This is a genomic window from Streptomyces griseus (assembly GCF_900460065.1).
GTDB lineage: Bacteria > Actinomycetota > Actinomycetes > Streptomycetales > Streptomycetaceae > Streptomyces > Streptomyces griseus.
On record NZ_UAVD01000027.1, the window covers coordinates 221,644 to 277,974 of the forward strand.

At 69.8% G+C, this 56,331-nt stretch carries 55 protein-coding genes and 3 tRNA genes (1 of these 58 only partly in view); 27 read left to right on the top strand and 31 right to left on the bottom strand.

Going from position 1 to position 56,331, the window contains the following annotated elements; genetic code table 11:
- Positions 1-7: 7 nt before the first annotated feature.
- Genes DTB53_RS16780 through DTB53_RS16805 form a run of 6 tightly spaced genes read right to left on the bottom strand, consistent with a single transcriptional unit; the run spans position 8 to position 2,231 of the window.
- Entirely contained in the window at positions 8-289 is a 282-nt protein-coding gene (locus DTB53_RS16780) for a hypothetical protein (protein ID WP_012379495.1), read from the bottom strand.
- Positions 286-627: an RRQRL motif-containing zinc-binding protein gene (locus DTB53_RS16785; protein ID WP_012379494.1), complete on the bottom strand. Its 342-nt coding sequence runs from the start codon at positions 625-627 to the stop codon at positions 286-288. Before DTB53_RS16785 ends, DTB53_RS16780 begins: the two co-directional genes overlap by 4 nt.
- On the bottom strand, positions 627-1,493 hold the full coding sequence (locus tag DTB53_RS16790) for a DUF2637 domain-containing protein (RefSeq protein ID WP_012379493.1): 867 nt from the start codon (positions 1,491-1,493) through the stop codon (positions 627-629). The genes DTB53_RS16785 and DTB53_RS16790 overlap by 1 nt, the downstream gene beginning before the upstream one ends.
- Positions 1,490-1,687, bottom strand: coding sequence for a hypothetical protein (locus DTB53_RS16795; RefSeq protein ID WP_012379492.1), 198 nt, complete (start codon positions 1,685-1,687; stop codon positions 1,490-1,492). Before DTB53_RS16795 ends, DTB53_RS16790 begins: the two co-directional genes overlap by 4 nt.
- Positions 1,684-1,956, bottom strand: a complete 273-nt coding sequence (locus DTB53_RS16800) for a DUF6303 family protein (protein WP_012379491.1) — start codon at positions 1,954-1,956, stop codon at positions 1,684-1,686. Before DTB53_RS16800 ends, DTB53_RS16795 begins: the two co-directional genes overlap by 4 nt.
- Positions 1,953-2,231, bottom strand: a complete 279-nt coding sequence (locus tag DTB53_RS16805) for a DUF6284 family protein (RefSeq protein WP_012379490.1) — start codon at positions 2,229-2,231, stop codon at positions 1,953-1,955. The genes DTB53_RS16800 and DTB53_RS16805 overlap by 4 nt, the downstream gene beginning before the upstream one ends.
- A gap of 684 nt (positions 2,232-2,915) precedes the next feature.
- Between DTB53_RS16805 and DTB53_RS16810 the strand changes: the two genes are divergently transcribed.
- Positions 2,916-4,043: a helix-turn-helix domain-containing protein gene (locus tag DTB53_RS16810; protein WP_202549308.1), complete on the top strand. Its 1,128-nt coding sequence runs from the start codon at positions 2,916-2,918 to the stop codon at positions 4,041-4,043.
- Here the strand turns inward: DTB53_RS16810 and DTB53_RS16815 are convergent.
- The 4 genes from DTB53_RS16815 to DTB53_RS16825 form a co-directional block, all read right to left on the bottom strand.
- Complete coding sequence (locus DTB53_RS16815; protein WP_012379488.1) at positions 4,033-4,815, bottom strand: GntR family transcriptional regulator; 783 nt, start codon at positions 4,813-4,815, stop codon at positions 4,033-4,035. The two genes, DTB53_RS16810 and DTB53_RS16815, sit on opposite strands and share 11 nt — an antisense overlap.
- 116 nt (positions 4,816-4,931) lie before the next feature.
- The gene (locus tag DTB53_RS36705) at positions 4,932-6,857 is read right to left on the bottom strand and encodes a hypothetical protein (protein WP_141727049.1); all 1,926 of its coding nucleotides are present in this window, start codon (positions 6,855-6,857) and stop codon (positions 4,932-4,934) included.
- A gap of 432 nt (positions 6,858-7,289) precedes the next feature.
- The gene (locus tag DTB53_RS16820; RefSeq protein WP_003967011.1) at positions 7,290-7,946 is read right to left on the bottom strand and encodes an SDR family oxidoreductase; all 657 of its coding nucleotides are present in this window, start codon (positions 7,944-7,946) and stop codon (positions 7,290-7,292) included.
- 34 nt (positions 7,947-7,980) lie between these two features.
- A complete protein-coding gene (locus tag DTB53_RS16825; protein WP_003967010.1) occupies positions 7,981-9,276 on the bottom strand; it encodes an amidohydrolase family protein in 1,296 nt (431 codons plus the stop codon).
- Between the two features lie 255 nt (positions 9,277-9,531).
- Between DTB53_RS16825 and DTB53_RS16830 the strand changes: the two genes are divergently transcribed.
- The 6 genes from DTB53_RS16830 to DTB53_RS16855 all read left to right on the top strand — a co-directional run bounded on the left by DTB53_RS16830 (position 9,532) and on the right by DTB53_RS16855 (position 12,213).
- Positions 9,532-9,604 (top strand) — tRNA-Thr (locus DTB53_RS16830).
- A 45-nt stretch (positions 9,605-9,649) separates the two neighbouring features.
- Positions 9,650-9,722 (top strand) — tRNA-Met (locus tag DTB53_RS16835).
- An 88-nt stretch (positions 9,723-9,810) separates the two neighbouring features.
- On the top strand, positions 9,811-9,975 hold the full coding sequence (gene rpmG, locus DTB53_RS16840) for a 50S ribosomal protein L33 (protein ID WP_003956487.1): 165 nt from the start codon (positions 9,811-9,813) through the stop codon (positions 9,973-9,975).
- A gap of 124 nt (positions 9,976-10,099) precedes the next feature.
- The gene (locus tag DTB53_RS16845) at positions 10,100-10,552 is read left to right on the top strand and encodes a MaoC family dehydratase N-terminal domain-containing protein (protein ID WP_003967009.1); all 453 of its coding nucleotides are present in this window, start codon (positions 10,100-10,102) and stop codon (positions 10,550-10,552) included.
- Positions 10,552-10,980 (top strand): MaoC family dehydratase, encoded by a 429-nt coding sequence (locus DTB53_RS16850; protein WP_003967008.1) that lies wholly within the window; start codon positions 10,552-10,554, stop codon positions 10,978-10,980. Before DTB53_RS16845 ends, DTB53_RS16850 begins: the two co-directional genes overlap by 1 nt.
- A gap of 177 nt (positions 10,981-11,157) precedes the next feature.
- Positions 11,158-12,213: a UDP-N-acetylmuramate dehydrogenase gene (locus DTB53_RS16855; RefSeq protein WP_012379486.1), complete on the top strand. Its 1,056-nt coding sequence runs from the start codon at positions 11,158-11,160 to the stop codon at positions 12,211-12,213.
- 48 nt (positions 12,214-12,261) lie between these two features.
- Here DTB53_RS16855 and DTB53_RS16860 read toward each other — a convergent pair whose 3' ends face one another.
- The gene (locus DTB53_RS16860; protein ID WP_012379485.1) at positions 12,262-12,897 is read right to left on the bottom strand and encodes an NAD(P)-dependent oxidoreductase; all 636 of its coding nucleotides are present in this window, start codon (positions 12,895-12,897) and stop codon (positions 12,262-12,264) included.
- A 96-nt stretch (positions 12,898-12,993) separates the two neighbouring features.
- Here DTB53_RS16860 and DTB53_RS16865 point away from each other — a divergent pair, with 96 nt between their 5' ends.
- Positions 12,994-13,584 (top strand): TetR/AcrR family transcriptional regulator, encoded by a 591-nt coding sequence (locus tag DTB53_RS16865; protein WP_003967005.1) that lies wholly within the window; start codon positions 12,994-12,996, stop codon positions 13,582-13,584.
- On the opposite strand, the gene DTB53_RS16870 is transcribed toward DTB53_RS16865, so the two are convergent.
- Complete coding sequence (locus DTB53_RS16870; protein ID WP_030702419.1) at positions 13,577-14,590, bottom strand: adenosine deaminase; 1,014 nt, start codon at positions 14,588-14,590, stop codon at positions 13,577-13,579. The two genes, DTB53_RS16865 and DTB53_RS16870, sit on opposite strands and share 8 nt — an antisense overlap.
- Positions 14,591-14,730: 140 nt before the next feature.
- On the bottom strand, positions 14,731-15,957 hold the full coding sequence (locus DTB53_RS16875) for a pyridoxal phosphate-dependent aminotransferase (RefSeq protein WP_003967003.1): 1,227 nt from the start codon (positions 15,955-15,957) through the stop codon (positions 14,731-14,733).
- A 212-nt stretch (positions 15,958-16,169) separates the two neighbouring features.
- On the opposite strand from DTB53_RS16875, the gene DTB53_RS16880 reads away from it, so the two are divergent.
- The 10 genes from DTB53_RS16880 (at position 16,170) to DTB53_RS16930 (ending at position 29,504) form a co-directional block, all read left to right on the top strand.
- Positions 16,170-16,242: transfer RNA gene (locus tag DTB53_RS16880), tRNA-Trp, on the top strand.
- Between the two features lie 106 nt (positions 16,243-16,348).
- Positions 16,349-16,636, top strand: a complete 288-nt coding sequence (gene secE, locus DTB53_RS16885; protein ID WP_003967002.1) for a preprotein translocase subunit SecE — start codon at positions 16,349-16,351, stop codon at positions 16,634-16,636.
- Between the two features lie 73 nt (positions 16,637-16,709).
- A complete protein-coding gene (gene nusG / locus DTB53_RS16890) occupies positions 16,710-17,594 on the top strand; it encodes a transcription termination/antitermination protein NusG (RefSeq protein WP_003967001.1) in 885 nt (294 codons plus the stop codon).
- 176 nt (positions 17,595-17,770) lie between these two features.
- Entirely contained in the window at positions 17,771-18,205 is a 435-nt protein-coding gene (rplK, locus tag DTB53_RS16895) for a 50S ribosomal protein L11 (RefSeq protein ID WP_003967000.1), read from the top strand.
- Positions 18,206-18,285: 80 nt separating this feature from the next.
- Complete coding sequence (rplA, locus tag DTB53_RS16900; protein WP_003966999.1) at positions 18,286-19,008, top strand: 50S ribosomal protein L1; 723 nt, start codon at positions 18,286-18,288, stop codon at positions 19,006-19,008.
- 170 nt (positions 19,009-19,178) lie between these two features.
- Positions 19,179-20,096, top strand: coding sequence for an SCO4651 family lipoprotein (locus tag DTB53_RS16905; RefSeq protein ID WP_003966998.1), 918 nt, complete (start codon positions 19,179-19,181; stop codon positions 20,094-20,096).
- Between the two features lie 275 nt (positions 20,097-20,371).
- A complete protein-coding gene (gene rplJ, locus DTB53_RS16910) occupies positions 20,372-20,929 on the top strand; it encodes a 50S ribosomal protein L10 (RefSeq protein ID WP_003966997.1) in 558 nt (185 codons plus the stop codon).
- An 84-nt stretch (positions 20,930-21,013) separates the two neighbouring features.
- Positions 21,014-21,397, top strand: coding sequence for a 50S ribosomal protein L7/L12 (gene rplL / locus DTB53_RS16915; RefSeq protein ID WP_003966996.1), 384 nt, complete (start codon positions 21,014-21,016; stop codon positions 21,395-21,397).
- A 623-nt stretch (positions 21,398-22,020) separates the two neighbouring features.
- Positions 22,021-25,506, top strand: a complete 3,486-nt coding sequence (rpoB, locus tag DTB53_RS16925; RefSeq protein ID WP_003966995.1) for a DNA-directed RNA polymerase subunit beta — start codon at positions 22,021-22,023, stop codon at positions 25,504-25,506.
- Positions 25,507-25,604: 98 nt separating this feature from the next.
- Positions 25,605-29,504, top strand: a complete 3,900-nt coding sequence (locus DTB53_RS16930; protein ID WP_003966994.1) for a DNA-directed RNA polymerase subunit beta' — start codon at positions 25,605-25,607, stop codon at positions 29,502-29,504.
- Between the two features lie 84 nt (positions 29,505-29,588).
- On the opposite strand, the gene DTB53_RS16935 is transcribed toward DTB53_RS16930, so the two are convergent.
- The 11 genes from DTB53_RS16935 to DTB53_RS16985 all read right to left on the bottom strand — a co-directional run bounded on the left by DTB53_RS16935 (position 29,589) and on the right by DTB53_RS16985 (position 40,006).
- The gene (locus DTB53_RS16935) at positions 29,589-29,849 is read right to left on the bottom strand and encodes a hypothetical protein (protein ID WP_003966993.1); all 261 of its coding nucleotides are present in this window, start codon (positions 29,847-29,849) and stop codon (positions 29,589-29,591) included.
- A complete protein-coding gene (locus DTB53_RS16940; RefSeq protein ID WP_012379482.1) occupies positions 29,846-30,073 on the bottom strand; it encodes a hypothetical protein in 228 nt (75 codons plus the stop codon). The genes DTB53_RS16935 and DTB53_RS16940 overlap by 4 nt, the downstream gene beginning before the upstream one ends.
- Positions 30,074-30,092: 19 nt before the next feature.
- Complete coding sequence (locus DTB53_RS16945; RefSeq protein WP_012379481.1) at positions 30,093-31,034, bottom strand: peptidoglycan-binding protein; 942 nt, start codon at positions 31,032-31,034, stop codon at positions 30,093-30,095.
- A 126-nt stretch (positions 31,035-31,160) separates the two neighbouring features.
- Positions 31,161-32,627 (bottom strand): hypothetical protein, encoded by a 1,467-nt coding sequence (locus DTB53_RS37885; RefSeq protein ID WP_003966990.1) that lies wholly within the window; start codon positions 32,625-32,627, stop codon positions 31,161-31,163.
- A gap of 60 nt (positions 32,628-32,687) precedes the next feature.
- The gene (locus DTB53_RS16955; protein WP_012379479.1) at positions 32,688-33,404 is read right to left on the bottom strand and encodes a hypothetical protein; all 717 of its coding nucleotides are present in this window, start codon (positions 33,402-33,404) and stop codon (positions 32,688-32,690) included.
- 3 nt (positions 33,405-33,407) lie between these two features.
- Positions 33,408-34,514: a hypothetical protein gene (locus tag DTB53_RS16960; protein WP_012379478.1), complete on the bottom strand. Its 1,107-nt coding sequence runs from the start codon at positions 34,512-34,514 to the stop codon at positions 33,408-33,410.
- Between the two features lie 8 nt (positions 34,515-34,522).
- The gene (locus DTB53_RS16965; RefSeq protein WP_012379477.1) at positions 34,523-35,725 is read right to left on the bottom strand and encodes a hypothetical protein; all 1,203 of its coding nucleotides are present in this window, start codon (positions 35,723-35,725) and stop codon (positions 34,523-34,525) included.
- Positions 35,726-35,783: 58 nt separating this feature from the next.
- Positions 35,784-36,743: a phage distal tail protein gene (locus DTB53_RS16970; protein WP_003966986.1), complete on the bottom strand. Its 960-nt coding sequence runs from the start codon at positions 36,741-36,743 to the stop codon at positions 35,784-35,786.
- Between the two features lie 42 nt (positions 36,744-36,785).
- Positions 36,786-38,069, bottom strand: coding sequence for a phage tail tape measure protein (locus DTB53_RS16975; protein ID WP_012379476.1), 1,284 nt, complete (start codon positions 38,067-38,069; stop codon positions 36,786-36,788).
- A complete protein-coding gene (locus DTB53_RS16980) occupies positions 38,066-39,265 on the bottom strand; it encodes a hypothetical protein (protein ID WP_012379475.1) in 1,200 nt (399 codons plus the stop codon). Before DTB53_RS16980 ends, DTB53_RS16975 begins: the two co-directional genes overlap by 4 nt.
- 54 nt (positions 39,266-39,319) lie before the next feature.
- Entirely contained in the window at positions 39,320-40,006 is a 687-nt protein-coding gene (locus DTB53_RS16985; protein ID WP_012379474.1) for a hypothetical protein, read from the bottom strand.
- A 35-nt stretch (positions 40,007-40,041) separates the two neighbouring features.
- Between DTB53_RS16985 and DTB53_RS16990 the strand changes: the two genes are divergently transcribed.
- Positions 40,042-40,455 carry a hypothetical protein gene (locus DTB53_RS16990; protein ID WP_012379473.1) on the top strand — a complete coding sequence of 138 codons (414 nt, stop codon included), beginning with the start codon at positions 40,042-40,044 and terminating at the stop codon, positions 40,453-40,455.
- Positions 40,456-40,547: 92 nt separating this feature from the next.
- Here the strand turns inward: DTB53_RS16990 and DTB53_RS16995 are convergent, their stop codons facing one another.
- The 4 genes from DTB53_RS16995 to DTB53_RS17010 form a co-directional block, all read right to left on the bottom strand.
- Positions 40,548-40,871 (bottom strand): hypothetical protein, encoded by a 324-nt coding sequence (locus tag DTB53_RS16995; RefSeq protein ID WP_012379472.1) that lies wholly within the window; start codon positions 40,869-40,871, stop codon positions 40,548-40,550.
- 65 nt (positions 40,872-40,936) lie between these two features.
- Entirely contained in the window at positions 40,937-41,227 is a 291-nt protein-coding gene (locus DTB53_RS17000) for a hypothetical protein (RefSeq protein ID WP_003966979.1), read from the bottom strand.
- Between the two features lie 78 nt (positions 41,228-41,305).
- Positions 41,306-41,911, bottom strand: coding sequence for a phage tail tube protein (locus DTB53_RS17005; RefSeq protein ID WP_003966978.1), 606 nt, complete (start codon positions 41,909-41,911; stop codon positions 41,306-41,308).
- A gap of 127 nt (positions 41,912-42,038) precedes the next feature.
- A complete protein-coding gene (locus DTB53_RS17010) occupies positions 42,039-42,449 on the bottom strand; it encodes a phage tail termination protein (protein WP_003966977.1) in 411 nt (136 codons plus the stop codon).
- A gap of 303 nt (positions 42,450-42,752) precedes the next feature.
- On the opposite strand from DTB53_RS17010, the gene DTB53_RS17015 reads away from it, so the two are divergent.
- Positions 42,753-43,058 carry a hypothetical protein gene (locus DTB53_RS17015; protein ID WP_012379470.1) on the top strand — a complete coding sequence of 102 codons (306 nt, stop codon included), beginning with the start codon at positions 42,753-42,755 and terminating at the stop codon, positions 43,056-43,058.
- Between the two features lie 63 nt (positions 43,059-43,121).
- On the opposite strand, the gene DTB53_RS17020 is transcribed toward DTB53_RS17015, so the two are convergent.
- A complete protein-coding gene (locus DTB53_RS17020; protein WP_012379469.1) occupies positions 43,122-43,325 on the bottom strand; it encodes a MerR family transcriptional regulator in 204 nt (67 codons plus the stop codon).
- The gene (locus DTB53_RS17025; RefSeq protein ID WP_012379468.1) at positions 43,322-44,146 is read right to left on the bottom strand and encodes a hypothetical protein; all 825 of its coding nucleotides are present in this window, start codon (positions 44,144-44,146) and stop codon (positions 43,322-43,324) included. Before DTB53_RS17025 ends, DTB53_RS17020 begins: the two co-directional genes overlap by 4 nt.
- A gap of 196 nt (positions 44,147-44,342) precedes the next feature.
- Here DTB53_RS17025 and DTB53_RS17030 point away from each other — a divergent pair, with 196 nt between their 5' ends.
- The 6 genes from DTB53_RS17030 to tuf all read left to right on the top strand — a co-directional run bounded on the left by DTB53_RS17030 (position 44,343) and on the right by tuf (position 50,393).
- Positions 44,343-44,798: a helix-turn-helix domain-containing protein gene (locus DTB53_RS17030; protein WP_012379467.1), complete on the top strand. Its 456-nt coding sequence runs from the start codon at positions 44,343-44,345 to the stop codon at positions 44,796-44,798.
- Between the two features lie 179 nt (positions 44,799-44,977).
- Positions 44,978-45,718 (top strand): hypothetical protein, encoded by a 741-nt coding sequence (locus DTB53_RS17035; protein WP_042496383.1) that lies wholly within the window; start codon positions 44,978-44,980, stop codon positions 45,716-45,718.
- 311 nt (positions 45,719-46,029) lie between these two features.
- Entirely contained in the window at positions 46,030-46,401 is a 372-nt protein-coding gene (gene rpsL / locus DTB53_RS17040; RefSeq protein WP_003948652.1) for a 30S ribosomal protein S12, read from the top strand.
- A gap of 2 nt (positions 46,402-46,403) precedes the next feature.
- Positions 46,404-46,874 (top strand): 30S ribosomal protein S7, encoded by a 471-nt coding sequence (gene rpsG, locus DTB53_RS17045; RefSeq protein ID WP_003966970.1) that lies wholly within the window; start codon positions 46,404-46,406, stop codon positions 46,872-46,874.
- Between the two features lie 38 nt (positions 46,875-46,912).
- Positions 46,913-49,042 carry an elongation factor G gene (gene fusA, locus DTB53_RS17050; RefSeq protein ID WP_012379465.1) on the top strand — a complete coding sequence of 710 codons (2,130 nt, stop codon included), beginning with the start codon at positions 46,913-46,915 and terminating at the stop codon, positions 49,040-49,042.
- Between the two features lie 157 nt (positions 49,043-49,199).
- A complete protein-coding gene (tuf, locus tag DTB53_RS17055) occupies positions 49,200-50,393 on the top strand; it encodes an elongation factor Tu (protein WP_003966968.1) in 1,194 nt (397 codons plus the stop codon).
- A 102-nt stretch (positions 50,394-50,495) separates the two neighbouring features.
- On the opposite strand, the gene DTB53_RS17060 is transcribed toward tuf, so the two are convergent.
- Positions 50,496-51,656: a sensor histidine kinase gene (locus DTB53_RS17060; protein WP_032773846.1), complete on the bottom strand. Its 1,161-nt coding sequence runs from the start codon at positions 51,654-51,656 to the stop codon at positions 50,496-50,498.
- A gap of 369 nt (positions 51,657-52,025) precedes the next feature.
- Between DTB53_RS17060 and DTB53_RS17065 the strand changes: the two genes are divergently transcribed.
- A protein-coding gene (locus DTB53_RS17065; protein WP_202549596.1) for a DNRLRE domain-containing protein crosses the window boundary here: on the top strand, positions 52,026-56,331 show its 5' portion. It continues 1,904 nt past the right edge of the window; 4,306 of the gene's 6,210 nt are visible here — the first part of the coding sequence; its start codon is at positions 52,026-52,028; its stop codon lies beyond the right edge, outside the window.

Sequence of the window (56,331 nt, forward strand, 5' to 3'; positions counted from 1 at the left end):
GCCTCCTTCAGAGGTCGAGGAGCGCGGTGACGGGGATCTCGTAGATGTCGGTGACGGCGTCGGTGTTGGACCAGTGGCCGGGGCCGTAGTGGACATGGGCGAGCTGGACGGCATCGCCGGTGCGGTCCGTGGTCGGGTGGAGGGTCACGGTCGCGCCGTGGAAGCGGGCCCGGCGGATGCACTGCCGGGTGATGTCGACCGTGACCGCCTCGGGGAGGTAGGTGGTCTGGTGGTCACGGCCGGTGTAGTGGACCAGGGAGGTGAGCTGGACGGGGCGGCGCGGCTTCATGAGGTGCTGTCCTTCCGGGGCGGTGGGGTGTCGTGGCAGGGCACGCACATGCCGAGCGACCGGGGGATGCAGTACCCGGCATCGGTGCGGCAGGTGGGGCAGGTGCGGCGGGCCCGCATCGCCGCATCCAGAGCGGCGGTCCGGGCCGGGGTCATGGGGCGGACGGGCTTGGCCCGGTCGACCCGGTAGAGATAGGCGACCAGCGGGGCCTTGCGGCGGCGCGGGCGGTGGAGTTCGGCGACGACGTCCTGACCACCGGGCCGCAGCCCCAGCGCGCGGAGCTGACGGCGGGTGGCCAACCCGTCGGGGGCCAGACGCCACCGGTAGACGTCGGCCATCAGGCCACCGCCTCACCCGTGCCGGCCGACTGCCCACGCTCGGCGCGCAGCGTCTCGCGCAGGACGCGGGCCTTGGCCGGGGAGGTGCGGACCGCCTTGCGAATGCCTTCGGCGGTCAGCTCCCGATCGGTCCAGTCGGCCGTAGCCGTACGGGCCTCGGTCAGGAGCTGATCGGCGGTGCGGTTCGGCCGACTCGACCGGGCCACATCAGGAACGCGTCCGGTCGCCTGACGCGGACGGGTCGACTCCGCGGCCACCACACCGACCGGGACACGATCGGTCGACTTCACCAGGGACACCACCGGGGCCGCCGGGAGCTCCGCAGGAGCCGGGGTCGGGGTGATCGGCGCGGGGGTCGATACTTCCAGGTCAGCCGTAGACCGATTTACACATGTCTCGGCCGATTGATCCCGATTCGGCGTGCTGGTCGGGTGCTCGATCGGTCGGTGGTGCAGGACCTTGGCGACGAGGTCGGAACCGAAGTAGATCGACCCGACCGGCAACGACGTGGCCAGCAGGACCAGCGCCCAGTTGGCAGGGTCCCAGTCGGCCAGTCGACCCCAGTCGACCACCTCGTCGTGCAGCTCCGGCACGAGACCGTGCACGTAGTTGAGGACGAGTGAGGCCAGGGTGTAGGCGGCCAGCACCCGCAGGGCGAAGCGGCGGGCGTCGCCGGTCAGGACGAGGGTCGCGACCAGGGCGAGCGCCATCAGGCCGTCGACGACGAACGGGTAGAGGGTGGCGGCGGTCTCGTCGGCCCCGGTGGCGGTGGCGACGTCCTTCAGCGCGTTCCAGGAGACCCGGAAGGCCATGGCGACCACACCGACCAGAGCGGCGATCAGCAGGCTCTTGCCCCAGCGGTTCATGCCGCACCACCCCGGCGGTAGTACACGGCGAGGACCCAACCGGCGGTCTGGGCGAGAGCGCCGGCGGCGGCCACGGCCCGCCACACCGGGCGGCCGGTGGCCGTGGCGAGCGAGGCCCCGATGACGGCCAGGGCGATACCGGCGAACACCAGCAGGAGCGCCCGCCGGACGGCGATGGTGTTGGTGTCGCTCATGCCGCACCGTCCTTCCGCTGGACGTTCGCGGACGCCAGCAGTTCCACACGGTCCATGACACCCGTGGGGCACTCCTGCCACTCCCACCCCGCGTCGTCCGCGAGGACGAAACCGAGGGCGGTCAGCGCATCCGCCCGCTCCTGCACCGTGGGGACCGGCCCGGTCCGCCCGAACGAGTGCTCAGGCCAGTTCAGGCTGATCCCGTCGGTGACGACGTACAGCTCCCACTCACCAAGGAAGCTGTTGGACAACCGCGCGCCGTAATTCATGCCGCACCCCCCGACACCGTGGCGTCCGTCGCGGCGGCGGTGAGGTTGGCCAGGTCGCGGCGGGCGGCCAGCACCCGCCGGCGGGCCCGGCGGATACGCCGCTCGTCCAGCTCCGTCGGCGTGCGGCCGATGGTCATGATCTGCGCGTCCAGCAGGTCGACGTCCGCCAGGATGGCGGGCATCTCCCGGTCGATCGCGTCCAGCTCGGCGTCCGACGGCTCACCGTCGAACGGGGCGGCCGTAACAACGGCCTGAAGTGCTGCGATGCTGTTCATGTGTCTGTTCCTCTCAGGAAGGAACGGCTTACAGAGAACCCCCGGAGTTCCCGCTCCGGGGGTTCTCGCCGTTGGAACCATCCGGCTCCCCTCGCCCCGTCCGTACAGCACCCCATACGTGGAGGACTGGACGGGCGGGGGAGGCAACCGGCCCCGCAATAGCCGCGGGAAACACGGTCCGTGCAGGTGGCCGTACTGCTCGGCCGCCGACTCAGAAGGGCGTGGCTACCGGCGCCGGTCCAGCGCGGGCAACGCCCTCGTACTTCGCTTGCTCATGGCCTTCTCTCTGTCGTCCGGGTTTGGGTCTCGCACTGCAAGGGGGACCTCGTCCCCACTCTCCGGCCGTTGCTCGCGGTCACCGGGCCACCTCGCCAGTCGGGCCGAAGCCCTGTCCCCTGGCCTTTAGCGGGATTGCAGCGTCCCCGCCCTTCCACACCACGTACCGATTCAGCTCGGCATCTGGTGCGCACCAGTAGATTGCATCTGGTGCGCACCAGAGTCAAGGGGGGTCGTCATTTCGAGTGACGGCGACCTTGCTGCGGTGCCCCTCCAGAAGACCGCTCACGGCGGTAGACCGGTAGCCAACAGGGCTTAACGCGGGGCTTGTTAACCCCTGTTGACCTGCGGTGACGTGCGGCATGCTGGGGAGCCCAGGTAGGGCATCCGCCGCCGGAGAGGTGACCTATGAGCACAGGACTTCGAACCGCACGAACGGCGCGCGGTTGGTCTCAAGAGCGACTGGTTCGCGAGATCGAGACCTACGCCCGGCGAAACGTCACGGACGTTGCCGCAACTGTGAGTCTGCGCGTGTACGTGTCGGAGTGGGAGAACGGCAAGCGCACTCTCTCGGACCGCTATGCGGCCATCCTGCGGCAACTCCTCGGAGTCACTGACGCCGAGTTGAGGGATGCGGCCCCGACCCAGGCTGTATCGGCCGACGGCTACGACGAACTTCTGAGCCGGATCGACGCGGCCAGCAGTATCGCTGAGTCGATGGTGAGAACCTTCGACGCACAGACAGAGTTGCTTCGCACCATGGACAGGCAGATGGGCGCGGCCGGGCTGGTTGACCAGATGACGGGGCATCTTGGCGCGCTAGAGGACGCGCTCAACTTCGCGGTGCTTCCCGCGGCGCGCCGTCCAGTGGCGCTCGCGCTTGCCGGAGCATCGACACTGGCAGCGTGGCAAGCGATCGACTCCGGCGCCGTGGAACGGGCTTGGCGGCACTACGAGTTGGCTAAGCGGGCGGCGCGGGACGCTGAGGCCCCTATGCACCTGGCGCACGCCATGGGGGAGCAGGCGTACGTGCTTTGTGAGGCCGGACGGCCCCGACTCGGTCTTGACCTGGTGCGGGACGCCCAACGTACGGTTGGCGAAGCCGGTTCGGCTCGGCTCCGGGCATGGCTGTATGCCACTGAGGCAGAGATGTGCGCTCATGCTGGCATGCCGGACGATTGCCACCGCGCATTGGATGCCGCGCTATCCAGCATCCCGCCTGGATCTGAGGAGCGAGATCCGGACTTGCGGAGCATCTTCTTGAACGGCGTTCATCTGGCGCGCTGGCAGGGCAACGTACTGGCCCTCCTCGGAGAAGGCGACGCGGTCACGAGCTTGTACGGAGCGCTGGAGAAGATGGACCCGACCTTCGTGCGGGCCAGGGCAGGAATGCACGCCGACCTGGCCCAGGCACACCTGACTCGTGCCGAGTACGACGACGCGCAGACTCACCTACGACAGGCCCGACTGCTGGCGAGCCGCACTGGTTCAGTGCGGCAACGCCGTCGCGTCGAGATGATTAGCGTCAGGCTGTAGCGCCTCGCCCGGCTCGGGTTGCCAAGATGTGCAACAAGGCAACGAGCGTGCCAGACCCCATCAGCTCGCCGCGGGCCATCAGCCCCGGAATGTCGGCCAACGGAACCCACTCGATGTGAGCCGCCTCTTCCAGGTCGGATGGGGCCCCGACCTTTTCCGCCCCGTGACCCACGAAGACCTCGTGTGGCGAGTCGACCATGCCGACCATGGGTTGGTAGGTGACAACGTGTTCCAGCGACTTCGGACGCCATCCTGTCTCTTCGACGACCTCACGCAACGCAGTGTCTGCCGGGTCTTCGCCGGCGTCAACAATGCCGCCCGGAAGCTCCCATCCGAACTGCTGAGGTACGAAACGGTATCTCCACATCATGAGTACACGGTCCTGGCCGTCCAGAACGGCAGTTACAGCCACATGTTGGAGCTTCACGACGTGATGCTCGAACTGCTCCATGCCGGGCGGCTCAACGTCCCAGAGTTGCAGCTTTACCCATTGGTTGTCGTACAGATCGCGCTCACCGTGGATACGCCATGGCTTCACTCCTTCCGGGGTTTGGATGGTCACCTTGCCAGGCACCCGATACGAGCTACGTCCTCTGACCTCCAGAGCACCTTCAGTGACCAGACGCGCGAGCACCTGGCGCAGTGCCGTTCGTCCGATGCCTAGCTCCTCGACCAGCGCTCGCTCTGAAGGCATCTTGTCGCCCGGGCGATACTCACCAGCAATGAGCCGGTCTCGAAGCGTGTCATATACCTTGGTCGTCTTCGGTCCCATGTGCGGAGCGCTCTCCGTTCTGCTGTGGTGCCCACCCCCATCTTAGTTGCCCCTGCTTTGAGGATAGGGGTGGGCGGTTGCACATGAATGGGGCTCTAGGCTGGGCTTTTCTATCTCTAAGATATCCCTCTTCGTGCTGCTAGAACCGCCCCCAGTCGGGCGTACGCTTTCAACATCAGGCGATCTACAAGAGATAGGCGCTTTCTTCCTGTCGGATAAGCAAGTGACTCACTGATCGCCTGCACTTTGCTTGCTTGCTTGCTTGTCTCGTCGGGAGCCAGAAGGGCCACGACGGACAGAGCGCGAATTACAAGCGCGGCAGTCTGCTTGTCGACGTCCTGCAAGAACCCATGTGCGCCGATGTTTCGGAGATTGCGCCCGGGTGTCAGTAGAAGGGCGTTAATAAATGAACACCAGTCAGGATCGAGGCCGTGTCTCTCGATATGGGGCATCATGGCCCCAAGGCCAGGGAACCCGCCTATTGACTTATCTTCCTCCACTCGATAAATGGGCTCGTTAAGTAGTAGCAGAAGCGACCGGATGGCGGCTTCCACCCTTGGCATGGCCAATTGCACGCAAGAAATGTATTCTTGCTCCCAAAATAGGGACAGGCTTTTCGCGAGAGTGAGGCAGAGCCCGGGATCCGATCCGTAGCACTCTATGATCCATGCGTGCAGCGTTTCGGTGGACGGGATTTTATGTGTGTGCGCCATTCTGTCGAGGGCGGCGGAAAGGAAGCGGCCATGCGCTTGCATCGATATCGTCTCAATACTGCTGACCTGATACCGCAGCTTGTCTTCGTCCGAGTTGTAAGATTTCTGTGGCATGCCGTGGGCCCCGTAAGTGGCCGTGCCCATAATCATGGCAGTCAGTGAGTTCTTGAGGATTTGTCGTGCCAGCTTTTCGTTTTGTTCCCGTGATCCAGTCGGGGGCGGAGTGTCAAAGAATCGTACAAGCGCATCCATCAGGTGTGGTTGATCGAAGGTGCGTAGATAGGACTCAATGTCACTGGCGCGTAGGGTCGAGGCGGCCCTTAGGGTGGTCCAATTGAATGTCGCACGATCAATGGCTTGTAGTCTTCTTACGCATTCCTCGTGTTCCTTTTCCAGATGGAACCTGCGGGAGAATTGTGCTGCTGCTAGAAGCCAGTGAGTCTTAAGGTGCCCGTCCGTTACCTGCTCCGCCGCCTCCAGCAGGTTGGCTGCTGCTTTTTTCAACGCGCGCTGGACCAGAGCGGTGTCTTTCAGGCATTCCCGCGCCATCTCTGCGAGTTGCGAGGACAGGTAATCTGCCTTGAAGTGATCGAGTGCGGAAAAAAGGTAGTCGACTATCTCGGGGGGTAGTTCACTCCGCGAGGATTCCCCCTTTCGCTTGAGACGACCTTGCAGAAGGCAGTGCAGGATTGGGATAACGGTTCCGGGGGCAGGGGAATCTGTGGCAAGGCTTTTCTTGACCAGGTCGCACATGGCTTCCTCTACGGAAGCCTCAAGGTCTCTCATGCCCATGGATCGAAGAATTGACCAAGACCTGACGAGCATTTCGCTTCTCGCGCCTTCGCTGAAGTCCCCTTCCCGTGAGGCTAGGTAGCCCTCCACTGCTGCGCGTGCGTAGATATGCGGCTTCTGGTGCCTGGCAGAAAATAGAAGGTCTGCCAGGAGTCCTTGAATCTCCGGTTCGTTGCGAGCAGGGAGCAGGGCATCCCAAAGTTTCAAGACATCGGAGTCTGCTGTTCGAACGGGGCGCGGCCAGAAATATTCGTCGCCTTTTTCAGAGAGAGGTTCGAGGAGCGCGCCAGGTTTCGATCCAGGGCCTCGTTCAATGTCGAATCGATAGTAGAATATTGATGCCGTTTCCCTCGCCTCAGCCTCAGTAACTACATTTTGCTGCTGCATCCGTCCAAAAATGAGGGAACCGATTTCGTGATAACTGGTAACCCCTTCAAGGGCGTCGGTTATCAGTGCAGAGATTACAGGTAGGCGTTCAGCGTCATAGATATAAGCCAGCGCTTTCGAACTGCGTTCTTTGCTGGGAATTTCATCCATTAAGCGCCGCCCCCTTGAGCAGATTGCGCGGTCGGGCTGTGCCGTTCCATGCGGTCGCGGCTTGCCAATGCTCGAATCTTGCCGCACGGGCGGAGGTGTTGGCAGCCTTTTTCAGAAGGCACACAGGGGGCGGGCTGGCCCTTAGGCTGAGAGGGGCTGCGGACCGAGGGGGAGGCGACGGTGCGAAAGCGCCACCCGTGGGGTGACTGCGGGGCCGCAGTGATCATTTAGGGTCAATGCCCAGGTCAGGAAGGTGTGTTGGTTGAGACTGTAAATCTGCCGGCTCAGCCTACCCAGGTTCGAACCCTGGCGCCGCCACGCGAACGAAGCCCCCGACCGGTTCTTCCGGTCGGGGGCTTCCTCGTTCTCCGGGCACGGAACTCCCGCCGGGGCTCCCGCCGCGCGGGCCTCCCGGCGGAACCCCGCCGTCGATCAGTTGCCCGCGACGTCCTTCACGGCCACCGTCACCGGCACGCTCCCCGAGATCGCCTCCAGGGTGAGGCCCGCCGTCGCCGGGGTGTCCAGCAGCTCCAGCAGCGTGGCCGCCACGTCGTCGCGGGGGATCGGGCCGCGGCCCGTCGAGGCGGCCAGGAGGACCTGGCCGGTGCCCGCGTCGTCCGTCAGCATGCCGGGGCGCAGGATCGTCCAGTCCAGTGCCGTGCGGGAGCGCACGGCCGCGTCCGCGGCGCCCTTGGCCCGCAGATACACGTCGAAGACCTCGTCGCCGGGATGGTCCGGGTCGGCGCCCATCGAGGAGACGACGAGGAAGCGGCGGACGCCCGCCGCCTCGGCCGCTTCGGCGAACAGCACGGCCGCGTCGCGGTCGACGGTGTCCTTCCGGGCGGTGCCGCTGTTCGGCCCGGCGCCCGCCGCGAAGACGGCCGCGTCCGCGCCGCGCAGCACCTGCGCGGTCTGCTCCACGGTGGCCGATTCGAGGTCCAGCACGACGGGTTCGGCGCCGGCGTCGGTCAGGTCCTGACTCTGTTGGGGGTTGCGGATGATCCCTACGGCTTCATCCCCGCGTGCGGCGAGCAGCCGCTCCAGCCGCAGTGCGATCTGTCCGTGTCCACCTGCGATGACAATGCGCATACCACCGACCGTACGCCCGGGGACGCGGTCGCGCTCAGTTCCTCGGCCCGGCGCCCGGGTCGGGCCGCCCCTGCCGCGGGAGTCCGCCGAGCCCCGTGGCGGCGTCCCCGTCGGAGTCGCAGTACTCGCGCACGGCACTGGTACGGGCGACGATCCGGCCGCCGTGGATGACGATGCGGCTGTAGGCGAGCGAGAGCACCGCGGAGAGCCGTTCGCCGCGCACGGCGAGGAGTTCGGCGGGGAAGCCCGCCTCGACGCGCACGTCGGGCAGGCCCAGGGCCGCGCGGGCGGACGTGGAGACCAGCGCGTACGCCTGCTCGGCGCGGAGCCCCGCCTGGGAGGCGAGGAGGTAGGCGGCTTCGAGCGGATCGCCGCGTCCGACCGGGTTGGCCGTGTCCCGCAGCGCACCGCTGCCCGCCGCGACGCGCACGCCGGCGGAGCGCAGCAGGCGCACGGGGGCGGTCGTCCGGCGCTCCGCGCCCGCGCAGCCGCCCTGGGGCAGGCAGACCACGGTGATCCCGGCGGCGGCGAGCCGGTCGGCGGCACGGGCCGCGGCCTCCAGGGGCAGGTGGGCCAGGCCGCCGCAGGGGCCGAGCGTGACGCCGGGACGCAGGCCGGCGGCCATCGCGGCGAGCCGGGACAGGCGGGCGGGGTCGTCGCCGTCGGTGTGCAGGTCCACGGGGCAGCCGTGCTCGGCCGCGATCTCCAGGACGGCCTCGGTGTAGCCCGTGGGGTCGGGGTCGAGGTCGGGGCAGCCGCCGACGACCGCCGCGCCCATCTTCACCGCGTCCCGGAGCATCGCGAGGCTGTCCGCCCCGGCGATGCCGGTGAGGAGGCGGGGGACCGCGACGGGCATGACGTCGGCGAGGCCGCGCAGGGCACGCCGGGTCTGCAGGACGGCTTCGAGCGGGGCGAGCCCCTGGACGTCGCCGACCCGGACGTGGGTGCGCAGGACGGTGGCGCCGTGGCCGAGCTGGAGCAGGGCGGCCTCGGTCGCGCGGCGCTGGATGTCCTCGGCGCGGTGCGAGGCGGGGCCGGGGCTGTCGGGCCCCGCGCTGTCGGCGGTCAGGGCGGTGTCGCTGTGGGCGTGGGGTTCGGCCGGGGCGGGGAGCAGGAGGTAGCCGCGGAGGTCGATGCGGGGGCCGCGGGCGGTCAGGCTGCCCGCGGTGCCGACGGCCTCGATCCGGCTGCCGCTCAGGCGTACGTCGACGGCCCGCCCGTCGACGAGACGGGCCCCGCCGAGGACGAGGGCGGGGTGGTCGGCGGTGGTGGCCGCGTCGGCGCTGTCGGGCGCGTTGTCGTCGGGCCGCCGCGGCTGGCTGTCGGGCATCGCGCTCCTGGGAGGGGTGCAAGATCACATGGAGTGACCTCACCCTAGGTGCGCCCGGGGGCGGCGTCCGGGAGGAGCGGAATAGTCGTACCGGTGCGCCCGTGCCGGCCGCCGGAGGGGCCCGTTCCGGAGGCGGACGCGGCCTGGATCAAGGCCTGATCAGGGGGTGTGGGCGGCCCCGGACGGAGGGGCGGAGAGCGCCGCGCAAACGGATTTGGGCAACCGGCGGGGGACCGTGTAATGTCTTCATCGCTCGCCCCAATAGCTCAGTCGGTAGAGCGTCTCCATGGTAAGGAGAAGGTCTGCGGTTCGATTCCGCATTGGGGCTCTGGTGATCGGGAAACCCCGCTTCGGCGGGGGGACTCATCATCAAAGCGGTGTAGCTCAGTCGGTAGAGCAAGCGGCTCATAATCGCTGTGTCACCGGTTCAAGTCCGGTCACCGCTACTAACGGTAGCCGATTGCTGGGTCGGTCCTTCGATCGGCTACCCTTTTATGCGTTCATCCGTCCACCGTCCGTCCAAGGAGCACTCACGTGGCTGCCACCGACGTCCGCCCGAAGATCACGCTGGCCTGCGTGGAGTGCAAGGAGCGGAACTACATCACCAAGAAGAACCGGCGTAACAACCCGGACCGTCTTGAGATGAAGAAGCACTGCCCGCGCTGCAACTCGCACACCGCGCACCGCGAAACGCGCTGAATCAGGCTCGTACACGAGGCCGCCCCCTCCTGGGGGCGGCCTCGTGTCGTTGTCGGGGGTCGTTCCCGCACGGGAGCGTGCCCTTATTCGTCTTTCACCAGGTTTCTCAGGAGGTAGCGAGCTCATGGCGCTCGACCAGTCCTTCGTGGGGCGGACCTATCCGCCCACTCCGGCGTACGAGGTCGGCCGGGAGAAGATCCGCGAGTTCGCCGAGGCGGTGGGCGACACCCATCCGGCGTACGTGGACGCGGAGGCCGCCCGTGCGCTCGGTCACGCCGATGTGATCGCGCCGCCCACGTTCGTCTTCTCGATCACCTACCGGGCCGCCGGAGAGGTGGTGCGGGACCCGCAGCTGGGCCTGGACTACAGCCGCGTCGTCCACGGTGACCAGAAGTTCAGTTACGTGCGCCCGGTGCGGGCGGGGGACCGGCTGACGGTCACGTCCACGATCGAGGCCGTCAAGTCCCTCGCGGGCAACGACATCGTGGACATCCGCGGGGATGTCCACGACGAGACCGGTGAGCTGGTGGTCACGGCGCTCACGAAGCTGGTGGCGCGCGCCGCCGAGGAGGCGTGATGACGGCGAAGATCTCTTACGGGTCGGTCGAGGTCGGTACGGAGCTGCCGGCGCGGTCCTTCCCGGTGACGCGGGCCACGCTCGTGCAGTACGCGGGCGCCTCGGGCGACTTCAACCCGATCCACTGGAACGAGAAGTTCGCGCTGGAGGTCGGGCTGCCCGACGTGATCGCGCACGGCATGTTCACGATGGCCGAGGCGATCCGGGTGGTCACGGACTGGGCCGGCGACCCGGGCGCGGTCGTCGACTACGGAGTGCGTTTCACGAAGCCGGTCGTCGTGCCCAACGACGACAAGGGCGCGCTGATCGAGGTCAGCGGCAAGGTCGCGGCCAAGCTGGACGACAACCTGGTCCGGGTGGACCTGGTCGCCGTGTGCGACGGCAAGAAGGTGCTGGGGATGTCCCGGGCCGTGGTCCGGCTCGCCTGAGACACGGCCGAGCAGCGGCTCGCCCGGGACGGGGCCGGGCGGTCAGGGGCGTTCCTCCGCGGAGGGGCGCCCCTCACTTGTGCTCCTGGCCGCCTCCGCCGGACACCCCCCCCGGCCCCCGGGCGCGGTCCGTGGCCCCGCACGAGCGGCGGGGGCGCGGACCGTACTCTTGTCCCCGTGCAGGAACTCCACGACGCCCCCCTCGCCCCCCTGACCACCTTCCGGCTCGGCGGCCCCGCCGCCCGGCTGCTGACCGCCACGACCGACGCCGAGGTGATCGCCGCCGTGCGCGAGGCCGACGCGAGCGGCACCCCGCTGCTCGTCATCGGCGGCGGCTCCAACCTGGTCATCGGGGACAAGGGCTTCGACGGCACCGCGCTGCGCATCGCCACGAAGGGCTTCGAGCTCTCCGGTACGGCGCTGGAACTGGCGGCCGGAGAGGTGTGGACCGACGCCGTCGCCCGGACCGTCGAGGCGGGCCTCGCGGGCATCGAGTGCCTGGCCGGCATCCCCGGATCCGCGGGCGCGACGCCCATCCAGAACGTCGGCGCGTACGGACAGGAGGTGTCCACCACCATCACGGAGGTCGTCGCCTACGACCGGCGCACCGGGGAGACGGTGACGATTCCGAACGCCGAGTGCGCGTTCTCGTACCGCCACAGCCGTTTCAAGGCCGAACCCGACCGCTTCGTGGTGCTGCGTGTCCGATTCGAGCTGGAAGAGGCAGACGGGCTCTCCGCACCCCTGAAGTACCCCGAAACGGCCAGGGCCATGGGCGTCGAGCAGGGCGACCGCGTCCCGCTGCCGGCCGCCCGCGAGACCGTGCTGCGGCTGCGCGCCGGCAAGGGCATGGTGCTGGACCCGGAGGACCACGACACCTGGTCGGCGGGGTCCTTCTTCACCAACCCGATCCTCGAACCGGCCGCCTTCGAGGACTTCCTCGGCCGGGTCCACGACCGCCTCGGGCCGGACGTGACGCCCCCGGCGTTCCCCGCCGGGAACGGCCGGACCAAGACCTCGGCCGCCTGGCTGATCGACCGGGCCGGATTCACCAAGGGCTACGGCAGCGGCCCCGCCCGCATCTCCACCAAACACACCCTCGCCCTCACCAACCGGGGCGCGGCCACCACCGAGGACCTGCTCGCCCTGGCCCGCGAGGTCGTCGCCGGAGTGCACGAGGCCTTCGGCGTCACCCTGGTCAACGAGCCGGTGACGGTCGGCGTCAGCCTCTAGGTCCTGTCGTCGGGCCGCCGTCGTCGCCCGAAGGGCGGCCCTGCGGGGTCAGTACGCGACGCCCACGCCCTGCTGCACGGCCGCCGGGTCCTCGACCAGCGCGAGCATCGCGTGCGCCACGTCGGCCCGGGAGACGGACCGGCTGCCGCGCGGGGCGCCGCCCACGACCCGCCGGTAGACGCCCGTGAGCGGCCCGTCCGTCAGCTTCGGCGGCCGTACCGCGGTCCAGTCCGTCGCACTGCGGGCCAACGCCGCCTCCATCCGGGCGAGATCGGCGTACACGTCCGCCAGCACCGCCCCGACCACCTTGAGCGCCAGCCGGTCGACCAGCCGATCGCCCGCCGGCTCCGGCCCCACGGGCACCGCGCTCACCACCACCAGCCGCCGCACCCCCTCGGCCTCCATCGCCGTCAGGATCCGCCCGGTCAGCCGCTCGGCGACGCCGTCGGCCCTCCGGCCGCGCGAGCCCAGCCCCGAGAGCACCGCGTCGCGCCCCGCCACCGCCGCCCGCACCGCCGCCGGATCGTCCAGCCGGACGACGGCGGCCAACGCCGCCCGGTCCAGCCGCTCCGGGAGCCGGTCCGGATCGCGGACCACGGCCGTCACCTCGTGGCCCGCCGCGAGGGCCTGCCCGACGATCTCCTGACCGACGCCGCCGGTCGCCCCGAACACGGTGATTCTCATAGCGCCCCCTGGTGGGTGAGTATTCACTAACCTCTAGGGTGGGTGGCTCCCCACCCGGACGTCAAGATCTCCGGGTCACGGCCCGTTGGAGCACGCATGGACCACAAGCCCGCCCGCGTGCGGATCGTCGACGCGGCGCACGAGCTGATGCTCTCCATCGGCCTCGCCCGCACCACCACCAAGGAGATCGCCCGGGCGGCCGGCTGCTCGGAGGCCGCGCTCTACAAGTACTTCTCCGGCAAGGAGGAGCTGTTCGTCACGGTCCTCGCGGAGCGGCTGCCCCGGCTCGGCAACCTTCTCGGAGACCTCCGCGCGGGGGAGGGCAGCGTCGAGGGCAACCTCACCGAGATCGCCCGGGTGGCCGCGCTGTTCTACGAGCAGACCTTCCCCATGGCCGCCTCCCTCTACGCCGAACCCCAGCTCAAGCGCCGCCACGAGGAGGGCGTCGGCGGGCTCGAAGCCGGGCCCCACCTGCCGATCCGCCGGCTGGACGCCTACCTGCGCGCCGAACAGGGCGCGGGCCGCCTGCGGGCCGACGCGGACACCTACGCCGCCGCCTCGCTGCTGCTGGGCGCCTGCGCCCAACGGGCCTTCGCCTACGCCGCGCTCCCCGGCGGCACGCCCCCGCAGCCCCTGGACGACTTCGCCGCCTCCCTGGCCCGCACACTGCTGGGCGGAATCAGCTAGCCAGCCAGTCGTCGATCCCCGAGAGCAGCTTCTCCGTCACGTCCACGGGGGCCGCCGACCCGCGCACCGACTGGCGGGCCAGCTCGGCCAGCTCCTCGTCGGTGAACCCGTGGTGGCGGCGCACCAGTTCGTACTGGGCGGCCAGCCGCGAACCGAACAGCAGCGGGTCGTCCGCCCCCAGCGCCATCGGCACGCCCGCGTCGAACAGCGTGCGCAGAGGGACGTCGGCGGGCTTCTCGTAGACGCCGAGCGCCACATTGGACGACGGGCAGACCTCGCAGGTGATCCCGCGCTCGGCGAGCCTGCGCAGCAGCCGGGGGTCCTCGGCGGCCCGGACCCCGTGTCCGATGCGCGAGGCGTCCAGATCGTCCAGGCAGTCGCGCACGCTGGAGGGCCCGGCGAGCTCCCCGCCGTGCGGAGCCGCCAGCAGGCCGCCCTCGCGGGCGATCGCGAAGGCGCGGTCGAAGTCGCGGGCCATCCCGCGCCGCTCGTCGTTGGAGAGCCCGAAGCCGACGACGCCCCGGTCCGCGTAACGGACGGCGAGCCGGGCCAGGGTGCGGGCGTCCAGCGGGTGCTTCATCCGGTTGGCGGCGATCACCACGCGCATGCCCAGACCGGTGTCCCGGGCGGCACTGTCCACGGCGTCGAGGATGATCTCGATGGCCGGGATCAGCCCGCCGAGCAGCGGGGCGTACGAGGTGGGGTCGACCTGGATCTCCAGCCAGCCGGAGCCGTCCGCGACGTCCTCCTGGGCGCTCTCGCGCACCAGGCGGTGGATGTCCTCGGGGGACCGCAGGCACGACCGGGCGATGTCGTAGAGCCGCTGGAAACGGAACCAGCCGCGCTCGTCGGTCGCCCGCAGTTTGGGCGGTTCGCCGCCGGTCAGGGCGTCGGGGAGATGGACCCCGTACTTGTCGGCGAGTTCGAGCAGGGTGGTGGGCCGCATCGACCCGGTGAAATGCAGGTGCAGGTGGGCCTTGGGCAACAGACGTACATCACGCTCCATTGGAAGATCCTGCCGCACGGGCGGCCCGGAGCGGTAGCCGCTTTCCCGTTTAGGGGGGCCGCTCGAACAAAAAGCGCCCCCGGCCGGTGGAGGAATCCAGCGGCCGGGGGCGCCTTCCGTTCGAGCGGTTACGCGACCGGTCAGGCCTTGGCCTCGCCCAGCAGCTTCTGGATCCGCGAGACGCCCTCGATGAGGTCGTCGTCGCCCAGGGCGTAGGACAGACGCAGGTAGCCCGGGGTGCCGAAGGCCTCGCCGGGCACGACGGCGACCTCGGCCTCCTCCAGGATGAGCGCGGCCAGCTCGACGGTGGTGGCCGGACGCCTGCCGCGGATCTCCTTGCCGAGCAGGTCCTTCACCGCCGGGTAGGCGTAGAAGGCGCCCTCGGGCTCCGGGCAGAACACGCCGTCGATCTCGTTGAGCATCCGCACGATGAGCTTGCGGCGGCGGTCGAAGGCGGTGCGCATCTCGGCGACGGCGTCCAGCGGTCCGGAGACGGCCGCGAGCGCGGCGACCTGGGCCACGTTGGAGACGTTGGAGGTGGCGTGCGACTGGAGGTTGGTCGCGGCCTTGACGACGTCCTTCGGGCCGATGATCCACCCCACGCGCCAGCCGGTCATCGCGTACGTCTTGGCGACGCCGTTGACGACGATGCACTTGTCGCGCAGCTCGGGGACGATCGCCGGGAGCGAGGTGAAGGTGGCGTCGCCGTAGACCAGGTGCTCGTAGATCTCGTCGGTCATGACCCACAGGCCGTGCTCGACGGCCCAGCGGCCGATGGCCTCGGCGTCGGCCTCGCTGTACACCGCGCCGGTGGGGTTGGACGGCGAGACGAACAGGACGACCTTGGTCTTCTCGGTGCGCGCGGCCTCCAGCTGCTCGACGGAGACCCGGTAACCGGTGGTCTCGTCGGCGACGACCTCGACCGGGACACCGCCGGCGAGCCGGATCGACTCGGGGTAGGTGGTCCAGTACGGGGCGGGGACGATGACCTCGTCGCCCGGGTCGAGGATCGCGGCGAAGGCCTCGTAGATGGCCTGCTTGCCGCCGTTGGTCACCAGGATCTGGCCGGCGTCGACCTCGTAGCCGGAGTCGCGCAGGGTCTTCTCCGCGATGGCGGCCTTCAGCTCGGGGAGCCCGCCTGCGGGGGTGTAGCGGTGGTACTTCGGGTTGCGGCAGGCCTCGACCGCGGCGTCGACGATGTAGTCGGGCGTCGGGAAGTCGGGCTCACCGGCCCCGAAGCCGATCACCGGACGCCCGGCGGCCTTGAGGGCCTTGGCCTTGGCGTCGACGGCGAGGGTCGCGGACTCGGAGATCGCACCGATGCGGGCCGAAACCCGGCGCTCGGACGGTGAAGTTGCAGCGCTCATGGCCCCATGTTCCCAGACCGCGAAAGCCGTCGGCACAGGGGTTTCAGGGTCCGGACAGGACCCGGACAGCATGCGGACGGGAGCGGTCGGCCGTTGTCTGTTCGACGCGGCGGCCCTGAACACGTACACTCACCTGTCGTTGGCCTTCACCAGCCGCACCGTACCCGCACCCGTTCACCGGGAAAGATGCGGTAGGTTGGTGGAAACCACAAAGGGTCGTAGCTCAATTGGTAGAGCACTGGTCTCCAAAACCAGCGGTTGGGGGTTCAAGTCCCTCCGGCCCTGCTACACACTCCTTCGCCAGGATGTGTGCGCATGTACGTACTTCATTGCACAGCCGTGCGGCTCCACCGGGCGCGGCACGGCCACGACCCGGAATCAGGTGAGTAGCGTGACGGACGCCGTGGGCTCCATCGACATGCCTGATGCTGAGGATGAAGCTCCCGAGTCGAAGAAGAAGTCTCGGAAGGGCGGCAAGCGCGGCAAGAAGGGCCCTCTGGGTCGGCTCGCGCTGTTCTACCGCCAGATCGTCGCCGAACTCCGTAAGGTTGTCTGGCCGACGCGCAGCCAGCTCACGACGTACACCTCCGTGGTGATCGTGTTCGTCGTCGTCATGATCGGTCTTGTTACCGTTCTCGACATGGGCTTCGCCCGGGTCGTCAAGTACGTCTTCGGCTGATCACGCGGAAGGCGTCGGATCCGGCGCCCCTTTCGCACGTTCCACCCTTTGTATCCAGGAAGAAGCAGCCATCGTGTCTGACCCGAACCTGAACGACGCCGTCGAGCCCGAGGCCGGCGCCTCAGAGTCCGCCAAGGACGAGCTCGACATCGTTGAGGCTGCTGACTCCGTGGACCCGGACCAGGCCGAGGCCGCCGACCTCGCCGCGGGTGAGCCCGCCGAGCGGGCCGCCGTGAACGTGGCCGGGGACGACTCCGACGAGGACGACGCCGCCGCGGAAGAGGCCGTCGAGGCCGACGACGAGAGCGCCGACGAGGAAGAGGCCGAGCCGGCCGCCCCCGTCGACCCCGTCGCCGCCCTGCGCGACGAGCTCCGCACCCTCCCCGGCGAGTGGTACGTCATCCACACGTACGCCGGTTACGAGAAGCGCGTGAAGGCCAACCTGGAGCAGCGCGCCGTCTCGCTGAACGTGGAGGAGTTCATCTATCAGGCCGAGGTGCCTGAAGAGGAAATCGTCCAGATCAAGAACGGCGAGCGCAAGAACGTCCGGCAGAACAAGCTCCCCGGTTACGTGCTGGTCCGCATGGACCTGACGAACGAGTCCTGGGGCGTCGTGCGGAACACGCCGGGCGTCACCGGCTTCGTGGGCAACGCCTACGACCCGTACCCGCTGACCCTGGACGAGATCGTCAAGATGCTCGCCCCGGAGGCCGAGGAGAAGGCCGCCCGCGAGGCCGCCGAGGCCGAGGGCAAGCCGGCTCCGGCCCGCAAGGTCGAGGTCCAGGTGCTGGACTTCGAGGTCGGGGACTCCGTCACCGTCACCGACGGCCCCTTCGCCACGCTGCAGGCCACGATCAACGAGATCAACGCCGACTCGAAGAAGGTCAAGGGCCTCGTCGAGATCTTCGGCCGCGAGACCCCGGTCGAGCTCAGCTTCGACCAGATCCAGAAGAACTAGCGCTTCCCGCCGGTTTCTGGACACATGCCTACCCAGCAGGTCAGAGGGGCTTCGCAGCCGCTCTGACCTGCTGGGTTTTTGGTCGCACAGCTATACCCGTTATCGTTGTGCGGTATGCCTCCATCCGGATGACCGGAATCGGCGGCGAAACACTCTCATAGGACCCGGAGAGAGCAATGCCTCCCAAGAAGAAGAAGGTCACGGGGCTTATCAAGCTCCAGATCAACGCCGGTGCGGCGAACCCGGCCCCGCCGGTCGGCCCCGCGCTCGGTCAGCACGGCGTCAACATCATGGAGTTCTGCAAGGCCTACAACGCCGCGACCGAGTCGCAGCGTGGCATGGTCGTGCCGGTGGAGATCACGGTCTACGAGGACCGTTCCTTCACCTTCGTCACGAAGACTCCGCCGGCCGCCAAGCTGATCCTCAAGGCCGCGGGTGTGGACAAGGGCTCCGGCGAGCCGCACAAGACCAAGGTTGCCAAGCTGACGGCCGCCCAGGTCCGCGAGATCGCCACGACGAAGCTCCCCGACCTGAACGCCAATGACCTCGACGCCGCGTCGAAGATCATCGCCGGCACCGCCCGCTCCATGGGCATCACGGTCGAAGGCTGATTCAGCCCCGTAACCCCCAGTGGTAGGGCCAAGCGCTGGTCCGCACCACGACTCCACACTCGGAAACCACAGGAGTAGAAGTGAAGCGCAGCAAGAACCTCCGCGCTGCGGACGCCAAGGTCGACCGGGAGCGCAACTACGCCCCGCTCGAGGCCGTCCGTCTCGCCAAGGAAACCTCGTCCACGAAGTTCGACGGCACCGTCGAGGTCGCCTTTGCCCTGGGTGTCGACCCGCGCAAGGCCGACCAGATGGTCCGTGGCACCGTGAACCTCCCGCACGGCACCGGCAAGACCGCCCGGGTCCTGGTCTTCGCGACCGGTGACCGTGCTGCGGCCGCGGAAGCCGCCGGAGCCGACATCGTCGGCGCCGACGAGCTCATCGACGAGGTGGCGAAGGGCCGTCTGGACTTCGACGCCGTCGTCGCGACCCCGGACCTCATGGGCAAGGTCGGCCGCCTGGGCCGCGTGCTCGGTCCGCGTGGTCTGATGCCGAACCCGAAGACCGGCACCGTCACCCCCGACGTCGTGAAGGCTGTCAACGACATCAAGGGCGGCAAGATCGAGTTCCGCGTCGACAAGCACTCGAACCTGCACTTCATCATCGGCAAGGTCTCCTTCGACGAGACCAAGCTGGTGGAGAACTACGCAGCGGCGCTGGAGGAGATCCTCCGTCTGAAGCCGTCCGCCGCCAAGGGCCGCTACATCAAGAAGGCCACGCTGGCCACCACGATGGGCCCCGGCATCCCGCTGGACGCCAACCGCACCCGCAACCTCCTCGTCGAGGAGGACCCGGCCTCCGTCTGAGCCTTTGTGCTCACCCGGTAGCCGCGTCGTACGCGTGCACGGTGTGAACGGGCCCCGCAACCTTTCGAGGTGCGGGGCCCGTCCTCGTATCCGTAAGGCGCCATGCCTGTCAGTGCCCTGTGCCACTGTTGTGCGGGGGACGACAGACGATACGAGGGGTGGACGGGTACATGAGGACGAGCACGGCACGACGCACGGGCACGGCTCTGGCCGTCGCGGCGGCACTGACGTCGATAGCGGCCTGCAGCGGCTCCGACGGTGCGAAGGGGTCCGACGGCGCCGGTGAGGGCAAGGCGGGCGCCGTCTCCAAGGCGAGCCCCGTCGCCGCGCTGAAGCAGGTGCAGCAGAAGACCGGCGGCGCCCAGTCGGCGAAGGTCGAGGGCACCACCGAGATGGGCAGCGTCATGTCCATGAAGCAGTCCGGAGCCATCGGCTGGGCCGACGGCCTCTCCGGCGCGCTGACCATCACGTACACCGGCGGCACCATGGGCGACGCCCTGAAGCAGGCCGGCGGCGACGGATCGGTCCAGGCGCGCTACTTCAAGGACGAGTACTACGCCAACATGGGCGACGCCATGGCGGCCAACACCGGCGGCAAGCACTGGATCCGGTACTCCTACAAGGACCTCGCCGAGCTGGGCGGGGCCTCCGGCGACGTCATGAAGGACCAGATCCAGAACAGCACGCCCGAGCAGGGCGTGAAGGCGCTCCTGGCCTCCGGCGACGTGAAGAAGGTCGGCCAGGAGGACGTCCGCGGGGTCCCCGCGACGCACTACTCCGGCACGGTCGACGTGGCCGGCCTGACCGCGAAGAACAGCAACCTGGACGCGGAGCAGCTGGCCGCGTTCAAGGAGCAGCTCGCCCTGGCCGGGGTGACCACCCAGACCGTCGACATCTGGGTCGACAAGAACGACCTGCTGGTGAAGAAGACCGAGCGCGGCGAGATGAAGACCGGCTCGTTCAACTCGACGATCTTCTACAGCGACTACGGCACCGAGGTGCCCACCGAGAAGCCGGCGGCCTCGGACACCGTGGACTTCAAGGAGATGCTGAAGCAGGGCGGCGCTACCCCGGGCGCCACCTCCTGACACCTCCCGCGAGGGGTCGAACGGGGACGGATTTGCCCGTCCCCCATCCGGTCGCGTACTCTCACCAGGAAGCCAAAGACCGCTGGTCGTCGCTGTGTCCCGCGAGGGGGACGGTGACCGAAGGTTCCGCTAGATCGGACGACCTGCGCAGGTGACTGTGGAATCGCTCCCGGACTCTGTTCGGTCGAGCTGCGCCCTGGCACTTGTGCTGGGGCGTTTCGTCTTTCCCGGCCCCTTCTGAGCGGTCCTCATCACCCGGAAGGAGGCCGACGCTCATGGCAAGGCCCGACAAGGCTGCCGCGGTAGCCGAGCTGACGGACCAGTTCCGCAGCTCGAACGCCGCCGTGCTGACCGAGTACCGGGGTCTCACCGTGGCCCAGCTCAAGGAGCTGCGCCGTTCGCTCGGTGAGAACGCCCAGTACGCCGTGGTGAAGAACACGCTGACCAAGATTGCGGCCAACGAGGCCGGGATCGACACGCTGGACGACCTGTTCTCGGGTCCGACGGCGGTTGCCTTCGTCACCGGTGACCCGGTGGAGTCGGCGAAGGGTCTTCGTGACTTCGCCAAGGACAACCCCAACCTCATCATCAAGGGCGGTGTCCTTGACGGTAAGGCGCTGTCCGCCGATGAGATCAAGAAGCTCGCGGACCTCGAGTCCCGCGAGGTTCTGCTCTCCAAGCTGGCCGGTGCTTTCAAGGGCAAGCAGACGCAGGCGGCGCAGGTCTTCCAGGCCCTGCCCTCCAAGTTCGTCCGCACCGCGGAAGCCCTTCGCGCCAAGAAGGAAGAGCAGGGCGGTGCCGGTACTCCGGCTCCCGCCGAGGCCGCCGAGTAATTTCGCTCAGCGGTCCAGCGGGCTCCACGTACGCCCGCCGACACATACATCCGGCACCTGCCGAATAGTGGAAGGACGCCTATCATGGCGAAGCTGTCCCAGGACGACCTGCTCGCGCAGTTCGAAGAGATGACCCTCATCGAGCTCTCCGAGTTCGTGAAGGCCTTCGAGGAGAAGTTCGACGTCACCGCCGCCGCGGCCGTCGCCGTCGCCGGCCCCGCCGCTGGTGGCGCCCCGGCCGAGGCCGAGGCCGAGCAGGACGAGTTCGACGTCATCCTCACCGGTGCCGGCGAGAAGAAGATCCAGGTCATCAAGGTCGTGCGTGAGCTGACCTCGCTGGGTCTGAAGGAGGCCAAGGACCTCGTCGACGGCACCCCGAAGCCGGTCCTCGAGAAGGTCGCCAAGGAGGCCGCCGAGAAGGCTGCCGAGTCCCTCAAGGCCGCCGGCGCTTCCGTCGAGGTCAAGTAACACCTCGGGAGTCCTCCGGACTCCCCGGGCACGTCAGTGCCCACGCCAAGGGCGATCACCCATCCGGGTGGTCGCCCTTCGGCGTGCCCGCGGCGGGTGCCTTGATCTTCCGCCGACGACGAGTAGGGTGATCTTCGCCGTGCGCCTCCCGCAGGCCCCTCGGGGGCGTCCCGCGGGGCATCCCGGAGGCGGCCGGCGAAGGCTCCTGGAGGTCCGATCGGACCGGCGGGCCTTGACGAACCGGACGCGGCGCGCAATTCTCAGGACGCGTCATCACTTCGATCCGTATCCGAGGCATGGATCGAGAGTGAAGAGGGCAGTAAAGAAGTGCGCACCCCGCGCGAGGACCAGGGCTAGACATAGGTGTTGAGAACAGCTGTTGAGAGCAACGTGGGTCTCTGAGAACCCCGACTGGACATCAGTGTGCCGCTTGGCTACACTGACCCTTTGCGCTGCCTGTTAGCTGCCTCCTGCCCGTCACCAGGGGCATGCCCACGCTGAAGCACCGATGATCGACCCCCTCCGACCTGGTCGTTTGCGACCGATTCGGAACGGTCTGTCTTTGTGTCCAGAGTGGGACCGGTACGCGCGTAGTGAGTCCGAGCCCTCGGAAGGACCCCCTCTTGGCCGCCTCGCGCAACGCCTCGACCGCGAATACGAACAACGGTGCCAGCACCGCCCCGCTGCGCATCTCTTTTGCAAAGATCAAGGAGCCCCTCGAGGTTCCGAACCTCCTCGCGCTGCAGACCGAGAGCTTTGACTGGCTCCTCGGCAACGCCGCCTGGAAGGCTCGCGTCGAGGCTGCTCTGGACAGTGGACAAGACGTCCCCACCAAGTCCGGCCTGGAGGAGATCTTCGAGGAGATCTCTCCGATCGAGGACTTCTCCGGGTCGATGTCGCTTACGTTCCGCGACCACCGCTTCGAGCCCCCGAAGAACTCGATCGACGAGTGCAAGGAGCGCGACTTCACGTTCGCCGCGCCGCTCTTCGTCACGGCCGAGTTCACCAACAACGAGACCGGCGAGATCAAGTCCCAGACGGTCTTCATGGGCGACTTCCCGCTCATGACCAACAAGGGCACCTTCGTCATCAACGGCACCGAGCGTGTCGTCGTGTCGCAGCTGGTCCGCTCGCCGGGTGTCTACTTCGACTCCTCCATCGACAAGACGTCCGACAAGGACATCTTCTCCGCCAAGATCATCCCCTCCCGGGGCGCCTGGCTGGAGATGGAGATCGACAAGCGCGACATGGTCGGTGTCCGCATCGACCGCAAGCGCAAGCAGTCCGTCACCGTCCTCCTGAAGGCTCTCGGCTGGACCACCGAGCAGATCCTGGAGGAGTTCGGCGAGTACGAGTCCATGCGCGCCACCCTGGAGAAGGACCACACCCAGGGCCAGGACGACGCGCTGCTCGACATCTACCGCAAGCTGCGTCCGGGCGAGCCGCCGACCCGCGAGGCCGCTCAGACGCTGCTCGAGAACCTCTACTTCAACCCGAAGCGCTACGACCTCGCGAAGGTCGGCCGCTACAAGGTGAACAAGAAGCTCGGCGCCGATGAGCCGCTGGACGCCGGGGTGCTCACCACCGACGACGTCATCGCGACCATCAAGTACCTGGTCAAGCTGCACGCCGGTGAGACCGAGACGATCGGCGAGTCCGGCCGGGAGATCGTCGTCGAGACCGACGACATCGACCACTTCGGCAACCGTCGTCTGCGCAACGTCGGCGAGCTCATCCAGAACCAGGTCCGTACGGGCCTGGCGCGGATGGAGCGCGTCGTGCGCGAGCGCATGACCACCCAGGACGTCGAGGCGATCACGCCGCAGACCCTGATCAACATCCGGCCGGTCGTCGCCTCCATCAAGGAGTTCTTCGGCACCAGCCAGCTGTCGCAGTTCATGGACCAGAACAACCCGCTGTCGGGTCTCACCCACAAGCGCCGCCTGTCGGCTCTCGGCCCGGGTGGCCTCTCCCGTGAGCGGGCCGGCTTCGAGGTCCGAGACGTGCACCCGTCCCACTACGGACGCATGTGCCCGATCGAGACCCCCGAGGGCCCGAACATCGGTCTGATCGGTTCGCTCGCCTCGTACGGCCGCGTCAACGCGTTCGGCTTCATCGAGACGCCGTACCGCAAGGTCGTCGACGGCCAGGTCACCGACGACGTCGACTACATCACGGCCGACGAGGAGGACCGCTTCGTCATCGCCCAGGCGAACGCGACCCTCAACGACGAGCTGCGCTTCACCGAGCCCCGCGTCCTGGTCCGCCGCCGTGGCGGAGAGGTCGACTACGTGCCCGGCACGGACGTCGACTACATGGACGTCTCGCCGCGCCAGATGGTGTCCGTCGCCACCGCGATGATCCCCTTCCTGGAGCACGACGACGCCAACCGTGCCCTCATGGGCGCGAACATGATGCGTCAGGCGGTGCCGCTCATCAAGTCGGAGGCCCCGCTCGTCGGCACCGGCATGGAGTACCGCTGCGCCACCGACGCCGGCGACGTCCTCAAGGCCGAGAAGGACGGTGTGGTCCAGGAGGTCTCCGCGGACTACATCACCGTCACGAACGACGACGGCACGTACACCACGTACCGCATCGCCAAGTTCATGCGCTCCAACCAGGGCACCTCGGTCAACCAGAAGGTCGTCGTCTCCGAGGGCGACCGGATCGTCGCCGACCAGGTGCTCGCCGACGGACCGGCCACCGAGAACGGTGAGATGGCCCTCGGCAAGAACCTGCTCGTGGCGTTCATGCCGTGGGAGGGTCACAACTACGAGGACGCGATCATCCTGTCGCAGCGCCTCGTGCAGGACGACGTCCTCTCCTCGATCCACATCGAGGAGCACGAGGTCGACGCCCGTGACACCAAGCTCGGCCCGGAGGAGATCACCCGGGACATCCCGAACGTCTCCGAGGAGGTCCTCGCCGACCTCGACGAGCGCGGCATCATCCGCATCGGTGCCGAGGTCGTCGCCGGCGACATCCTCGTCGGCAAGGTCACGCCCAAGGGCGAGACCGAGCTGACCCCCGAGGAGCGCCTGCTCCGCGCGATCTTCGGTGAGAAGGCGCGCGAGGTGCGCGACACCTCGCTGAAGGTGCCGCACGGTGAGATCGGCAAGGTCATCGGCGTCCGCGTCTTCGACCGCGAAGAGGGCGACGAGCTGCCGCCGGGCGTGAACCAGCTGGTCCGCGTCTACGTCGCGCAGAAGCGCAAGATCACCGATGGTGACAAGCTCGCCGGCCGTCACGGCAACAAGGGCGTCATCTCCAAGATCCTGCCGATCGAGGACATGCCGTTCCTGGAGGACGGCACCCCGGTCGACATCATCCTCAACCCGCTGGGCGTCCCGTCCCGAATGAACCCGGGACAGGTCCTGGAGATCCACCTCGGCTGGCTCGCCAGCCGCGGCTGGGACGTCTCCGGCCTCGGTGACGAGTGGGCCCAGCGCCTGCAGGCCATCGGCGCCGACCAGGTCGCCCCCGGCACCAACGTCGCCACGCCCGTCTTCGACGGTGCGCGCGAGGACGAGATCTCCGGTCTCTTCGAGGCCACGATCCCCAACCGCGACGGCGACCGGCTGGTCCAGCCCTCCGGCAAGGCCCAGCTGTTCGACGGCCGCTCCGGCGAGCCGTTCCCGGACCCGGTCTCGGTCGGGTTCATGTACATCCTCAAGCTGCACCACCTGGTCGACGACAAGCTCCACGCGCGTTCGACCGGCCCGTACTCCATGATCACCCAGCAGCCGCTGGGTGGTAAGGCGCAGTTCGGTGGTCAGCGCTTCGGTGAGATGGAGGTGTGGGCCCTTGAGGCTTACGGCGCCGCGTACGCCCTCCAGGAGCTCCTGACGATCAAGTCCGACGACGTGACCGGCCGCGTGAAGGTCTACGAGGCCATCGTCAAGGGCGAGAACATCCCCGAGCCCGGCATTCCCGAGTCCTTCAAGGTACTCATCAAGGAAATGCAGTCGCTCTGCCTCAACGTGGAGGTGCTGTCCTCGGACGGCATGTCCATCGAGATGCGCGACACGGACGAGGACGTCTTCCGCGCGGCGGAGGAACTCGGTATCGACCTGTCCCGGCGCGAGCCGAGCAGCGTCGAAGAGGTCTGACGGGCCGGCCGGCCGCCTCACCCCGAGGCGGCCGGCCCTCCCCGGACCCGTTCAGACCATTGATTGAGACGAGACCCCGAAAGAGGGATTGACGACAAGTGCTCGACGTCAACTTCTTCGACGAGCTGCGGATCGGCCTTGCCACCGCGGACGACATCCGGACCTGGTCGCACGGCGAAGTCAAGAAGCCGGAGACCATCAACTACCGCACGCTCAAGCCCGAAAAGGACGGACTCTTCTGCGAGAAGATCTTCGGTCCGACCCGGGACTGGGAGTGCTACTGCGGCAAGTACAAGCGTGTCCGCTTCAAGGGCATCATCTGCGAGCGCTGCGGCGTCGAGGTCACTCGCGCCAAGGTGCGTCGTGAGCGGATGGGCCACATCGAGCTTGCCGCTCCCGTCACCCACATCTGGTACTTCAAGGGCGTTCCCTCGCGCCTCGGATACCTGCTGGACCTCGCGCCGAAGGACCTGGAAAAGGTCATCTACTTCGCCGCGTACATGATCACGTTCGTGGACGAGGAGCGTCGTACCCGCGACCTGCCGTCCCTGGAGGCCCACGTCTCCGTCGAGCGCCAGCAGACCGAGAACCGCCGCGACTCCGACCTGGAGGCCCGCGCCAAGAAGCTCGAGACCGACCTGGCCGAGCTGGAGGCCGAGGGCGCCAAGGCGGACGTGCGCCGCAAGGTGCGCGAAGGCGCCGAGCGGGAGATGAAGCAGCTGCGCGACCGCGCGCAGCGCGAGATCGACCGCCTCGACGAGGTGTGGAGCCGCTTCAAGAACCTCAAGGTCCAGGACCTGGAGGGCGACGAGCTGCTCTACCGCGAGCTGCGTGACCGCTTCGGCACGTACTTCGACGGCTGCATGGGCGCCGCCGCGCTCCAGAAGCGCCTGGAGTCCTTCGACCTCGACGAGGAGGCCGAGCGCCTCCGCGAGATCATCCGCACCGGCAAGGGCCAGAAGAAGACCCGTGCGCTCAAGCGCCTCAAGGTCGTCTCCGCGTTCCTGCAGACCAGCAACAAGCCCAAGGGCATGGTGCTCGACTGCGTGCCGGTCATCCCGCCGGACCTGCGTCCGATGGTGCAGCTGGACGGTGGCCGCTTCGCGACCTCCGACCTGAACGACCTGTACCGCCGTGTGATCAACCGCAACAACCGCCTGAAGCGCCTTCTGGACCTCGGTGCCCCCGAGATCATCGTGAACAACGAGAAGCGCATGCTCCAGGAGGCCGTCGACGCGCTGTTCGACAACGGCCGCCGCGGTCGCCCGGTCACCGGTCCCGGCAACCGCCCGCTGAAGTCCCTGAGCGACATGCTCAAGGGCAAGCAGGGTCGTTTCCGTCAGAACCTCCTCGGCAAGCGCGTGGACTACTCCGCGCGTTCCGTGATCGTCGTCGGTCCGCAGCTCAAGCTGCACCAGTGCGGTCTGCCGAAGGCGATGGCGCTGGAGCTCTTCAAGCCGTTCGTGATGAAGCGCCTGGTGGACCTGAACCACGCGCAGAACATCAAGTCGGCCAAGCGCATGGTCGAGCGTGGCCGCACCGTCGTGTACGACGTCCTCGAAGAGGTCATCGCCGAGCACCCGGTGCTGCTGAACCGTGCGCCCACCCTGCACCGCCTCGGCATCCAGGCCTTCGAGCCGCAGCTGGTCGAGGGCAAGGCCATCCAGATCCACCCGCTCGTCTGCACCGCGTTCAACGCGGACTTCGACGGTGACCAGATGGCCGTGCACCTGCCGCTCTCCGCGGAGGCGCAGGCCGAGGCCCGCATCCTGATGCTGTCCTCGAACAACATCCTGAAGCCGGCCGACGGCCGTCCCGTCACCATGCCGACCCAGGACATGGTGCTGGGCCTCTTCTTCCTCACCACGGACGACGAGGGCCGGAACGTCAAGGGCGCGGACCGCGCGTTCGGCTCCACGGCCGAGGCCACCATGGCCTTCGACGCCCGCGAGCTGTCGCTCCAGGCGAAGGTCGACATCCGCTTCCCGGTCGGCACCATGCCGCCGCGTGGCTGGGTGCCGCCGGTCGCCGAGGAGGGCGAGCCGGAGTACCAGCCCGGTGACACCTTCCGGCTGCGGACCACCCTGGGCCGTGCGCTCTTCAACGAGCTGCTGCCCGAGGACTACCCGTTCGTCGACTACTCGGTGGGCAAGAAGCAGCTCTCCGAGATCGTCAACGACCTGGCCGAGCGCTACCCCAAGGTCATCGTGGCGGCGACGCTCGACAACCTGAAGGCGGCGGGCTTCCACTGGGCGACCCGTTCGGGCGTCACCGTGGCCATCTCCGACGTCGTCGTGCCCGAGGCCAAGAAGGCCATCGTCAAGGGCTACGAGGAGCAGGACGAGAAGGTCCAGAAGCAGTACGAGCGCGGTCTGATCACCAAGGACGAGCGCACGCAGGAGCTCATCGCGATCTGGACCAAGGCGACCAACGAGGTCGCCGAGGCGATGAACGCGAACTTCCCGAAGACGAACCCCATCTTCATGATGGTCGACTCGGGCGCCCGAGGAAACATGATGCAGATGCGTCAGATCGCGGGTATGCGTGGTCTGGTGTCGAACGCCAAGAACGAGACGATTCCCCGTCCCATCAAGGCGTCCTTCCGCGAGGGCCTCACCGTTCTGGAGTACTTCATCTCCACGCACGGCGCCCGTAAGGGTCTGGCGGACACCGCCCTGCGTACCGCCGACTCGGGTTACCTGACCCGTCGTCTGGTGGACGTCTCGCAGGACGTGATCATCCGCGAGGAGGACTGCGGCACCGACCGCGGCCTCAAGCTGAAGATCGCGGTCAAGGGCGCCGACGGCGTGCTCCGCAAGACGGACGACGTCGAGACCTCGGTCTACGCCCGCATGCTCGCCGAGGACGTCGTGGTGGACGGCAAGGTCATCGCGCCTGCCAACGTCGACCTCGGTGACGTCCTGATCGACGCCCTGGTGGGCGCCGGCGTCGAGGAGGTCAAGACCCGCTCGGTCCTGACCTGTGAGTCCGCGGTCGGCACCTGTGCCTTCTGCTACGGACGCTCGCTCGCCACCGGCAAGCTGGTCGACATCGGTGAGGCGGTCGGCATCATCGCCGCCCAGTCCATCGGTGAGCCCGGTACCCAGCTGACGATGCGTACCTTCCACACCGGTGGTGTGGCCGGTGACGACATCACCCAGGGTCTGCCCCGTGTCGTCGAGCTCTTCGAGGCCCGTACGCCGAAGGGTGTCGCCCCGATCTCCGAGGCCAAGGGCCGCGTGCGGATCGAGGAGACCGAGAAGACCAAGAAGCTCGTCGTCACCCCGGACGACGGCAGCGACGAGACGGCGTTCCCGATCTCGAAGCGTGCCCGTCTGCTCGTGGGCGAGGGCGACCCGGTCGAGGTGGGCCAGAAGCTCACCGTCGGTGCGACCAACCCGCACGACGTGCTGCGCATCCTCGGCCAGCGTGCGGTCCAGGTCCACCTGGTCGGCGAAGTCCAGAAGGTCTACAACTCGCAGGGCGTGTCGATCCACGACAAGCACATCGAGATCATCATCCGGCAGATGCTCCGCCGCGTGACGATCATCGAGTCCGGCGACGCGGAGCTGCTTCCGGGCGAGCTGGTCGAGCGGTCGAAGTTCGAGACCGAGAACCGTCGTGTGGTCACCGAGGGCGGTCACCCCGCCTCCGGCCGTCCGCAGCTGATGGGTATCACCAAGGCCTCGCTCGCCACCGAGTCGTGGCTGTCGGCGGCGTCCTTCCAGGAGACGACCAGGGTCCTCACCGACGCGGCGATCAACGCCAAGTCGGACTCCCTGATCGGCCTCAAGGAGAACGTCATCATCGGTAAGCTCATCCCGGCCGGTACGGGCCTGTCCCGCTACCGCAACATCCGGGTCGAGCCGACCGAGGAGGCCAAGGCCGCGATGTACTCGGCCGTCGGCTACGACGACATCGACTACTCGCCGTTCGGCACCGGCTCCGGCCAGGCCGTTCCGCTGGAGGACTACGACTACGGTCCGTACAACCAGTAGGCGCGTACGCAGAGACGCCTGAGGGCGGCCACCCCCTGTACGACAGGGGGTGGCCGCCCTTCGGCGTGTGCGGGGCCGGGCCGATCAGCGGAGCGTCTCCCACACGGCGATGGCGACCCCGGCGGTCGCGGTGAGCGCGGCGATGCTCGCCAGGGGCCAGCGCGACCGCTCCAGCAGGTCGAGTCGCGCCTCGTGGTCGGCGAGCTGCTTGTCGGTCTGGTCGCTGCGCTGCACCAGGAGGGCCAGCTGCCCGTCGGCGCGGGCGAAGCCGGCCTCCAGGCTGCCGCGCATCCGCTCCAGCTCCAGGGCGACGGCCACCGGGTTGTTCGGGTCGGTATCGGTCATGGGCGGCCCTCCGGCGGTTCGGTGCGCAGCCAGGACGGCAGCAGGTTCTGGACGCCCGGCAGGGCCATCACCCGGGTCACCGCCCCCGCGACGGCCAGGGCCCCGGCGACCCGGGGCAGGGTCGCGGGGACGCCGGACGCGTCCACGAGTGCGGGCAGGAGCACGGCAAGGGCGAGGGCCGTCTGCAGGACGGTACGGGCGGTACGCCGGGCGGCGTCGGACATGGCGGGCTCCTCAACTCGGCTACGGCGACTTCGTGGTGTACGGGACCTTCAGCGCGTTCCAGGACGTGCGGCCCGGCCAGCCGTCCGCCTCCGCGCCCCGGAAGCCGAGCTTGCGCTGCCAGGCGGCGTACGAGCGGCGGTCGGCCTCGGTCCAGCGGGGGCCGGGGCCGACGGCGTACGCCCCGCATCCCTCGGCGGACAGTCGGCGGCCCATCGCGGTGACCACGGGGGAGCTGGGGCGGGCGGTGAAGAAGTGGGCCCCGGGGAAGGGCTGGTAGCGGGGGGTGGCGGGGGCGCCGGGCTTCGAGGGCGGGGCGGAGGGTCCGGTCGGGGTGTCGCGGGCCGGGGCGGCCAGGCGGCTGCCGACGCGGGCGCGCATCGAGGGCATGGTGAAGCCGCGCGGGTCGACCTTGGCCGCCGACCACTCCGCGTGGCCGATGACGGAGCGGGCGCTCCAGCCGTGGGCCCGGCAGATCGCGGCCGACGCGCGTTCGATCGCGTCGAGCTGGACGGCGGGCCAGGGGTCCCGGCCGTCGCCGAGGTTGACGCACTCGAAGCCGTAGAAGCGGGCGTTGCCGTCGACCGCTCCCGCGCTGCCGTTGTGGGCGCGCGGGGCGGGCGGCCGGTCGCCGTAGTCCTCCGCGACGACGCGCCGCAGCACGTCCGGGTCGCCGCCGCCCGCGTGGTTGGCGCGGCCGGCCGAGATCAGGTGGACCGTGCCGGCCTTGTCGATGACGCCCTGGCAGAGCGGGCCGGGGAGTGAGGCGTGGCCGTCGCGGCAGAGGGCGACCGAGGCGGCGCTCCCGCTGCTGACGGTGTGGTGGATCATCACCCCGTTCACGGGGCCCCAGGCGCCCTTGTGGTTGCGGTCGTGGGTGCGCCAGCCCGGGTGCTCGACGACGGTGACGCCTTCGGCGTGCAGCGCGGCGAGCAGCCGGTCGGCGGTGAGTGGTGTGGCCACGGGTGGCGGTCCTTCCGAGGTACGGGAACGGGTTCGGGGCCGGGCACGGCGGAGCCCCGTACCGGGTGGGGCGCGGTCGGTACGGGGCTCGGCGTGCGGGGCGGTACGGGGTTGGGGTCGCGGGGTTCAGGACAGGGCGGCCCAGATGGCGTTGGAGTCGGCGACGACGGTGTTGGCGACGGTCGGGTTGAAGTTGGTGGGCAGTGAGGTCTGGCCGGTGACGCCGAGGCGACCGTGCCGGACGAAGTACCCCGGCATCCGGGCGCTGCCGCCCGGGGCCTGGCCCACGCTGGCGCCGCGCAGGAAGGCGGGGCCGCCGTTGGTGGGGTTGGGGCCGTTGATCACCAGGCCCACCCAGTAGTTGCCCGGGGCCGCGTTGTAGTGGACGGTGAGCGGGCAGATCACCGTCTGGCCCTCGGTCTTGGGGATCAGCGTGTTCAGCGAGGCGGTCACCCCGACGCGGACCCCGGCGCTCGTGTAGAGCCCCGCGTAGGAGGCGGCCCCCAGGGTGTTGCCCCCGTACCCCGGGACGTAGAAGGCGATGTTCTTCACGAGCCTGGGCGCGTGCAGCGGGACGCCGATCAGGTAGACCCAGCCGTTGATGCAGTACTGCGGGGTCGAGGCGGAACCGCACGCGGGGTCGAAGGCCCACCCGGCGAACCCGACGGCGGACGGGGACCAGGCCCCGCCCGAGGCGACCGCGTCCACGTAGCCCCGGCGGGTGAGGTGGTCCTCGGTGGCGGGTGCGGCCTTCGTGGCGGGCGGCGCGACGAAGGTCTTCGCGCCGGCGATGCTCTGGTCGCCGGTGAGCAGCACCGCGTCGCCGCTCGCCACGGCCGAGACGTCGGACGCGGTCAGCACGACCGGGCCGGTGCGTCCGTTGACCGAGGTGACGGGGGAGCCGTCGACGGCCAGATAGCGGGCGTCGCCCGCGGCCTGGGACAGGGCGCCCACGTCGGACGCGGCGAGGAGCACGTCGCCGGTCTGACCGTTGACCGAGGCGACGGCGCCGCCGCCGGCCGGGAGCTGGGCGGCCGGGACCAGTCCGTCGGCGCCGAGGGCCGCGACACCGCCCGGGGCGCCGACGCGGTCGGCGGCGACGGCGGCGACGTCGGCGGCGCTCAGGACGATGTCCGGGTCGGACTTCCCGTTGACGGAGTGCACGGTTCCGGGCGGGCCGGCCGGCCCCTGCGGGCCGAGCTCGCCCGGCGGACCGGCCGGGCCGGGGACGGCGACGTAACTCGGGGTGGACGGGTCGGCCGGGGCGATGTCGGCGAGGTCGACAGCGGGGTGGTCGGCGCTCAGCGCGATCTGGTAGCCGCGGCTGCCGCGGCCGAGGCCGGAGAGCCGCTCGGTGACGGTGTACGTCCACACCGCCGGGTTCCAGCCCGGGCCGTCGGTGGCGGGCAGCACGACCTGGAGCCGGCCCTCGGCGTCGAGGGTGGCGCGGGTGGGGCCGCCCAGGAAGAGGTCCTCACCGGAGTGGGTGAGCAACGCGGGCGGGCGGAATTCGACGGTGCCGCTCATGGGGCGGCCGTCGGGGGTGAGGTAGCGGGCGGTGAGGGTGACGGTCGGGATGCTCGGTGGCAGCACGGGGGCTCCTCGGGTGGGGTGGGTGGGGTTCGGTGAGGGCGGGGCTCGGTGAGGGCGGGGTCAGGACTCCAGGCCGTACAGCGTCAGGGGGCGGCAGCGGATCGTGGTGCCGGCGGTGGTGACCCGGGCCTGGATCTCGAACGTCACCGTCGCCCCGTAGTCCGCCGTCATCCGCTCCGTGAGCACCAGTCCCGGCCCCGGACCGCCGACCGGGCCCACCTGGTCGCCGTCCACGAGGAGCCGCACCTCGCCGCCCGCGCCGCCCTCCGCGGCGATCCGGCAGTGCAGCCGGGGGTGCTGGACGAGGCCGGGGCCCCGGTGGAGCGTGGTCCATTCGGTGGCGCCGGTGGACTCCCAGCGGGCCGTGTCGACGGGGGCCGGGAGCGCGAACGGGATGTAGGGGCGGGCGAGACCGCCCCGTACGGTGTCGTCGGCGACGACCACGTTGCCCCGGCGGTCCAGGATCTGCACCGCCTGGACCGGCAGCGTGTCGGGCGCCCCGGTCCAGACGGTCAGCGCCAGCGAGCCGTCGTCGCGGCGGACGACCAGCCCCTGCTGCGGGGTGTCCTCGCCCCGGTCCGGCTGGACCCGCCCCAGGTACAGGAGGTCCTGGTCGCCCGCGGTGCGCACCCGCAGCCGGCCGCGCTCGCCGATGACCACCTCGCCGCCCACGATGCTGTTCTGCGCCGGAGTGGTGTTGGCGCTGCCCATCAACTCCCTGACCTGGCGCTCCAGGGCGCGGATGCGGTCGAGCAGATCGGTGGGGATGATCGCCACGGGTCAGGCTCCTTCCAGGTAGAGAACGGCCGTCTCCTGTTTGGTGCGCTGCGGCGGGGTGACGGCCATGCCGACGATCCGGTAGTGCGCGTCGAGGCCCTCGTGGTGCCACAGGTCGTGGACGCGCAGCCGGATGCGGGCGCCGAGCAGCGCCGGGGTGATCAGCCCGTCCAGCCGTACGGTCAGCTCCGGGATGACCTCGGGCCGGCGCTGCCGGGACAGCTCGGCACGGGCCAGGGAGCGCAGGGTCGCCCCGTCGCTCACCCCGTTGTGGTCGGAGGTGAGCTCCAGCCGGGGCCAGCCCTGGGCGAGTTCGCCGGGAAGTTCCTCGGCGACCGTCAGCGGCTCGGACTCCTGGGACTGGTCGGTGTTGGCCGATTCGCCCCGGGCCACCCAGACGTTCGCCTGGACGGTCGAGTCGGTGGGCAGGCTGTAGGTGAGGACGGGCCCGGGATGGTCCAGCACGATGTCGCTGTGGCCGGTCCTGATCTGCGGATGGCCGAGCTGGAGGCGCTTGACCCGGTTGCCCGCCGCGTCCCGGTAGCAGTGGATGCGCCACTCGAAGCCGTCGTTCAACTGGCCGAGTTTGTCCAGCAGTTCGCGGACACGGGCGAGCGCCGAGTAGGCGTGGGCGTAGTCCCGTACGATCCCCGACCGTTCGTGTCCGAGGCTGATGCCGATGTCGCCGCCCGGCTGCTCCTGGGCGTGGGCGACGAGGGTGCGGGCGATGTCGAACTGGTCCAGCCCGGTGCCGGTCAGATCCTGGCCCAGGATGCGGTGGTCCAGGTAGGAGTCGAAGGTCCCGGCCTGGAACTGCACGGTGAGCCGGCCCTGTTCGTCGGAGGCCGGGGTGCAGGTCCACAGGATGCCGCCCCACCAGATGTCCCCGTCCCGCTCCAGCCAGACCGCGGTGCGGCCGGGCTGGAGCGCGGCCCGGGCCCGGGCCGCGAGCGCCCCCTCGGGGAGGGGGACGGTGGCGGTGAGGGAGCCCGGTTTGCCGATGAAGTCGTCGAACTTGGTCTCGGTCAGGGGCAGGACGTCCAGCAGGCGGTCGGTGCGCAGATCGCAGAAGAGGGCCCGGTAGACGGGGTCGGGGGAGGTACGGGTCATCGGCTGCCTCACAGGACCGGGTCGACGCGGATGAAGCGGTTGTCGAACCAGCCCCGGTTGCTGGTCGCGGAGGTGCAGTAGGCGGAGACGGCCGTGTGGACGGCGCCCGGCTGGAGGCCCGCGACGCGGTAGACGGCCGACACCGACGTCAGCGCCTTGGACCCGACGGTCGCCGAGCGGGTCTCGTCGGCGGCCGAGACCAGGACGCCGTCCCTGCGGATGTTGGCGCCCATCCGGCACCACTGGCCGTCGACCCCGGTGTTCCCCATGAAGCCGACCGTCACGAGGACCGCGCCGGAGACGGGGGCGGTGAACGTCGCCGTGATGGTGGGGCCCTGGGTGTCGTCGACGGCCTCCACCCAGGGGACGGAGGTGCAGTAGCCGCCGTCGGTGTTGTTCGCCCAGGCGGAGGCGGTGACGGCGGGCCGCCAGAGAGTGCCGTCCCAGCGCTGGAGCCGCCCGCCCTCGTCGCGGTACTGACCGGTGTACTCCCCGGTCGCGAGCGCGCCCTGGGGGGCGATGCCGCCGATCTGGCGCGGGTAGCCGGTCCAGCGGGCGCCGTCCCAGCGCTGGTACTCCGTGGCGGTGTCCCGGTACTGGCCGATGTATCCGCCGGGCACGTCGCGGGCCCAGGACTCCGGGAGGATGCCGCCGACGGCCACCGTGGGGACCCGCAGGTCGTAGATCGCGTTGGCCCAGTCGATGCCGCCGGTCCCGGCGGAGGCGCCGGCCGGGATCCGGACCTGGGCGAGGGGGAGGGAGGCCGGCGGGAGGAGCGGCGGCTCCGGGGAGGCGGAGGCCTCGCCCTGGACGACCTCCAGAACGGCTTCGGTACGGCCGTCCTCGCCGTCGAACTGGGCGTCGTGGACCCGCAGGATCACCACGTCGATCCGGGGGTTGGCGGCGTTGCCGTCGACGAAGCCGACGTCGGCGTAGTCGGTGAGGACGACCGGGTAGGCCCCGGCCGGCCCCCGGCCCTGGATCACGGCGCGGCCCGGGGCGACGGTGGCTCGCATGCCCGCGGTCTCGCCGTAGACGTACAGCGCGGACATCAGGTGCGCGCCGTTCTCGGAACCGGGGATGACGCCCCCGGCGCTGGTCAGGGCCCCGCTCGGGGCCATGGTGCCGACCGGGGCGAGCCGGGTGTCGGCCCGGGACTGGCCGGATTCGGTCTCGGTGCGGTTGATCAGCCAGGCGCTGCGTACGGGCATGGTGGTCCTCCTGGGAGAGAGGCGGGTGGGTGTCTCGGCGGGGCCGGAGCCCGTGGGGTCACCAGTGGGCGTCGCGCCACCGGACGGTGACGGAGGCCCGCGGGTCGGGGGTGGTGTCGTGGGAGCGGAACGCCAGCTCCGTCGGGCCCGGGGCCAGCCCGAACAGCTGCTCGGGGGCGGAGGCCGGGGACGCGGTGTAGAGGCGGGAGGCGTTCCCGTTGAGCAGGACGGTGCCGGCCTCGGTGTCGACGCTCAGGACGTCCTGCGGGCCGAGCACGATGTCGTACTGGAGCTGCTTGCCGTCGGTGAGCCGGGTCAGGGTCGGGCGCCGGACCGGCCCCCGGAACTCGATCAGCGGGTGGGAGGTCGCCGACCCCCCGTTGACCGCGGTGCAGCCGCCGGTGGCGTTCCCGCCGTCGGCCGGGTCCGAGGCGCCCCAGTCCAGCGGCCACCGCAGGCCGAGCCCGGTCCCGGCGGCCTCCGGCCAGATCAGCCCGGGTTCGGCCACCGGCAGGAGGGCGCGGGCCTCGCGGAGCACGGAGCCGAAGCGGCGGGGATCGGTCGCGGTCCACTGGAGACTGGCCTTCGAGGTGCCGTGCACCACGAAGGAACGGTCCTGCGGGACGACCCGCCGGCTGACCCGGGCCCGTACGGCGAGGGTCTCCCCGTGCAGGCGCACGGCCAGCCAGTCCTCGCCGCCGTCCGCGCCGGTCGCGTCCCGGAAGCCGGCGGCCACACCCCGGGCGTCCGAGGTGGTGCGGGGCAGCAGCCAGACGGTCGCCCCGACGAGCCGGGGCTGCGCCCACTGCGCGCCGGGCCAGGCGCCGTGCCGGTCGGGGCGGGAGACGTCACCGGTGTCGAGCACCGGCAGGTCGTCCCAGCCGGTGACACCGGTGCGGTCGATCTCGTACGGGGTACCGGGGCCCATCAGCAGTCCGGCCCACTGGATCTGCCCGTCGCGGGTGATCAGTGAGCCGGGTGCGGTCTCGTACGCGTATGCGGTTGTCGTCGCGGCCATGAGGGGCCGTCACCTCGCTTCGTTCGTGGGGTGGATGGGTGCTCATGCCGCCGCTCGGTGCAGGAACAGCAGGTCGGAGGCGATGGCGAGGGGTCCGCCCCGCCCGGCCGCGTGATAGGTGTGCAGCCGGGCCCGCTCCGCGGCGGGCGGGCCGGAGCGGCGCCCGGCCGCACGGGTCTCCTCGGCGGGGCGCAGCCGGTCCAGTGCCGACAGCGGCCGGACGGGCGAGGACCCCCCGCCCGGCTCGACCACGCCCCCCTCGGCGAGCTGCGGGATCTTGGGCAGGTCGACGCCGAACTTCTTGCCGAAGAGGGAGAAGCTCAGCCCGTTGAGGCCGTCGACGACCCAGTTGGCGAACGCGATCAGGGCCTTGACCGGCCCGGTGACGGCGGCCATGACGCCCTGCATGCCGGTGGACAGGAAGTCACCGATGGCGCCCAGCGCGCCGGAGGTCGCGTTCCTCACCCGGGTGAACATCTCCGGGATGCGCCGGGTGATCCAGTCCAGGGTGGGCTGGATCGCGCCCCTGAAGCCGTTCCAGGTCCGGCTGATCAGCCCGGTGACCGCGCGGGTCGCCGAGGAGACGGCGGTGCGGGCGCCGTTGAAGCCGCGGGTCAGGGACGTGCCGACGCCCCTGACGACCGCCGTGACGATCGTCCGTACGGCCGTGAACTGCGCCGAGACCACGGTGGCGTACGCCTGGACGACCGGCCCGAGGAACGTGCCGATCGTCCGGAAGACCGCCAGCACCTGGTCGAAGACCTGCTGCATGATCTTCTGCCCGGTCTGGGAGCTGAGCGCGTACTCGATGAGGAAGCCCGCGAGCGGCACGATCAGACCGAGGACGAACCCGAAGGGGTTGGCCCGCATCGCGACATTGACGGCCGTCATCGCGCCCGCGCCGACGGTGAGGGCGCCCCCGAGGAACCCCATCAGCCCGGAGACCGTGCCGACCCCCTTGCCCAGGGTGCCGGCGACCCCGCCGAAGGCGGCGGAGCCGGCGGAGAGGGAGCCGAGCGAGGCGGCGGCGGGGCGGACCCTGCCGCCGCCGGCCCGGAGCCGGGTCGCCGCGACGCCGGCGGTGCGGCCGGTGCCGGCCAGCGACTTTCCCGCCGCGTCCGCCCCGGACTTCACCTGCCGTGCCGCCGGTACGGCGGCGGCGGCACCGGCCCTGATCCCGCCGGCGGCGGCGCCGGCCCGGCCCACGTCGCGCAGCGCGGCGCTGAGCGACGTGCCCGCCGCACCCAGCCGCGCGCGGAAGACGGAGAGCGCACCGGCCACGCCCGCGAGGGGATCGGCGCCGGCCCTGATCGCCGCGGCGCTCATCCGCGCGCCTTGGAGAGGAACAGCAGGGCGGTGGCGGTCTCCTGGAGGTCGGCGGAGGACGCCTCGTAGTAGTTCTCGATCTGGAAGCCGGCGACCGCTCCGGCCGTGGAGTTGACGGAGTCCGCCCGCGAACGGCGCGCGGTGTGGCGCAACAGCCGGTCCAGCTTGGAGAGCGGCAGGACGGCCTCGGCCTCACCGGCCTCGGCGACGATGGCATGCACCCCTCCGTTGCGCGGCTGCACGATGCCGCCCGCCGCGAGCTGCGGGATCCTCGGCAGGCTGATGCCGAAGCTCTTGCCGCCGACGCCGGGGACCCAGCCGGGGATGGAGACCTTGATGCGGTTGAGGCTGCCGATCGCCGAGTTGATCAGACGGATCACCGCGTTGATGGGGCCCTTCACCGCTCCCGTGATCCGGCCGAAGGCCCGGCTCGCGATGGACTGGAGGCCGCCCCAGATGCTGGAGAGCCGTTCCTTGACCCGGCTGAATGCCGCCGGGACGGTGTTCCGGATCCAGTTGACGACCGGGGTGATGACCTTCCTGATCCCGTTCCAGACACTGGAGATCACGCCCCGGATGGCGTTCATCACCGTCGTGATGATCTTGCGCCAGGCGTTGAAGTTGGACGTGATGACGCCGGCGACGGCCTTGATGACCACCGTGACGGCCTTCTTGATGCCGTTCCAGACGGATTTCATCAGGGCGCCGGCCTTGGTCATGATCGGCCCGACGGCCTTCATGACCGCGCTGATGACCTTCTTGATCGCGTCGAAGGCGACCTTCAGCACCTTCTGCATGGTCTTGGAGCGGGCCGCCATGTCGACGACCTTCTCGATGAGCGGGGCGAGCAGGGAGAGCAACTGCCCGACGATGTTGCCCCGCATCGACTTGTTGAGGCCGTTCATGCCCTGGGACGCCTTGTCGGCGCCGGACTTGAACGTGCCGATCTGCGTGCCGCCCTTCTGCCCGGTGGCGCCGGCCTTGGCGAGGGACCGGTCGGCCTTGTCGGCGGCGCGCTGGATGGAGGTGAGCTCGCGGGCGGAGGTCTGGGCGGAGGCGCGGATCCTCTTGAGGCCGGATTCGGCGGCGGTGGCTCCGGTCGCCATCGCCCGGGTCGCCCTGCCCGCGGCGTCCGCCTGGGACTGGAATCCCTTGAAGGCAGTGGATGATCTTCCCAGGGCCTGGGTCAGGTTCATGCTGTGGACTCCCGTGGGTCTGTCGTCTTGCGCGGCGGATCGGCGCGGTGGCTGTCAGGACAGGGCCGCGGTGAGCCGGTTGACGCGTGCTTCGAGCTGGGCGAGCTGGCTCGCCGTGCCGCCGACGGACGGGCCCGGGTTCGCGGCGCCCCGGGCCTGCTGCTGCACGGCGGTGGACCGGGAGTCGAGACGGCGCACGGTCGTCTCCAGCACGCCGATGCGGCGGTTGGAGGCGCTGATCTCCCGGGTGATCCGGCCGTTCGTCCCGGCCAGCTTCGTCTGGGCCTCGTACGCCAGTTTCTGAAGCGTTCCGAGGCCCTTCTCCATGCGCACGAGTCGCGCCTCGGCGCTCTCCACCACGCGGAGCCGTCTCTCCAGCTCGGAGGCTTTGACCTTCCAGATCAGGCCGAATCTGTTGCGTTCGAGATTCCTTTTCTTCAGCCAGGCCTCCATGGCCGGGTCGATGTTGATGAAAGGAGTGATCTCCAGTTTCGCGATGGCCAGAGCCGTGACGAATCCGACGACTTCCGGCTGTTTTACCGCCGTCCAGATGCTGCTCTTGGTCTCTTCCTTGACCCAGGCCTGAGTGGCCAGTACCTCCTTGTCGGTGACCAGTGCCGTCGCTTTGATGTCCTTGGGCGTGACCAGACCGGAAATTGCAGACAGGTCGGCCTTCTTGCCCAGATTCGTCCTGAGCTCCGCCACCTCTTCGGTCAGTTGTGCATTCGTCTTCTCTGCCATTGCTCCTCCTGATGGCCGACTGGTAGCATCCCGCCATGTCTGCCTACTCAATTCCCGTACTGGTCGGCTCACTTATCGGCGTGGGGGCCATCGTGTGGGGCGGTGCGATCGGCCTGAGCGCGTACCGCGAGTACCGCAGGAGCCGAACCGTGACGGTGGAAATCCTTTCCGTCATCCAGCTCGAAACCGAACGCGCCTATCGATTTCAGTTGATAGGCAAGGACGGTTCTTCGGGTGTAGGTGACTCGAAGTGGATGGGCGCCAGGGCGAATAAATTCGGAGATCGAACCTTCGAGGTCGGCGAGAAAGTCGAGGTGGATTACGACCCGGGATACCCGGTGTTCCTCTATCCGCCCCACGCCTATCCGAAATGCCGCATGTGGCTGCCGGCGCTCTCGGGGGTTCTCGCCGGCGGTGCGGTGATCGTGAGCGTCAACGGGTTCTTCTGACGGCTCACCGACGCGGCGTTCTCGGGCCGGTGCCCGGGTGGCGGTGACCGGCGTCCGGTGCCCGGCGCCCGGAGAGCCCCGGTGTCCCGGTGTCAGGAGAAGAAGCGCAGGAGGTCTCCCCTGCTGGGAGCCCCCGGCTCGTCGGCCGCGGCTTCGGCCGGCGTCTCTCCCGGCCTCGGCACCGGCACCGGAGGCGCGGGCGGCTCGGCGTCCTCATCGGTGTTGACCGAGGCGAACATCCAGTTGGCGGCGGCGAGATGGTCCACGGCCGCGGCGAGCAGATAGTCGCAGACGCTCCACTCCGACGCCTCGCCGTGGAGCTCCTGGGCGACGGCGCTGTCCCGCGGCATGTGCTTGACCAGCACCGCGAGCCGGCGTGAGGTCAGCCGGCCGCGGTGCCAGTCCAGCAGGTCCACGCCGTAGTGCCGCAGCAGGTCGGCTTCGAGGGCCTCGGCGTGTTCGCTGACGAACGCGTCGAGGCTCAGCCTTCCCCCAGGCCGAGCCCGGTCTCCTTGCCGTACGCCTCCAGGAGCGCGGCGATGTCCTGCATGGTGATCTCGTGCTGCTCGAAGCGGCCGAACTGCTCCTCGCCGAGGAGGAGTCGCAGCAGCCCGTCCACGTCGTTGTCGTCCAGCGAGCGCAGCGCGGCGGCGGTGGCGCGGGTCAGCTCGGTGGGCAGTTCGAAGGTGTCGTCGTCCAGCTCGAAGGACCAGGTGCGGCCGAGCGCCTCCAGGCGCTGGGCCCGCGCCGCGTTCACGTCGAAGGTTGCCATGCGGGATTCTCCGTTTCGGGTTCGGGGGAAGGGGGCCACAGGGCGGGGCCGGCGCGAACCGGCCCCGCCGGAGGGGTGTTACGGCGCCGGGACCGTCGGGACCGTGTAGGCCGCGTCCTTCATGACGAAGGTGGCCAGCGCCGAGCCGTCGCCCGGCGACAGGGCGGTGAAGGTGACGCCGAGCTGCGCGGCGGCCTTCCGGGCGAGCTTGATGTCGTCGGTGGCGGTCACCTGGCCGCGCGGGATGACGAAGCGGTACGTGACCTCCGTGCCGTCCGTGAACTCCAGCCCGAGGGCCCGCTCGTCGAAGGTCGGCCCGTCCGGGACGTCGAACTGGAAGACGCTCGCGGCGGAGTCCTTGCGGATGTCCGAGGACTTGCCGCCGAGGAAGAACGGCAGCGTGTCCTCGTTGAACTGGAGCATCGCGAACTTCAGCGTCAGGTCGCGGTCCGCGTAGACGAACCGGGCCGGGCTGATGGACTGCCACGTCTCGACCGGGTCGAGCTTGTCCTTCTTCGCGAAGGTCACGCCCTCCGTGGAGGTGTAGCCGAGGTCGGTCCAGGCCGACCCCCAGTCGGCCGCCGGGTTGTCGGAGAAGGCCTCCGGAAGGGGAGCGCCGATCTCGGCGACGAGGATGCGGCCGGTTCCGGCCACGCGGATCTCGGAGGCGTTGTTGCCTGCCATGGATGACTCCTTGAGGTGGTTGGTCCCTGAATGGGTGGCTGGGCGGGTGACTGGTGGTGCGTGCCGTCACGGGTACGGCAAAGGCCCCGCCGGACGGCAGGGCCTGGTCTGTGGGGCGCGGTCGGCGTCAGCCGATGCGCAGGGAGACGCGCAGGACGCAGAGGTAGCGGTTGGCCGCGGGATGCAGGTACTCGGGCAGCCAGCGCGGACCGTCGGCCTCGACGACATCGCTGATCACGATGTTCGTTCCGTACCGCCGACCCACCGCGGCGAGCAGTTCGGCCCGGGCGGAGTTGGCCAGGCGGTGAGCCGTCGCCTTGTCCGGTCCGTAGGCCTCCAGCTCGATGAGCGGCTGGTCGAGGTGGAGGTCGTCGACCCAGGCGCCACCGCGCCGGGAGACGATCACCGCCTTCTGCGTCCCGTCGAAGCCGGGTGGCGGAGTCTCGTCCACCACCGCGTCCGCCAGATCGGCGCGGTCGGAGAGGAGCTCCACGACGATGGCCTCCACGTCGGGGAAGGTGCTCGGAGGTGAAGTCATGACAGGGCGATCACTCCTGTTCGCGGGTGGGTGAGGTGCGGATACGCGGACGGCGGAGCCGCGCCCGGAGGGTGGGCGCAGCTCCGCCGCTGCACTTATTGTGACCGAGATCGTGCGAGCGCGCAACCTGTTGGCGCGGATGCGCAACTTCACTGCTTCCGTTTTCGCGCCGCTCCCGTCGTCCGACGCGCGGGCGGGGCCTGTTCTGACCTCCCGCACTCCCGTGCCCGGTGCGTTAGTCTGCGGTTATCGAACAGGCTTTCGAGAGTTGGCGGTTCTGGTGGAGGAGACGCCCTGACGAGCGTGCGGAGCGAGGGAACGGGGGAGCGGGTGGACGGGAGCGAGCCGGTGATCGGTGCCCAGGAGCGGCTGGCCGATGTCGTGGCCGCCGCGGTCGAGGTGGCTGCGGAGTCGGGGGAGTCGGGTACGTACACGGCGGAGGTCGCCCGCACGCTCACCGCCGTCGTCGGCAAGGTCGGAGCGAGAATCGCGGTCGAGGCGGAGACGCGGGGGTTCCGCAGCGGCTGGGGCGAGGCGATCGCGCTGGCGTCCGGGGGAGCGGACGGCGGGGCCCAGGTCTTCCGCATGGCCGCCGCTCCAGAGAAGTAGCCGGGGGAACGGACAGGAGGGGGCGGCCCGTTCGGGCCGCCCCCTCCTGTCCGTTCACGTGTCTCACGGCCGGCGCCGGGCCCCCGGGGCCCTCCGGCGGGCCGCCCGTTCCGCCGCGAAGACGTCCTCCAGGCGGAACACGTGCGCCCGGCCCTGCCGGCCGGCGGGGCTGAGGTGGCCCAGCTGGACCCACTTGCGGATCGTCGCCGGGGTCACCCCCGCCTCGTGCGCGGCCAGGGCCCCGGTCACCAGGGCCGCGGCCGTCATCGCCCGCCCTCCCGCCGCGCGGTGTCCGCCGTCGCGCCGGTGAGCTCCGCGAGATCGCCGCCGGACTCGGCCGCGAGCCGCGCCCAGGCGCCCTCGCTCCACGCGTGCCGGTGCGCCGGATCCGTACGGCAGTCGCAGGCCGGGTCCGTGCAGCGGCAGGCCGGGTTGACGCAGAGCACCGCCCGGCGGGCCGGGAAGGCCCGCAGCGAGACCGAGTCGCACCAGGGGCAGCGGCCGCCCACCCGCACCACCGGTTCGGCGCCGCCCAGGGCCCGGGTGCAGCGGCGGGCCATCCGCCGGGCCTCGTCCCTGATGTGTTCGAGGAGGACGTCGTCGGCGGCGGCCCGGTCGAGCAGCCCCGCGACGCGCAGCAGCCGGCCGGACACCTGCTCACGGCGGGGACGCGGCATCCGGAGCCGGTCGTGCACGGCCTCGTCCAGCTCGATCACGCCATCCGTGATGTCGCGTACGGCGTCGGAGATGTGGAGCCGCACGGGGGAGGTGCGGGAGCCGGACGGGGTGAGCCCGTGCGCCTGCTCGGCCCGCAGGGCCTCCTCGCGCTCGGCCCGGGTCGGGCCCGCCGGGGCCGGACCGGAGCCGGCGGGGGTGGCCCGGAGGGCGGACGGGGAGCGGTAGGAGGGGGCGAGCTCGACGAGGAGCTCGGGGAACTGGCGCAGCAGCAGCTCGATCCAGAGCAGGGCGTCCGCTGCCGTGCTGTCGCTCCTGCCGTTGCCGCGTCCGGGATCCGGTGCCGTGGTGCGCCTTCCGGAGGGCTGCGGTGTGATCGGCGTGGTCGATGTGGAGGTGTTCGATGTGGTCATGGCGATCCCTTCTCCCCGCGCAGAGATGTTGCGGGTCCGCACACTGACACGTTGCGTGCTCGCACGCAAGGGGAAATCGAGGGCTCCCGGTCCTTTATCTCCACAGATTTTGCCCAAACGGTAGAGGTGTGTGGGGTAATTCCTTGCGCGCAAGCGCGATAGTGTGGACATCGCTTCGGAGGGAGGCGAGTGCCCCATGACCACGGGCGAACTCGACAGCTTCGCGACCTGGATCGAGGAACTGATCCGTCGGCGCGGCTTCGACATCGACAGTCCACGCGGCGGCGGCAAGTCCCGCCTCGCCGACGAGGCCGGGGTCCACCGGGCCGCCATCACCCGCCTTCTCCAACGGCAGAGCATGCCCGACCTGGAGACCACCCGGCGTCTCGCCCAGGTGCTCCAGGTCCCGGTGCGCGACATGCTCATCCGCTCCGGGCGCCTGACCGAGGAGGACCTGCCGCTGCCGTCCGCCCCGGCGGGGCCGGCCGTGGCCGGAGGACGCCCGCTCACCCTGGAAGAGGCCGCCGTGGCCCTGGGCGTGCCGGCGGACCAGCGCGAGATGTTCGTCCGGGTCGCGGGCCAGTTCCTCCCCGACGGGACGGCCGCCGCCGCCGTCGCCGCCGGGAGCCGGGCGCCGCGCGCCTCCGACTGACGCCCGTCCCGCTCCCGGCCCGTAGGATGTCGTGGCCTGTCCCCCCGCCCCTGCAGGTCCAAGAACAGTGAGCACGGACGTACCCCGCCGGTTACGTGCCGGGCGGAGCGAGCGCCGTGCACGCGTTTCAGTGCCCCGCCCGGTCCGGAGCGTCTCGCGCGGGCGGCAAGGAGGGGCACATGGCCGACCGGGAGGACCGCGCCCGGTCCGCGGCCAGGGACCCGGCCCCGCCGCCGGAGCCCGGGACGCCCGGCGCCGCACCGGCCGGGGACCCCGGGCCGGAGACGTACGGAGCCCTCCTCGCCGAACTCGGCAGGCTCCTCGACGCCCGTGAGCCGCACGAGGTCGTCGTCCTGCTCCGGGCGGAGCTGGAGCGGCGGGAGCTGCGCGCCTACTCCCACGGCTGGCGCGACGCCGCCGACCACTACGAGCCCGCCGTCGAGGCCGCGAGGGCCGCGAGTCTGCGCACCTTACGCCTGGTGGGGCGCACGCCGGGCCGGGCGGCCGTCATCCCCTTCCGGCCGGAGGGCCGCGACGGCGAACCCCGTGCCGCCGGACGCGGGGCTGGCCTCCCCGCCGACGATGAGCGCCCCGGCGACGGAGTGCCGGACCCCGGCCGGGGCGACGGCGGGGAACTCCACCGCGACCGGCCCGAGGCGGACCGCCCCCGGGCGGCGGGCCGGCCCCAGGCCGTCGACCGGCCCCGGCCCGACCGGCGATCCGGCTCCGCGCCCCGGGCGTCCCGGCCGCCGCGCACCGGCGCCGGCCCCGAGCCCGCGCTCGTGCCCAAGAGCCGCAACTCCCGGGTCCCGACGATTCCCACCCTCCCGGCGTCGCGGCTGCGTCTGCCGGGCCGGCCGCCGGCCGAGGGAGAGGGCGGGGACGAGGGCTCCGTCGCCCCGGACGACGGAGCCCGCTGAAGGGGCGCGCGGCCCCGGCCGCCGGCCGTCCCGTCCGGGGGCCCGTGGCCGGGGCGGTCCCGGCGTGTCGCGGCGGACAGCATTTGTTTTGACCCAGCTCCGTGAGGTAGGTACGCTCAAGCCTTGTGCCTGGGGTGTGCCTGGGCTCGGGTGCGTGTCCTCAACCGCATCGCGAGTCCGTCAGTAGCCACCGCAATCTGCGCCCTTCCTGCCTTCGGGGCGGGAGTCCGCAGTATTCGACACACCCGACCGCGTGGGTCGGCGATGTTCCAGGTTAGTTTCACGAACGGCACACAGAAACCGGAGAAGTAGTGCCTACGATCCAGCAGCTGGTCCGGAAGGGCCGGCAGGACAAGGTCGAGAAGAACAAGACGCCCGCGCTCGAGGGTTCGCCCCAGCGTCGCGGTGTCTGCACGCGTGTGTTCACGACCACCCCGAAGAAGCCGAACTCGGCGCTCCGTAAGGTCGCGCGTGTGCGTCTGACCTCCGGCATCGAGGTCACGGCCTACATCCCGGGTGAGGGACACAACCTGCAGGAGCACTCCATCGTGCTCGTGCGTGGTGGCCGTGTGAAGGACCTGCCGGGTGTTCGTTACAAGATCATCCGCGGCTCGCTCGACACCCAGGGTGTCAAGAACCGCAAGCAGGCCCGCAGCCGCTACGGCGCCAAGAAGGAGAAGTAAGAATGCCTCGTAAGGGCCCCGCCCCGAAGCGCCCGGTCATCATCGACCCGGTCTACAGCTCTCCTCTTGTCACCTCGCTGATCAACAAGATCCTCCTCGACGGCAAGCGTTCCACCGCCGAGCGGATCGTCTACGGCGCCATGGAAGGCCTCCGCGAGAAGACCGGCAACGACCCGGTCATCACGCTGAAGCGCGCGCTTGAGAACGTCAAGCCCTCGCTCGAGGTCAAGTCCCGCCGTGTCGGTGGCGCCACCTACCAGGTGCCGATCGAGGTCAAGCCCGGTCGCGCCTCCACCCTCGCTCTGCGCTGGCTCGTCGGCTACTCCCGCGCCCGCCGCGAGAAGACCATGACCGAGCGCCTCATGAACGAACTGCTCGACGCCTCCAACGGCCTCGGCGCTTCGGTCAAGAAGCGTGAGGACACCCACAAGATGGCCGAGTCCAACAAGGCCTTCGCGCACTACCGCTGGTAGTCGCTACCCCCATCGAGACCGAGAGAAGATTGAGCCTCATGGCCACCACTTCGCTTGACCTGGCCAAGGTCCGCAACATTGGGATCATGGCCCACATCGACGCGGGGAAGACGACCACCACTGAGCGGATCCTCTTCTACACCGGTGTGAGCTACAAGATCGGTGAAGTCCACGACGGCGCTGCCACGATGGACTGGATGGAGCAGGAGCAGGAGCGCGGCATCACGATCACGTCCGCCGCGACGACCTGCCACTGGCCGCTCAACGATGTTGACCACACCATCAACATCATCGACACCCCGGGTCACGTCGACTTCACCGTCGAGGTGGAGCGTTCGCTCCGCGTCCTCGACGGCGCCGTCACCGTGTTCGACGGTGTGGCCGGCGTCGAGCCGCAGTCCGAGACCGTCTGGCGTCAGGCGGACCGCTACGGCGTTCCGCGTATCTGCTTCGTCAACAAGCTCGACCGCACCGGTGCCGACTTCTTCCGTTGCGTCGACATGATCGTGGACCGCCTCGGCGCCACCCCGATCGTCATGCAGCTCCCCATCGGCGCCGAAGCGGACTTCACCGGCGTCGTCGACCTCGTGTCGATGAAGGCCTTCGTGTACCCCGAAGAGGCCGCCAAGGGCGAGATGTACAACGTCGTCGACATCCCGGAGAACCTCCAGGAGTCCGCCGCCGAGTGGCGCGGGAAGCTCCTTGAGGCCGTCGCCGAGAACGACGACGCCATGATGGAGCTGTACCTGGAGGGCAACGAGCCCACCCAGGAGCAGCTGCACGACGCGATCCGTCGCATCACCCTGGCGTCGAAGGGCAGTGCCGACTCCGTCACCGTCACCCCGGTGTTCTGTGGCACCGCGTTCAAGAACAAGGGCGTCCAGCCCCTGCTCGACGCGGTCGTGCGCTACCTGCCTTCCCCCCTGGACGTCGAGGCCATCGAGGGCCACGACGTGAAGGACCCGGAGAAGGTCATCGCCCGCAAGCCCTCGGACGACGAGCCGTTCTCCGGCCTGGCGTTCAAGATCGCGAGCGACCCGCACCTGGGCAAGCTCACCTTCGTCCGGATCTACTCCGGTCGCCTGGAGGCCGGCACCGCGGTGCTGAACTCCGTCAAGGGCAAGAAGGAGCGCATCGGCAAGATCTACCGCATGCACGCGAACAAGCGTGAGGAGATCGCATCGGTGGGCGCCGGCGACATCATCGCCGTCATGGGTCTCAAGCAGACCACCACCGGTGAGACGCTGTGCGACGACAAGAACCCGGTGATCCTGGAGTCCATGGACTTCCCGGCGCCGGTCATCCAGGTCGCCATCGAGCCCAAGTCCAAGGGTGACCAGGAGAAGCTGGGTGTCGCCATCCAGCGTCTCTCGGAGGAGGACCCCTCCTTCCAGGTGCACTCCGACGAGGAGACCGGCCAGACCATCATCGGTGGTATGGGCGAGCTTCACCTCGAGGTGCTCGTCGACCGCATGAAGCGCGAGTTCCGCGTCGAGGCGAACGTCGGCAAGCCCCAGGTCGCGTACCGCGAGACGATCCGCAAGGCCGTCGAGCGCATCGACTACACGCACAAGAAGCAGACTGGTGGTACCGGCCAGTTCGCGAAGGTGCAGATCGCCCTCGAGCCCATCGAGGGTGGCGACGCCTCCTACGAGTTCGTCAACAAGGTCACCGGTGGCCGCATCCCCCGTGAGTACATTCCCTCGGTGGACGCGGGCGCCCAGGAAGCCATGCAGTTCGGCATCCTGGCTGGTTACGAGATGGTCGGCGTCCGCGTCACCCTTCTCGACGGTGGTTACCACGAGGTCGACTCCTCGGAGCTCGCCTTCAAGATCGCCGGTTCGCAGGCGTTCAAGGAGGGTGCCCGCAAGGCCTCTCCCGTGCTCCTTGAGCCGATGATGGCCGTCGAGGTCACCACGCCCGAGGACTACATGGGCGATGTCATCGGCGACCTCAACTCCCGCCGTGGCCAGATCCAGGCCATGGAGGAGCGCAGCGGCGCTCGCGTCGTGAAGGGCCTCGTGCCCCTCTCGGAGATGTTCGGCTACGTCGGAGACCTCCGCAGCAAGACCTCGGGTCGCGCAAGCTACTCGATGCAGTTCGACTCCTACGCCGAGGTTCCGCGGAACGTCGCCGAGGAGATCATCGCGAAGGCCAAGGGCGAGTAACTCTCCCGAGCTCACGCTTTAGGCTTGTCACCGGAGCCTGGCGGGCATGCGGCACAGCGCGCGAGCACTGTGCCGTATGCCCCCGGCGCCGGCACCCCAGCAAAGATCACCTGGCGCCGATGAAGCAAGGCGTACAGAACCACTCAGGAGGACCCCAGTGGCGAAGGCAAAGTTCGAGCGGACTAAGCCCCACGTCAACATCGGCACCATCGGTCACATCGACCACGGTAAGACGACCCTCACGGCCGCCATTACCAAGGTGCTGCACGACGCGTACCCGGACCTGAACGAGGCCTCGGCCTTTGACCAGATCGACAAGGCTCCCGAAGAGCGCCAGCGCGGTATCACCATCTCCATCGCGCACGTCGAGTACCAGACGGAGTCGCGTCACTACGCGCACGTCGACTGCCCCGGTCACGCGGACTACATCAAGAACATGATCACGGGTGCCGCGCAGATGGACGGCGCCATCCTCGTGGTCGCGGCCACCGACGGCCCGATGCCGCAGACGAAGGAGCACGTCCTCCTGGCCCGCCAGGTCGGCGTCCCCTACATCGTCGTCGCGCTGAACAAGGCCGACATGGTGGACGACGAGGAGATCCTGGAGCTCGTCGAGCTCGAGGTCCGTGAGCTGCTCTCCGAGTACGAGTTCCCGGGCGACGACGTTCCGGTCGTCAAGGTCTCGGCGCTCAAGGCGCTCGAGGGCGACAAGGAGTGGGGCGAGTCCGTCCTCAACCTGATGAAGGCTGTCGACGAGGCCATCCCGCAGCCCGAGCGTGACGTCGAGAAGCCGTTCCTCATGCCGATCGAGGACGTCTTCACGATCACCGGTCGCGGTACGGTCGTCACCGGCCGCATCGAGCGTGGTGTCCTGAAGGTCAACGAGACCGTCGACATCGTCGGTATCAAGACCGAGAAGACCACCACCACGGTCACCGGCATCGAGATGTTCCGCAAGCTGCTCGACGAGGGCCAGGCCGGTGAGAACGTCGGTCTGCTCCTCCGTGGCATCAAGCGCGAGGACGTCGAGCGCGGCCAGGTCATCATCAAGCCCGGCTCGGTCACGCCGCACACCGAGTTCCAGGCGCAGTCCTACATCCTGTCGAAGGACGAGGGTGGCCGTCACACCCCGTTCTTCAACAACTACCGCCCGCAGTTCTACTTCCGTACCACGGACGTGACGGGCGTTGTGACCCTTCCCGAGGGCACCGAGATGGTCATGCCGGGTGACAACACCCTCATGGACGTCGCGCTGATCCAGCCGGTCGCCATGGAAGAGGGCCTGAAGTTCGCCATCCGTGAGGGTGGCCGGACCGTGGGCGCCGGCCAGGTCACCAAGATCATCAAGTAGTTTCTGCTTGGTCCTTGGACCTGGTGGCTCACTGAGTCGCAAGAAGGGCCCCGCACCTCGCAAGAGGTGCGGGGCCCTTCGCCGTGTGCGGAGCCGCCGGTGTCACGGGGCCGGGGCCCGGCCCGCCGTGGGCGACGTGCTGTCCCCGGCCGGTGCGGCCGGCACGGCCGCCGTCAGGACGAACGTCCCGTCCTCGGACGTCGTGGTGAACGTGCCGCCCAGGGCGATGACCCGGCCGGCCAGCCCCGCGAGCCCCGTCCCGTGCCGCCCGGGGGCGCCGTCGGCCGGGGCCCGCCCCTCGGCGGCCCCGTCGTTGCGGACGGTGAGCCGGATCTGCCCGCCGTCCGCCCGCAGGGCGATCTCGCACGAGGTGGCCCGGCTGTGCTGGAGCACATTGCCCACCGCCTCGCGCAGCACGAAGCGCAGACAGCCGACGACCGCCGGATCGGGCTCGGCCCACGGCGGCAGCACGGTCCGTACCTCCACCCCGGAGGCGGCGAGGACCCGTTGGGCGTGGGCGAGTTCGTCGGAGAGGGAGAGGTCGCCGTCCGGCCGGCTGATCGACCGCACATCGTCGTGGAGCCGCCGGGCCAGGGCGATGATCTCGGTCAGCGCGCCGCGCGCCCGCTCGGGCGCGGGCGACGGGGAGTCCGGTGTACCGCCGCCGCGCAGCGCCACCTCGCCCTGGAGCACGATCGCCGTCAGCGACGAGCCCACCAGATCGTGCAGGTCCTGCTGCATGCGGGCCCGTTCCCGCTGCTCCGCCAGGTGCGCGGTGTGCTCCCTGTTGGCGCCCAGCCGGGCCGCGAGGAGTGCCAGGTGGGCGACGGCGAAGACGGTGCTCGCGGTGATCGCCGTACTGAGCAGGAGGGAGAGCGGGCTGCGGTCGGTGGTGATCAGGTCGGTGGTGGAGAGCACGGGACCGCTGGCGCCGACCGCCAGGGCGATGGGCACGGAGGCGTTCGGCGGCAGGGTCAGCAGGACGGCCCCGGCGAGGAAGCCCAGCAGGCTCAGCCACCGGTAGTTGAAGAGCAGCAGCGGCAGGTAGGTCAGCACGGCCTGGACGAGCAGCAGCCACCAGCGTCGGCGTTGGGGCAGCCGGTACGGCGGCGGGGCGTACTGGCCCAGCATGACCGCGGGCATCAGCACCAGCACGGTCAGGCCGGCGACCACCGTACGCCTGCCGAGCGGTGAGGACGCCACCTCCAGGGCGACGAGCGTGAGCGACCCGACCACCAGCACGGCCAGCGCCCCGATGGCCACCCCGAATCCCTGCGGCGCGCCTGTTCCAGAGCGTGCTGTACCCCGCATTCCATCCCCCCGGTCTTTCCGCGTCGTGGTCGAACCCGGTCGATTCTCCCGCAGCCGGAGGACGGCGGGCCCTGCCCCTCCCGGGCCGTCCCCCGCGGGCGCGTGCGTGCGCGGACGGGCCGGTGAAATGTGGGCGGTTCGTGAAGACTTCACTTTCTCCGCGCCGGCCCCCTTGCTTGGATCGCCTCTGCTCCGTGCCCACCACGACAGAGAGGCGCCGACGTGCCGGAACACATACCCCCCGCCCGAACCTGGGAGGGCTCATCGGTGGCCCTGCAACGGCGAAGACGGCTCCTGCCGCGGATCGCCCTCGGCGCGGCCATGATGCTCGCGGTCGAGATGGCGGTGCTGACGGACAGCGGTCAGGCCGTAGCCGTCACCCGGCAGGCGCCGCAGACCCCGGCCGCGGAGAAGGCGGCTTCCGCCGGGCCCGCCGAGGCCGCGGACATCCTGTCCGCGAAGACCGCCGCGAAGCTGTCGGGCAAACGCGTCGAGGCGCTGTCCGAGCGCACCGAGACCTCCACGACCTGGGTGAACAAGGACGGGTCGCTCACCACCGAGCTGTCGTCGGGACCGGTCCGCTTCGAGGAGAACGGCTCCTGGACCGACATCGACGTCGAACTCCGGGAGACCGCCGACGGCGTCGAGGCCAAGGCCCACCCGAACGGGCTGAGCCTCGCGGGCGGGGGCGGCAGGCTGCCGCGCTCCCTGACCGAGGCCGACCGGGCACCCGCCCGGGACCTGGTCACCCTCGGCGAGGGCGACGAGCGGATCACCCTCCAGTGGCAGGGCGGTCTGCCCGCCCCCGAACTGGACGGGACGAGGGCCACCTACCCCGACGCGCTGCCGGGAGCCGACGTGATCGTCGAGGCGACCCGTACCGGCTTCGAGCAGTACGTCGAGATCAAAAAGCGCCCGGCCGAGGACTACACGTACACCCTCCCGCTCAAGGCCGAGGGCCTGACGGCGAAGGAGCAGCCCGACGGCAGCGTGCTGTTCACCGACGGGAAGAACAAGAAGCGGGCCGTGATGCCCGCCCCGGTGATGTGGGACTCCACCGTCGACAAGGTGTCGGGCGAGCACACGCGCCGGGTGCCGGTGGCGATGAAGGTGGTGGAGAGGAAGGGCGCCGTCGACCTCGTCGTCACCCCCGACGCCGCGTTCCTCGCCGACCCGGAGACGCGCTACCCGGTCACGGTCGACCCCTCGACCTCCTCGCTGTCCAACGTCTTCGACACCTACGTCCAGCAGGGCGAGACCCGCGACTGGTCCACCGACGTCGAGCTCGACTTCGGCAACCCCGGGACGACGAACGCGAACGGCACCCCCCGCACCGCCCAGTCCTTCATCACCTGGAACACCGCGCCCATCGCCGACGCCCTGGTGTCCAGCGCGAAGCTGAGCCTGTGGAACTTCCACTCGGCCAACACCACCTGCGCCGCGCAGCCGTGGCAGGTCTGGTCCTCGCCGGCCGCGACGACGGCCAGCCGGTGGACGAACCGGCCGACGATGACCGCCATGAAGGCGGAGTCCACCGAGACCCGCGGCAACGCCGCCTGCGCGTCCCAGCCCGACGGCTGGATCAACGCGAACGTGACCACGCTGGCCCAGGAGTGGGCCGGGGCCAAGGCCACCCGTGGCCACCTGGGCATCCGGGCCAAGAGCGAGACGACGGTCGCCCAGTGGAAGCGGGTGAACTCCGCCAACGCCGCGAAGAACCCGCCGAAGCTGTCGGTGACGTACAACTTCCGTCCGCGCACGGGCACCAAGCAGGAAGCCGGTCCGCCGTTCTTCTCCTACGGCGGCCAGTACCTGGTCAACACGCTGACGCCCACGCTGCGCGACACCTTCGTGGACGCGGACGGCGACCAGGTCAACGGCACCTTCCAGATCTTCGACAACGCCACGAACACCCAGGTCGGCAACCCGATCGTGTCGAAGTACACGGCGTCCGGGCAGCCCGCTTCGGTGACCGTGCCGGCGGGGCTGCTCGCCGAGGGCAAGACGTACAAGTTCCGTACGAGCCCCTATGACGGCACGCACTACAACACCGGCTGGTCGGCGTGGAAGACCTTCACGGTCGACACGAAGGCCCCGTCCGCCCCGACGCGGATCGCCTCGACGGACTACCCCGTGGGCCAGTGGGTCAAGGGGGAGGGGCAGCCGGGCGTCTTCACGGTGACGCCGCCCGCCGGAAGCGACCACTACTGGCTGGAATGGACCCTGGACGGGGTGACCTGGACCAAGGTCAGCACCGGCGGGGCCGCCGGGAACAAGGCGATCACCGTCACCCCGCCGAAGAACGGCAGCCACACCCTCCAGGTACGGTCCGTCGACAAGGCCGACAACAAGTCCGAGGCGGTGGAGTACCTCTTCCACGCCGGCTCGGGCGGCTTCGTCCAGCCCTCGGAGGGCGAGCGGACCGCGCGCCGGCTGCCGCTGGTCGCCGAGGCCGAGGCCGGCAAGTACAACGCCGTCTCCTTCTCCTGGCGCCGCTCCGAGGCCGACCCCTGGGTGCGGATCCCCGCCGGGGACGTCACCTCCGGCTCCACCGCGCTCTCCGCCTGGCCCGTCCCGCTGACGAACGGCCGGAACGCCCCGCTGGTCTGGAACGCCACCAGCACGGTCGACCCGGACGGCACCGTCCAGCTCAAGGCCGACTTCACCGGCCCGAACTCCGCCGCCAGCAGCACCGCCCCGCTGACCGCGGTCGTCGACCGCAACGCGGACGGCGCGGCCACCACCGACGTGGGCCCCGGCTCGGTCAACCTGCTCACCGGCAACCACACGCTCTCCGAGACCGACGTGTCCCTCTTCGACCTGTCGGTGTCGCGCACGGCCGCGTCCCGCACCCCGAACCGGGGAGCCGCTCAGGAGGGCCAGGCCGCGATCTTCGGCCAGGAGTGGGTCTCCGGCACCGCCGCCGAGGCCACCGAGTCCGACTACAGCCACCTCCGGCGGGTCTCCGACACCGCGGTCGACGTGGTGCTGGAGGAGGGCGACGCGATCCACTTCACCGCGAACGCGGCGAAGAACGGCTGGGTGCCCGAGCCCGGCTCGGAGGACCTGACCCTCAAGGGCGCGGTGAGCGGCACGTTCACGCTCTCCGACACCGAGGGGACGGTCACCACCTTCGCCAAGGCCGACGCCGCGGCGACCACCTGGCAGGTCAGCACCACCCTCTTCGACGGCCTCGCCAACTCCACCACCAAGGTGATCTCCGAGACCGTCACCGTCGGCGGGAAGAAGCTGGCCCGCCCCAAGCGGATCATCGCGCCGACCTCGGCCGCCACCACGGCCGCGTGCGAGACGTCGCCGGCCACCAAGGGCTGCAAGGTCCTGGAGTTCGTCTACGCGACCACCACGACCGCCACCGGCACGGCGAACAACGACCAGTTCGGCGACTTCGCCGGTCAGGTCCGCGAGATCCGCGCCTGGACCACCGGCCCCGGCGCGTCCGCCGCCACGGCGACCGCGGTGGCCACCTACCGCTACGACGCGAACGGCAGTCTGCGCCAGCAGTGGGACCCCCGGCTGAGCCAGGCCTCGCAGACGCAGTACGCCTACCACGAGGGCCGCGTCACCTGGCTCCAGCAGCAGAGCCGGCTCCCGTACACCTTCACCTACGGCAACGCGGGGGCCGGCACGGCGCCCGGCGACGGCATGCTGCTCACGTCCTCGCGCCAGGCCCTCAAGCAGGGCACCGCCGACACGGTCGAGGGCGACGCCGTCACGAGCATCGTCTACGGAGTCCCGCTCACCGGAGCCAAGGCCCCGTACGCCATGGGCGCGGGTTCCGTGGCCGCCTGGGGGCAGCTCGACCACCCCACGGACGCCACCGCCGTCCTCCCGGCCGACGCGGTCCCCGCCTCGCACGACGGCGCCGACCTGGCCGCGGGCGCATACCGCCGCGCCACGCTGAGCTACCTCAACGCATCGGGCCGTACGGTCAACTCCGCGACGCCCGGCGGGCACCTCTCCACCACCGAGTACGACCGTTTCGGCAACACGGTCCGCGAGCTGACCGCGGGCAACCGGACGCTCGCGCTCGGCGCCACGGCCGACGACCGCGCCGTGCTCACCGACCTCGGCATCATCGGACGCGCGCCGGCCGAGCGGGCGCACCTGCTCTCCACCACCTCCGTCCACGACGAGCGCGGGGTGCGCGAGCTGGAGGAGTTCGGGCCGATCCGCCGGGTGGACCTGACCGAGGACCTCCGGGAGGGCGGCACCGTCCTCGTCGCCTCCGGGACCTCCGTGCCGGCCCGGTCCTGGACGGTGAAGGAGTACGACGAGGGCCGCCCGACCGACGGCACGGCGGCCGTCAGGGACCAGGCCACCCTGACCGTCACCGGCGCCAAGGTCCGTGACTACGACTCCGTCATGGGGGAGAAGCGGGTCGAGTCCGTCCAGTACGACTGGGCGAAGGGGCTGCCCACCCTCACCACCAAGGACGCCGGCGGGCTCGGCCTGACCACGACGACCGGATACGACGGCCAGGGCCGGGTCACCTCCCAGGTGCTGCCCGGCGGAACCGGCGGCGACGCCGCCACCCGGATCACCGAGTACTGGTCGGCCACCGGCACCGGCTGGTGCAAGGGCCGCCCCGAGTGGGCGGACCAGGTGT

Coding starts and splice junctions, on each gene's coding strand:
- DTB53_RS16960 (WP_012379478.1), bottom strand. CDS start 34,514: ATGACCCGTACCTCCCCCGACCCCGTCTACCGGGCCCTCTTCTGCGAT.
- DTB53_RS16815 (WP_012379488.1), bottom strand. CDS start 4,815: ATGGGACCGAAGACGACCAAGGTATATGACACGCTTCGAGACCGGCTC.
- DTB53_RS16785 (WP_012379494.1), bottom strand. CDS start 627: ATGGCCGACGTCTACCGGTGGCGTCTGGCCCCCGACGGGTTGGCCACC.
- DTB53_RS16985 (WP_012379474.1), bottom strand. CDS start 40,006: ATGGCAGAGAAGACGAATGCACAACTGACCGAAGAGGTGGCGGAGCTC.
- DTB53_RS16860 (WP_012379485.1), bottom strand. CDS start 12,897: ATGAGAATCACCGTGTTCGGGGCGACCGGCGGCGTCGGTCAGGAGATC.
- DTB53_RS17025 (WP_012379468.1), bottom strand. CDS start 44,146: ATGACCACATCGAACACCTCCACATCGACCACGCCGATCACACCGCAG.
- DTB53_RS16905 (WP_003966998.1), top strand. CDS start 19,179: ATGAGGACGAGCACGGCACGACGCACGGGCACGGCTCTGGCCGTCGCG.
- DTB53_RS16795 (WP_012379492.1), bottom strand. CDS start 1,687: ATGAGCGACACCAACACCATCGCCGTCCGGCGGGCGCTCCTGCTGGTG.
- DTB53_RS16970 (WP_003966986.1), bottom strand. CDS start 36,743: ATGGCCGCGACGACAACCGCATACGCGTACGAGACCGCACCCGGCTCA.
- DTB53_RS16980 (WP_012379475.1), bottom strand. CDS start 39,265: ATGAACCTGACCCAGGCCCTGGGAAGATCATCCACTGCCTTCAAGGGA.
- DTB53_RS17035 (WP_042496383.1), top strand. CDS start 44,978: ATGGCCGACCGGGAGGACCGCGCCCGGTCCGCGGCCAGGGACCCGGCC.
- DTB53_RS16865 (WP_003967005.1), top strand. CDS start 12,994: ATGGACCACAAGCCCGCCCGCGTGCGGATCGTCGACGCGGCGCACGAG.
- rplJ (WP_003966997.1), top strand. CDS start 20,372: ATGGCAAGGCCCGACAAGGCTGCCGCGGTAGCCGAGCTGACGGACCAG.
- fusA (WP_012379465.1), top strand. CDS start 46,913: ATGGCCACCACTTCGCTTGACCTGGCCAAGGTCCGCAACATTGGGATC.
- DTB53_RS16975 (WP_012379476.1), bottom strand. CDS start 38,069: ATGAGCGCCGCGGCGATCAGGGCCGGCGCCGATCCCCTCGCGGGCGTG.
- DTB53_RS16875 (WP_003967003.1), bottom strand. CDS start 15,957: ATGAGCGCTGCAACTTCACCGTCCGAGCGCCGGGTTTCGGCCCGCATC.
- DTB53_RS17020 (WP_012379469.1), bottom strand. CDS start 43,325: ATGACGGCCGCGGCCCTGGTGACCGGGGCCCTGGCCGCGCACGAGGCG.
- DTB53_RS17005 (WP_003966978.1), bottom strand. CDS start 41,911: ATGGCAGGCAACAACGCCTCCGAGATCCGCGTGGCCGGAACCGGCCGC.
- DTB53_RS17010 (WP_003966977.1), bottom strand. CDS start 42,449: ATGACTTCACCTCCGAGCACCTTCCCCGACGTGGAGGCCATCGTCGTG.
- DTB53_RS16800 (WP_012379491.1), bottom strand. CDS start 1,956: ATGAATTACGGCGCGCGGTTGTCCAACAGCTTCCTTGGTGAGTGGGAG.
- DTB53_RS16870 (WP_030702419.1), bottom strand. CDS start 14,590: ATGGAGCGTGATGTACGTCTGTTGCCCAAGGCCCACCTGCACCTGCAT.
- DTB53_RS16990 (WP_012379473.1), top strand. CDS start 40,042: ATGTCTGCCTACTCAATTCCCGTACTGGTCGGCTCACTTATCGGCGTG.
- DTB53_RS17030 (WP_012379467.1), top strand. CDS start 44,343: ATGACCACGGGCGAACTCGACAGCTTCGCGACCTGGATCGAGGAACTG.
- DTB53_RS17000 (WP_003966979.1), bottom strand. CDS start 41,227: ATGGCAACCTTCGACGTGAACGCGGCGCGGGCCCAGCGCCTGGAGGCG.
- rplL (WP_003966996.1), top strand. CDS start 21,014: ATGGCGAAGCTGTCCCAGGACGACCTGCTCGCGCAGTTCGAAGAGATG.
- DTB53_RS16780 (WP_012379495.1), bottom strand. CDS start 289: ATGAAGCCGCGCCGCCCCGTCCAGCTCACCTCCCTGGTCCACTACACC.
- DTB53_RS16810 (WP_202549308.1), top strand. CDS start 2,916: ATGAGCACAGGACTTCGAACCGCACGAACGGCGCGCGGTTGGTCTCAA.
- DTB53_RS16790 (WP_012379493.1), bottom strand. CDS start 1,493: ATGAACCGCTGGGGCAAGAGCCTGCTGATCGCCGCTCTGGTCGGTGTG.
- DTB53_RS16805 (WP_012379490.1), bottom strand. CDS start 2,231: ATGAACAGCATCGCAGCACTTCAGGCCGTTGTTACGGCCGCCCCGTTC.
- DTB53_RS16940 (WP_012379482.1), bottom strand. CDS start 30,073: ATGTCCGACGCCGCCCGGCGTACCGCCCGTACCGTCCTGCAGACGGCC.
- DTB53_RS16825 (WP_003967010.1), bottom strand. CDS start 9,276: ATGCCCGACAGCCAGCCGCGGCGGCCCGACGACAACGCGCCCGACAGC.
- rplK (WP_003967000.1), top strand. CDS start 17,771: ATGCCTCCCAAGAAGAAGAAGGTCACGGGGCTTATCAAGCTCCAGATC.
- DTB53_RS16965 (WP_012379477.1), bottom strand. CDS start 35,725: ATGCCCGTACGCAGCGCCTGGCTGATCAACCGCACCGAGACCGAATCC.
- DTB53_RS16820 (WP_003967011.1), bottom strand. CDS start 7,946: ATGCGCATTGTCATCGCAGGTGGACACGGACAGATCGCACTGCGGCTG.
- DTB53_RS16845 (WP_003967009.1), top strand. CDS start 10,100: ATGGCGCTCGACCAGTCCTTCGTGGGGCGGACCTATCCGCCCACTCCG.
- DTB53_RS16935 (WP_003966993.1), bottom strand. CDS start 29,849: ATGACCGATACCGACCCGAACAACCCGGTGGCCGTCGCCCTGGAGCTG.
- rpsG (WP_003966970.1), top strand. CDS start 46,404: ATGCCTCGTAAGGGCCCCGCCCCGAAGCGCCCGGTCATCATCGACCCG.
- DTB53_RS16850 (WP_003967008.1), top strand. CDS start 10,552: ATGACGGCGAAGATCTCTTACGGGTCGGTCGAGGTCGGTACGGAGCTG.
- DTB53_RS36705 (WP_141727049.1), bottom strand. CDS start 6,857: ATGGATGAAATTCCCAGCAAAGAACGCAGTTCGAAAGCGCTGGCTTAT.